The organism is Parageobacillus sp. G301 (genome assembly GCF_030268025.1).
GTDB classification, from domain to species: domain Bacteria; phylum Bacillota; class Bacilli; order Bacillales; family Anoxybacillaceae; genus Parageobacillus_B; species Parageobacillus_B toebii.
In genome coordinates this window covers 1,265,428-1,322,636 of the sequence record NZ_BSDB01000001.1, presented here as the reverse complement: position 1 = coordinate 1,322,636, position 57,209 = coordinate 1,265,428, and the positions used below count along the sequence as shown (strand labels likewise).

The window sequence follows — 57,209 nt, the reverse complement described above, 5'->3', positions numbered from 1 at the left end:
GCGAAAGCGCTGTACGATTTTTTTAACGACTGTTTCGCCCGCCGTCGTTTTGTTAGTTGCCTCACTATTGGTTTCCGCCTAGTATTGTTTTTTTTTATATACACAATATTCAGATATATCAATGCCGGAATAGGAAGTGAATAAAATAAACAGCGGGTTGGAAGACTATCCCTCAAACGGCAAGTACGAGGGGATCGCTATGTCCATTTTTTCCTTTTTTAAAAAAACGAAGACAAACGGTGGAGAAAAAACGCTGCAACAATTATTGAATAAGCTGCGTCAATCTAGTGATTTCATTACAGTCGAGTTTGCCGTAAACGGTCATTTGCTTGCCATTTACTATTTTGATTCGCTAGTGGATCCGAAGGTGTTGCAGCAACACGTTCTCTGCCATCTGCAAAATGATGTGCCGAAAAATCCAGATATAAAGCTGGAAGATTTGCGAAAAATTATTCCGATTCAGCGCATTGAAGTAACGAATGATGTGCAGATGATCGAAGAAAAAATATTAAAAGGGTTTGTGGCTGTTCAGTTTCAAAAGACAGATAACCGTGTCGCACTCATTAATGTAGCGAATGAAAGTTTAGGGCTGCGGCCGAACAATGATTCGGAAAATGAATTTAGTGTCGTCGGCCCGAAAGTTGGATTTGTCGAAAACATCGGGACTAACTTACATTTAATCAGAAGGCAAATCGTAACGCCAAATTTAGTCTTTCGGGAAATGGCGCTTGGTACGATGTCCAAAACGAAAGTCGTCGTCGCGTATATCGATGGCATTACGAATAAGCAGACAATCGAAACCGTGATCCAGCGGCTCGAAAATATCCATTTTGACATTATTTTTGACAATTCCCTTATCGATCAAATGATTTCTGATAACTCGAATTCTCCGTTTCCGCTTTTTATCTCGACGGAGCGGATTGAACGTGCCGTTTTTGCGCTAGCATCTGGTCAAGTTGTTATTCTTTGCGACGGCTCGCCGTATGTGATCATCGGCCCGTCGACTTTTTTCGATTTTTTTACCTCGCCGGAGGATTATTATTTGCCGTGGGTGCTCGGCTCCTTTTTCCGTCTGATCCGTTTTTTTGGCGTGATGTTTTCCGTGCTGGCCTCGCCGATTTATATTGCCGTATTAACGTACCATTATGAAATGATTCCGAAAGATTTGCTTGGGCCGATTATCTTTTCCCGTTCTAACGTACCGTTTCCGCCGATATTGGAAGTATTATTTTTAGAAATCACCATCGAATTGCTTCGTGAAGCAGGGGCGCGCCTGCCGACAAAAGTGGCGCAAACACTCGGGATTGTCGGCGGTATTGTTATCGGACAAGCTTCAGTGGAAGCGGGGTTGACAAGCACCATCTTGCTTATTATTGTTGCGCTCGCCGCTTTAGCTTCCTTTACGACACCGATTTTTAAAATGTCTAATACAATCCGCTTCATCCGCTTTCCCATTATTTTATTTGCGGCGTTTTGGGGCGGAGTCGGAATTATTTTCGCTGTCTGTTTCTTATTCATTCATTTAGGAAGGCTGCAATCCTTTGGCAATCCGTATTTAGTTCCGTTTTATCCGCTGCGCGTTCGCGATTTAAAAGATAGTTTGATCCGTTCCTCATACAGCCAAACAGCAGAGCGACCGACGTTTCTTCGCCCGCTTTCTTTGTTCCGTTATAATCCGCCGAAAGCGAAACAAAAAGGCGATATCGATGAGTAAGAAAGGGGTCAAATATGAGGCTGCCTTTGGTCATTGCCGCATTGCTCTTTTTACTTGCCGGCTGCAAAAGCTCGCGCGTTATTGATGAAATTCAAATTATTCAAGAAATGGGTTATGACTATCATGACGGAAAATATGTGGGGACGGCAGTATACCCGACGTTTAAACAAGGACCGATGACGAAGCCTAATTTATTAACGACGTCTTCGTCAACGGTTTATGATTTAATTCCTCGCCTTTCTTCCAAGTCGGCATTGCCGATTGAGGAAGGGCAACTTCGTTTAATTTTATTTGGCAAAGAATTTGCCAAACAGGGAATTACGCAAATCACCCATAGTCTGGCCCGCAACAATAAAGTGGGAAGCCATTTGCTGTTAGGTGTGTCGTCAGGAAGCGCGCGTGAGCTATTGGATATTACGGCGAGCACTACTTTGAGCGATACGCTGTACTTGCCTAATCTAGTCGAACAAAATGTCCGTTCGATGAATTTGCCAAAAACAAATTTACATTTGTTTTTATATAACTATTTTTCAAAAGGAAGCGATCCATTTTTGCCTTATTTTGAGAAAAAGGGGGATTTTGTGAAATTAGAAGGGCTTGCGTTGTTTAAAGATGGAAAATATGTGGGGAAAGTGAGTTTGCGTGATTCATTTTTGGTAAAAATTTTATTAAATGAAACAAAAAATGGAGTGTATCAGTTGAAAGTAGGGAACCGCGGGAAGCAGGGCGAAGACCGGGTGATGCTCGAAAATTTATTTGCGACATCCAAATATGAGTGGAAAAGGAAAGGGAACCGCCATGTTCTACATATTTTTGTTCATATTCACGCTTCTATCAAAGATTACCCGTCTTGGCTCGATATGCCGCATAAAAATATTTTCTCTACGGTGAAAAAGAAGATGGAAGATGAAATCGAGCGCGATATTCGCCGCCTGCTCCGCTATTTTCAAGAAAAAGAGATTGATCCGCTTGGCATTGGCGAATTTGTCCGCAGCGAAACAAGGAATTGGAATGCAGACGAGTTTTATCGTGAATATAAAGATTTAGAAATCAAGCCGCATGTAACTGTCGACATTATACAAACAGGGATCGGTGAGTGACGCGAGCGGATGGGGAGGTATTTTTATGAATCAAGCAATGAAAGAGCGATTCCTTATCTCGCCCTTTTTGGTGTTTTTTCTCATTAATAGCACCCAAGTGGGAATTGGAATGCTTAGTTTTCAACGCTTGGTGATGAAAGAGGCGGGGCACGATGCGTGGATAGCTGTTATCCTAACGGGAATTATTGCCCATTTATTAATTTGGATCATGTATCAACTTTTCGCTCATTCCCCTGATGCTGAAGATATCGTTTCTATACACCAACGCTATTTCGGCAAATGGGTCGGCTCTGTCTTTAGTTTCGCTCTGTTTGTTTATTTCTCTTTATTAGCGTTTACGGTATTGCAAACGTATATTGAGATTATCAAAATTTGGATGTTTCCCCTGATGGGGGCATGGCAGTTCAGCCTTATTTTTTTATCGCTGGCTTATTACGCCGTATTAGGAGGATTCCGCGTTGTCACAGGGTTATGTTTTTGGGGCGTCGTGATTCCATTGCTCACTATTTTTCCAATGTTGTTTTTCCCGCTTGAATACGCCCATTATCGCAACTTGCTGCCAGTATTTGACCATTCGATCGGTGAGATTTTTGCGGGTGCGAAAGCAATGTCACTGCAATATTTAGGAATGGAAATGCTGCTTGTATACTACCCGTTTATCCAACAGCCAGAAAAGTCGCATAAATGGGCGCAATGGGGCAGTGCGTTTACGACCCTCATCTATTTAAGCATTATGCTGGTCTCGATTCTTTTCTATAATGAGGAACAAATCCAGCATATCACTTGGCCGACATTAACGCTGGCGAAAATTCCAGCAGTGCCGTTTATTGAAAGGATGGAGTACATTATCATTTCTATTTATGTGCTGGTAGTATTTCCAATTATTTGCATCGCTGTATGGTCGGCTTCGCGCGTTGCGAAAAAATTGTTTTCCATCAAGCAGCGCCGCTTTGTTCCTGTGATTTTGTTATTCTTATTTATCGGGACATTGTGGTTCGAAGAAAAAGAACAAATCGAACGGTTGAACAAATGGACCTCTACGATCGGCCTGTATTTTGCCATTTTCTATATTCCTGCTTTATACATATATGTGACAGCAGCGAATAAAATAAAAAAAATAATGCAATCCAAAAGCTGAATGTGGTATAGTTTAAAAGGAAAAAACAGAAGAAAAATTCCGTACGAACGTACGGGAGAGGTTTCTAGAACAACCCTCTATAAAAAACTAGGGACGGCTATATCCTTAGGGGGTATAGCTTTTTTGTTTTAGAACGCCTCTTCTTCTGGAAAAAGCGGAAGGGAGTGCAACGAAAATGAAAAAGGAAAAAGCGATTGTCGTCTTTAGCGGCGGCCAAGATAGCACAACATGTTTATTTTGGGCGCTAAAGCAATTTGACAAAGTAGAAGCGGTGACGTTTGATTACGGACAGCGTCATCGCCTGGAAATTGAAGTGGCAGCTTCCATTGCGAAGGAACTTGGTGTTCCACATACGGTATTGGATATGTCGCTATTAAATCAATTAGCGCCAAATGCGCTTACGCGGAGTGATATTGCCATTGAACAAAATGAAGGGCAATTGCCATCGACGTTTGTCGATGGGCGAAATTTATTGTTTTTGTCGTTTGCCGCGGTGCTTGCAAAACAAAAAGGAGCGCGTCATCTTGTCACAGGCGTATGTGAAACGGATTTTAGCGGCTATCCGGATTGCCGCGATATATTTATTAAGTCATTGAATGTAACGTTGAATTTAGCGATGGATTACCAATTTGTCATTCATACGCCACTGATGTGGCTGACGAAAGCACAAACGTGGAAGCTCGCCGATGAGCTCGGAGCGTTTGAATTTGTCCGCACGAAAACATTGACTTGCTATAACGGCATCATTGCTGACGGCTGCGGGGAATGCCCGGCTTGTGTGTTGCGAAGACGAGGGCTTGAAGAGTATATGAAAGAAAAGGAAGGGGCAAGTCAATTATGATACATCAACTTTATCCGCAAGTATTTCACAATTACCGATACGAATTGAATAAAGATATGCATATTGCTGCCGCGCATTTTATTCCTCATGAGAAAGCGGGAAAATGCGCAAACATGCATGGACATATATACACCGTGAACATTACGGTGGCGGGAGACGAACTCGACGATGCAGGTTTTTTAGTAAATTTTCAAGAGTTGAAAAAGCTTGTTCATGGGAAACTGGATCATTCGCTAATGAATGAACACCAAGATTGGTTCAATGATCAAAACAGCAACGATTTTCCAACAAGCGAGGTCATCGCCCGAAAGATATATGAAACGGTACAAGCGTATCTTGATACAATGCCAAACAAGCCAAAGTGTTTGCAAGTGTTCGTGAGGGAAACGCCGACAAGCTATGTTGTGTATCGGCCAAAAGCGGGGGAACGATAATGGCGAAAACAATTCCCGTGCTTGAAATTTTCGGACCGACGATCCAAGGGGAAGGGATGGTGATCGGGCAAAAAACGATGTTCGTCCGCACCGCCGGTTGCGACTACCGCTGCCGCTGGTGCGATTCCGCTTTTACATGGGACGGGTCGGCAAAAGAGGAAATCCGACAAATGACGGCGGAGCAAATTTGGGAGCGGCTGTATGAACTTGGCGGTGACCGCTTCAGCCATGTGACGATCTCGGGAGGAAATCCAGTTCTCATTCAAGCGCTTGAAGAGCTTGTAGTATTATTAAAAAATAAAGGAATCCGCATTGCGGTCGAAACACAAGGAAGCCGCTGGCAAGATTGGCTGTATCATATCGATGATATAACCATTTCGCCAAAACCGCCAAGTTCAGGGATGGATACCGATTTTGCCATGCTCGATCACATCGTGGAAAAGTTGGCAGGCGCGGGAAGGGCGTCTCATATGAGCTTAAAGGTCGTCGTGTTCGATGAAATCGATTTCGACTATGCGAAAAAGGTGCACCGACGCTACCCGGACATCCCGTTTTATTTGCAAGTCGGCAATGCCGATACAGCAGAAGCGGATGATGCGGCGCTGCGCACGCAGCTTTTGGCAAGGCTGGAGTGGCTCGTGGAAAAAGTGGCGCAGTCGAACGAGCTGAACGACGTGCGCGTCTTGCCGCAGCTGCACACCCTGTTGTGGGGGAACAAGCGCGGCGTGTAAATATAAATTTAGGAAAGGAGAAAAACGATGGCAGGAAGAAAAGAAGAAGAGTTAAAAGATCTTACGCTATTAGGAAACCAAGGGACGAAATATTTATTCGAATACAGCCCAGAGGTGCTGGAAGTATTCGAAAACAAACATCCTGACCGCGATTATTTCGTGAAGTTCAATTGTCCGGAGTTTACGAGCTTGTGTCAATGAGGGCACACTTCAGTGGTGACACTGTCGGCTAAACCTTGTGAATTCAGGGGAAGAGAATAAGGGAGAAAATAGTAGAAATAGTATGGGAGTTGGTATACAATACAAGCAATAAGAACTTATGTTCGTGGAGGTGCTTGTATTGTCGCAAACTCCTTGGAGAGATAAAGAGTGGTTTATAAGCCAGTTTATTTATGAGGGGAAAAGTATTAATGAATTATCGAAAGAATGGGGGCTTGATTGGTCTAGTGTTGACAGATGGCGTCAAATTCATGGGCTTCCCAAACATTCTGAAAAAGAAAAAATTATTCAGTGGTATGGCATTGAAATTTGGAACAATATTGTAGAAAGAAAAAAGCACAGGTATTCCGTTGCTAATAAGAGGAAAGCGGAGATCATGTATAAAAATAAACGGTATGAAGAAATCCATGGGGTGGAAAAAGCACAAAAAATCAAAAATAAGATTTCGCTTTCCAATAAAAATGTGAAGAGGTCGACCAGTTTTAAGGAAAATTTGTCTGCTAGGCAAAAAGGACGAAAAAATTCAAATTGGAAAGGCGGATTTTATAGTTCACATGTTTATAAGGAAGTTGATCGTATATATGTAAAACAATATGTATTGGATACATGGAATAAGCATATTGTTATTGAAAGAGATTATACATGTGAATCTTGTGGTAAAAAGACAATAGCCTGCAATGGCCATCATGTCTTGTCTTTTACTAAAATTTTTGATGCCATTTGCTTTTATTTAAGCCAAGTTAATCAATTAAATACGATGTCCGTAATAACTCAAATGCATATTTTTCACAAACAACATCATGATAAAATTTATAAATGCCTATGTCCTTCCTGCCATCAACATATTCATAAGCAAGATAACTTTGCTATTAGAAACTGGGAAGAAAACCAACTTCTTTATCTCTTAGAACCTTATTTCTCCAACCCTGAGCCAAGCCTCAAATTTAGGGGGAATGCAGGAGACTAGGAAATCCAAATGTTCTCTAAATTTGAGGAAGGTGCAGAGACTATCGAAATCACTCCAACATGAAGCGAGTAAGAGTAGTGTTGGAGGAAGAGAGTAGAGTACACCATGATGATGTAATATACATCATTATGGTGGAAGCGCAAGGGTTCTTATTCAATATCGCAGTTGAATAAGAATAAGATATAGTCCACCTGTTTGTTAAAACAGAGGCCAAAAACCGGACAACCGGACTTCGCGACGATTTACATTAGCTACATTCCCGATAAAAAATGCGTCGAAAGCAAATCGCTGAAGCTGTATTTATTCAGCTTCCGCAACCACGGCGATTTCCATGAGGATTGCGTCAATATTATTATGAACGATTTAATTAAAGTGATGGAGCCGCGCTACATTGAAGTATGGGGGAAATTTACACCGCGCGGCGGCATTTCGATCGATCCGTATTGCAACTGGGGACGTCCAGGAACGAAGTATGAAAAAATGGCGGAATATCGTTTAATGAACCATGATTTATATCCGGAAAAAGTGGATAACCGCTAAAATGCGCATCTTTATATAAAACAGTCAGAGGCTGTTCTAAGTGAAAGAACAGCCTCTGTTTTCGTTTTTACTCAATAATTTTGTAATTTTTATGATTGACGACGGTCCGTTCTTGTAAATCCAATTCTCTATAATTTTCCATATACGTTAAATCAACGATGACAGAATTTTCATTGACTTTTTCAACGATTCCGCGCAATCCATTTTTAAACTCGATAATGTCGCCAACTTTTGCTTTTTTCATATTCATTCTCCTTTTTTTATTTATTTACTGTGTTTGTTATAGTTTGCCTTATTTTCTTTTTTAAGTAAAGGGGCTTTGTCTCTTTTTTATCATTTCTTAATAAAGAAAGGAGCTTGTGACAAAGCTCCTTTCTTACTTGGCAAATACGTGATTTCCAATGACAATGGTGACTTGCTTAGAGCGCAGCCATTTGCTTTTCGCCGTTTTTGGATTATAAAAGTACACTGAACCATTTCCTAAACCGCGAAAAGCAAGTGCTTCTTCAACGGCGCGACGTGATTCACGGTCTGCCGGTTGATTAATCGTTCCATTTTGTACCGGCGTGAATGCATAATGGCCGCCAGAGCGCTCATAAATAACATCGCGAATCGTATTTGGGAAATCAGGATGATCGACTCGATTCAACACGACAGTTGCTACGGCTACTTTTCCTGCATATGGTTCCCCTTTTGCTTCTGCGTGAACGAGACGGGCTAATAAATCTTTTTCACTTGCAGAAATCGTTGTTTTAGGAATAACTAACTTTTCACCAGGAAATAATAGATCTGTATACTTATCATTTTGTTTTTGTAGCTGTTTTAATGGCACGCCGTATTGTTTTGCAATGTTCCAAAGCGTTTCTCCAGGTTTTACTGTATGAGTTGTAGCTGCACTAGCAGCATGGCCTCCAAATAAAAATGCACTACAAAAAATGGATGCTAGCATCCACTTCCTTATCTTTTTCATAAAATTCCCTCCTTCTTGTTAACTCGCTACTAGAGTAACAAGGATTTTTGATTCTATCATCATCTAAATGTTGGAAAATTGCGTTTTCCGTTGATATTGCTAGTTTCATAGGGGGTATGGAAATTTTTTCGGCACAGAAAAAACGCCGATTTTCGCACTGGAAAATCGGCGTTAATTGATTAGCTTCGAGGTTTTTCGAGATAATGGTAAATGACGTCTCCTCCTCGCTGAGCAATGCCACGGAAATGTTTAAAATCGTTTTGTTTTACAAGAACGTTGCGAAACGTGAGAAAATCTTCTTTTTTTACTAGTAGTTCTGAAATTGTTCCATTGCGCAATTCATCGAGAAGTTTAGCGGCTAATTTTTCATCCACCGTTTGTTCACCTCAACCGATGAATGTTGTCACAAATATTATGGTACCGCAATAGTGTTTTAGGATAAATACCCATTTTTTTTAAGGCAAACACCCTTTGCTTGTTTCCACATAAAATATGGATGGGTATGTATCATAATCATACCTTAATGAAAAAAATGAAGGGGAGAGGAATATGAGTCACTGGAATTCGTATAAGGATGATCCATTTTTTTATGAACAGGGCCATAATCATAATGAAGAAGAAAGAGTAGAGAACAACATGCAGTGGCCAGAAAACAATGTACCGCAAAATGTACAAATGCCAGCTGCACAAATGCCAAATGTGCCAATGCCACCTGTACAAATGCCTGCTGCGCAAATGCCTGTTGCACCAATGCCAATTGCTGTCTATCCTTTTCCGTCAATGTGTGGCTGTCCTCCTGTGACCTGGTGCTGTCCGTATCCGATGGTAGGGGGAATGACACCGTTTGCAGATGCCGGTTTTGATGACCCGGATATGGCACCACAAACGATGCCGCTTGGGATGGAAAATGCACCGAATCCGACGATGGGGGATACAGATCCAATGAGTGAAGATCCTGATTCTGTTGCACCAATGACCATGCTGACTCAAGGAACGTTTGCACCGTCTCCAATGTTTCCGGTCGCAGGGATGGCTCCAACCGTTCCATTTCCTATGTGCGGTCCAATAATGCCAGGGCCGACAGCGTATTATACACCAGCTCCTTACTACGGTGGAGCGGCGCCATACAGTCCATTTTTCCCAGCTCCTTATGTTCCATATCGGTAAACATCCAAAAAGACCGCTATGTTACTGCGGTCTTTTTTTGATGAAGAAAATAGATAACTATAAACAGTTTTGATGGTATACTTTTGTTAGAAAAAAACGAAGAGAAAGGCTGAAAAACGATGAATTTTTCAAGAAAAGTGGTTATCGTAACTGGAGGAGCAAATGGAATTGGAAAGTCCATTGTTACGATGTTTGCAGAAAAAGGAGCGAATGTCGTGATTGCTGATATTGCGGAAGAAGCAGGAGAGAAACTCGCTTTAGTGTTGAGGGAAAAAGGACTCGAAACTCGTTTTGTTCCAACCGATGTTCGAAAAATAGATGAAATAGCGCGTCTTATGAAAGTAACGTTTGAAACGTATGGTTGTTTGCATTATTTAATTAATAATGCGGGTGTGTCAAGATGGAAATCTCCATATGAATTAACGGTGGAAGAATGGGATGATGTGTTGAATACAAACTTGCGAAGCGTCTTTTTTGGATCACGCGAAGCCGCGAAATATATGCGCAAAAATAAAACAGGCGGAGCGATTGTAAACATTGCGTCAACAAGGGCGCTTATGTCTGAGCCAAATTCGGAAGCGTACGCTGCCTCGAAAGGCGGAATTTTATCACTGACCCATGCTTTAGCCGTTTCGCTTGCCGATGATCGTATTCGTGTGAACGCCATCAGCCCGGGATGGATTGAAACAGGGGATTATGAACAGCTGCGGGAAATTGATCATACGCAGCATCCAGCCGGGCGTGTCGGCAAGCCGGAAGACATTGCTCGCGCTTGTCTTTATTTGTGCGATGATGAAAATGATTTTATTACAGGGGCTAATATTGTCATTGACGGTGGAATGACGAGAAAGATGATTTATGTTGAGTGAAATTTACATAAATATCCATTTAACCTTTTGTTTAATTAATAATAAGCATAGATATCCATGTCTAAGAAAAAAGTGTAAATCGATTTAAATTGAACGTTGGACATTGATTTGTTAAAATATACGAAATGTAAGATGCTGTAAAGGACGGGGTATCACGATGAAAATTCGCAAAGCAGTATTATTCGATGAACGGACGCCCACAAATGTTTACATTTACGAAAATAAAAAAGAAGAATATATTGTGGTAGCTATTCCTGATCTTGAGTGGTCATTTTTGATCCGCTATGAAGAAGAAACAGAAACATTAAAAGCACGGTTAGTATCATCATTGGCAAAAGCAGCTCCGAAAGAACATATAGAAATGCTTGCAAATAAACTGTTATATTGGGCGCGCGAAATGTAAACGATTGCGGGAAAACCACAGCGGATGAAAAGGCGGTGGGGCGCTTTTTAGCTTCGCCGCTTTTTCAATATAATTTGCAAGTTAGGAGTTCGATGATACGTGTTCACAAAATCGAAGATCATTATGTTTTATTTTTTATTTAGCGTATGTTGGATTATAGTAACCGATATCATACTTCATTTCTTTCATTTTCACCGCGATATGTATTTAATGATTGGTACGGCAAAAGGCGGAGTTTTTATTCTTCTTTCTGCTATTTTTCTTTATAAGATGTTAAAAAAGAGCGAACAGTTGCAAAAAACGGCAGAGAATGAGCAACAGCTTTCTACGTTGATTAACTCTATGCCTGATTTTGTTTGTTTTAAGGATAGTGAAGGCCGTTGGCTGCGCGTAAACGATTTTGGACGACGGCTTTACCATTTAGAGAACGTGGAGTATAAAGGGAAAACAGATCGCGAACTTAGTGAAATCGTTCCGTTTTTTAAAGAGGCATTTCAGGGCTGTATCGAATCGGATAAAAAAACTTGGGAAAAAGGAACATTAACACGCAGTGAAGAATCATTTCAAACTCCTGATGGTGAAACCAAAACATTTGATGTAATTAAAGTTCCGATTTTTGAGGAAAACGGAGCACGAAAAGGATTGCTAACGATTGGCCGCGATATTACCCAGCAAAAGCTGGCGGAAGCATTGCTTCTAAAAAAAGAAAAGTTATCTGTGTTAGGAGAACTTGCCGCAGGGATCGCCCACGAAATTCGCAACCCATTAACATCGATGAAGGGGTTTATACAAGTCATGCAAGAAACCCGGCAAGTGAACGACACATATATTAACATTATATTGAGTGAATTGGAGCGGATTAATCAAATTGTTAGTGAGCTTTTAGTGTTGGCGAAACCGCAAAGCCATGATTATAAACCGTTTTTTCTTAGCGATGTGATTGGATATGTGGTCAATTTAATTGGACATGAAGCAACATTAAACAATGTTTATATATCGTTAGAAAACACCATGCCACAAGCATGTATTTATGGGGATAAAAACCAAATTATTCAAGTTTTTATTAATATTATGAAAAACTCCATTGAAGCAATGCCGGATGGGGGAGCGATTCATCTGCGGGTATGGAAGGAAAATCAAACAATCCACATTACGATTTCTGATACAGGTGTCGGTATTTCCAAAGAACGGCTTCAAAAAATAGGTGAACCGTTTTTTACGTTAAAAGAAAAGGGAATGGGACTTGGATTGACAACAAGCACGAAGATTGTACAGGAACATAAAGGAACGATCGAAATAGAGAGCGAAGTCGGCAAAGGGACAACCGTGCATTTGTCTTTTCCAGCTTATGAAAAAAGATGACCAAACGACATCGGCCATCTTTTTTCATTTCTGCTGAACAAAGCAGGTGTCCGAATTATCGTTCTACCCAAGTAGTAATTGCTTCAATAGGCAACCGTGTTGTACGGCGGGCAGGGGCGATGCTTTTTCCGATTGTAATGAGCATAACTGGAATATAGCGGTCAGAAATATGAAACTCTTGTTTAAATTGTTCAGCGTTAAAACCGCCGATTGGGCAAGTTCCCCATCCTTTTGCCGTCGCAGCTAGCATAAGCTGCATGGCTGCAAGCGAGGCATTGCTAAATGCTGCGTCACGAACGTATTCTTTATTTTTGTACGCTGCTTCAATTTGTTGTGCAATTCTTTCTTTTATTTCTGCGGACATTACCCCTTCATTTACTAACGGATCATATACTGCATCGATGTTTCTATTTGCTTCTAAATCACCTAATACGGCAATGACAGCAGAAGCGTCGACAATTTGTTGTTGGTGATAGGCAATTGGATATAAACGTTGTTGCGCTTCTTTTCCATGAATAATAACAAAATGCCAGTGCTGCAAATTCCATGCTGACGGTGCTTTTCCCGCCAATTCAATGATTTCTCGCAATTCTTCTTTACTTATAGAAACATTTGGATCGTATTTTCGTACAGATTGACGTTCGTTAATGACAGTAAAAAAGTCTTTTGCAGGTGTATTAATGGCATTCCCCATACTATTCCCTCCATTTTATTATGTGATTTAAAAGAATAATTAACTAACTTTTTGTAACTAAAATAGTTTGTTATCATCGTAAATTTATCTTTTGTTTTTGTCAATTTTTTTATCGTGGGAGCCGTCGAATTTTTTGGCGTACCCTGGCATATTTGGATAATAATGCATTAAGTGCTTGGCCGTATTAACAAAACTGGCCGGTGCTGCGTTGGAAGCAAAATTCGCTAGGTTTTCTTGGAATGGTTTACTTTCTGTTGTCGCCGGAATGGTTTCCCGTGGTGAAGCAGCACTGATTATTGCTGGAATTGGATTGAAGACAAAGCTGTTGTTGCCTGATTTATTTACTGTTTTTGTATAGTAATTCTTGTAGCAATGCGCCCCTCCGTTATTAAGGCGATTTTCATGCGAAAGCAAGCCGCTATACAGGCGGCGTAACAAAAATGAAGGAGGCGAATGACGTGCCTCCTTTGTTCTTTCACGAACGATTTTTTTTCGCTTGTTTTGCCGTATCAACACTATCTTTCGCCATCTCCGCTTCTGCTTTAGAAACGGTTGGGTTAGCTACTTCTTGGCTTACTTTATTTTGCCGCCCTTTTTTTGACATTGTTTTTTCCTCCCTTCTTCCATTTTACGTTATACAGTATGTCTTCAAAATCCCGTTTAATTCACAGTGATGTTTGGTTGGAATTTGATGGCGTGCGTCTTCAATATAGATGATTTTCGCATGTGGTACATTTTTCCTGAACAGCTTCTCATATGAATGCATATAGTAATCTCTGGCGCCATAAATAAGAAGGATTGGCATGCGCAACAGTGGAAGGCGCTCCGTACAGGAATATGTTAATCCTTTTTCGTACATGTTTACTAAATCTTTTTTATTGACCAATCGCACATATTGTTTTATTTCTTGTTGTCCTTTTTTATTTTTTTCATGCGATTTGGCTAATACGTTTGCAAGTAAAGAAATAGCGCCGATTTTTGCTGCATAAATGCCAAGCAAAAATTCATAACGCAATAAAGCAGTACATACTTCAGAAAATCCGCCAATTAAAATGAGCTTTTTTACTTTATGTGGATAGCGTAAGGCAAATTCTAAAGCAATGGATCCACCGTTAGAATAGCCGCAAATAATCGCTTGCTTTACGTGAAGTGTATTGAGTAAGCGGTAAATATCATCAGCTAGCAGCGGAATCGTAATCGGACGATTCGACGGACTGCTTTTCCCATTGCCGCGCATATCATACATGATGATGCGGAAGTGGCTTGATAAAGATTGTTGATGACGGAAAACGATATGACCCATTCCAGGTGGATGAATGAATAAAATTGGTGTACCGCTCCCCATCTCTTCATAGTAAAGACGAACGCCATCTTCTACCATAATATATGGCATAGTAAACCTCCTATTTGCACGCCTACTCATAGTATGAATCTAAATAGGGAAAAACATGAAAAAAGAGCTGGCATTTCTTAGTGAGCCAGCTCTTATTACATCATATTTGGTGTAGGAATGTCTTTAAGAATCATGTGTATCCCTTCACTTACTGAATTGATCACATATTGTGCTTCTTTTTTTACATCAGGATGAGCATGAGACATGGCAAAGCTGTAAGGGGTTAGACGAAACATTGGAATATCGTTAAACGCATCGCCGAAACAAGCGATTTCATTAGGCTGCAGGTGAAGATGTTCCATTAAAGTGCGAATGGCATTTCCTTTGCTAATATTTTTGGGCATAATATCAAGACAACCCGGTTCAGAAATAAACGTATCGATGTGATTGCCAAACTGATTCGTTATTTTTTGTTCGAATTCGACAATTTGTTCATTTGCTGCTAATACAGTAATTTTTGACGGATGAATATCTTTGCCGATGGAATCAAGGATGTTTGGACGTTCATATAGCCCATAAAATAGACGTTTTTCTATTTCCGCTGTATTTTCATTCGTTTCTTCAATAAAATATGTATTTTCATTGCAAACGAGCACAATTGCTTCTAATTCCTTTGCTTGTCGATAAATTTGCTGTGCTAGTTGCGGGGAAAAAACGATTGAATGAAGCGGCAAATTCGTTTTTGTGTAAATGAACGCACCATTTTGACTAATACGATGCGCTTTTTGTTCCAATTCTTGCAACACTTCTAAAATTTCATTATCCATTCGGCCGGATGCAATTGCAAAATCAATTCCTTGTTTCACTGCTAATTGAATGGCGAGTTTATCTTCTTTTTTAACGTGGTTATCCAATCCGAGCAGCGTTCCGTCCAAATCGCTGACAATCAGTTTAATCAATGTTGTTCCCACCTTTCCTTCCCAATTGTAACATGCTTTTCATTATAGGGGGAGAAAAATGAATATACTCACATTTCGTTGTTAAGAAAAAATCCATATTTATTCATTGACGATTGAGAGATCGTTGCGTAAGATGATAATATTGCAAACGTTTTATTTTAAAGGAGTGGGGCTTGGTGACAGAGTCCTTTCGGGTAAAAAAAGTGTTAAATAATAACGTATTAATTGCTTCACATCCAACGTACGATGAAGTAGTATTGCTCGGAAAAGGGATTGGATTTGGAAAGAAAAAAGGGGATTATATTGAACAAAGTGCCGTTGAAAAATGGTTCATTTTAAAAAATGAACGGGAACAAGAACAATATAAAAAATTGTTGCCGGAACTCGATGAAGAGTTCATCGGGCTGATGAACGAAGTGATCCAGCACATTAAACAGCGAGTCAACGCTCCGTTAAATGAACATATTCACGTTGCACTTACTGATCATATCTCGTTTACGCTAAAGCGATTAAGACAAGGACTTGATTTAAAAAATCCATTTTTAGTGGAAACGAAAAGCTTATATCCGCTAGAATATGAAATTGCATGCGAAGTTGTCGACATGATTAACCGAAAATTAGGAGTCGAGCTTCCGGAAGGAGAAGCTGGGTTTATCGCGCTACATATCCATAGCGCAATTTCGAAACAAAGCCTTTCTGAAATAAATCAGCATTCACAATTAATTACCAAACTCGTTCAAATTGTCGAACAGCAGCTTAATATCAAGATTGACCGCAACAGCATTCCTTATTTGCGGTTTGTCCGCCATTTGCGTTACGCAATTGAACGCATAAAAAAAGGAGAAAAAGTCGAAGAACCAAAAAAATTGTCGAAAATCTTGAAAGAAGCGTATCCACTATGCTATAATACTGCTTGGAAATTAATAAAAGTGATGCAACAAACGTTACAAATGCCAGTAGACGACGCAGAAGCGGTATATTTGACAATGCATCTGCAAAGACTTGCTAAAAAGGAAACAGAAACAATAGAATAAATTTGTCTCGCTTTACGTGTTACTGATTCGATCAGGCATGAGTAAAGAAGACAAAATAGGGCAGGCAAGAGGAGTCACTATTCCTCTTGTTGTAAGCGTTCTATTTTTGTCCTTCTTTGCTCATGCCTTCGTTTTTATTTATATGTTGTCAACAAGTCTGACGTCTAGCATGTTCTTTTTTAAGAAAAGAGCAAAACAATTTCTATTTGTTGTACATGAACATAACGTTTGTTGCAAAACTTATATACAGAAAAGGAGGGCATTAAAATGAAAAGAGCATTTGGTACGTTGCAAAAAGTCGGTAAAGCGCTTATGTTGCCAGTGGCGATTTTACCGGCGGCAGGGATTTTGCTTGCTTTGGGTAATGCTTTAAAAAATCCGGCTTTAACGGATAAAATCCCAGCGTTAAAAGCAGATTGGATCGTGCTTGTTTCCAATGTCATGGAACAAGCAGGCGGCATTGTGTTTTCGAACCTTTCGCTCCTCTTTGCGGTTGGGGTGGCGATTGGACTAGCCGGCGGTGACGGGGTTGCCGGACTTGCTGCAATTATTGGTTATTTAATTATGAATATCACCATGAGCGTGATATTAGGTGTTACGCCGGATATGGTCGGTTCGGATCCTGCATTTGCGAATATATTGGGGATTCCGACATTACAAACTGGTGTATTCGGCGGTATTATTGTCGGTATATTAGCCGCTTATATGTATAATAAATATTTCAACATTGAGTTGCCGCAGTATCTCGGCTTTTTTGCCGGAAAACGTTTTGTGCCGATTATTACAGCGGCATCTGCGGTATTGCTTGGAATTGTTATGACATGGGTATGGCCTCCGATTCAACATGGTTTAAATGCTTTTTCTCATAATATGATTGATGCGAATAAGGCATTAGCTGCGTTTATTTTCGGGGTTATTGAGCGTGCGCTAATTCCGTTTGGTTTGCATCATATTTTCTACGCGCCATTCTGGTTTGAATTTGGCGAATATGTCAATAAAGCTGGACAAGTAGTACATGGTGACCAAAAAATCTTTTTCGAGCAGTTAAAAGATGGAGTGCCATTAACTGCGGGAACGTTTATGACAGGAAAATTCCCATTCATGATGTTCGGTCTTCCAGCAGCGGCGCTGGCGATTTATCATGAAGCGCGTCCGGAAAACAAAAAAGTGGTAGCTGGTATTATGGGTTCAGCCGCTTTGACATCGTTTTTAACAGGGATTACGGAACCAATTGAATTTTCCTTCTTATTCGTTGCACCAGCGTTATTTGCGATTCATACGATTTTTGCGGGATTATCCTTTATGGTTATGCACTTATTAAACGTAAAAATTGGGATGACTTTCTCCGGTGGGGTTATTGACTTCTTGCTATTTGGCGTATTGCCGAACCGGACAGCATGGTGGCTTGTCATTCCAGTCGGATTAGTGTTTGCGGTTATCTATTACTTCGGATTCCGCTTTGCGATCCGCAAATGGGATTTAGCAACACCAGGACGTGAAAAAACGACAGAAGAAGAGTCAACAGTAAAAGCAGAAGCGGACGATCTTCCATATGAAGTGTTGGCGGCGCTTGGCGGCAAAGAAAATATTGCTCATTTAGATGCATGCATTACACGTTTGCGTGTTTCAGTCAACGATATTAAACAAGTCGATAAAGACCGCTTAAAAGCATTAGGCGCAGCGGGCGTTTTGGAAGTCGGAAACAATGTACAAGCGATTTTCGGACCAAAATCCGATATATTAAAAGGACAAATTAAAGATATTATGGAAGGCCGCGCTCCATCACGAGTGAAGGAAGAGCCGCAAAAATCAGCGGTTCAAGAAACAAAAGAATCGACTCAAGTGGAGACAATTGCTTCACCGCTTTCGGGAGAAATCGTTCCACTTTCTGAAGTGCCAGATCAGGTCTTTTCACAAAAAATGATGGGTGACGGTTTTGCGATTGTGCCAACAGACGGAACAGTGGTTTCTCCTGTTGATGGAAAAATTGTGAATGTATTCCCGACAAAACATGCGATTGGCATTGAGTCTGTTGGTGGGCATGAAATTTTAATCCATTTTGGTATTGATACGGTCAAATTGAATGGTCAAGGCTTTGAAGCTCATGTTAATCAAGGAGACGAAGTGAAAAAAGGCCAGCCTATTTTAAGTGTAGATTTAGAGTATGTGAAAAATAATGCTCCTTCTATTGTGACACCAATTATTTTTACGAACTTGCAGCCGAATGAAACCATTCATGTCAAAAAGCAAGGTGCAGTAACAAAAGGAGAAGATCGCATCGTTGAAATTAGTTAACAAGGCGAATTTTCTGATTAAAGATTTTTAATTGAATGTAGGTACTATTATTTGATATTATGACAAACGAAAAAATAAGGAAAAGGGGAATGACGACAATGGCTGAAAAAGTGTTTACAGTAACTTCAGAATCGGGAATTCACGCTCGTCCGGCAACGATTCTTGTTCAAACAGCGAGCAGATTCAACAGTGACATTCATTTAGAGTACAACGGCAAAACGGTAAACTTAAAATCGATTATGGGCGTCATGTCTTTAGGAATTCCAAAAGGCGCTGAAATTAAAATTACTGTAGAAGGGGCAGATGCAGCAGAAGCAATGGCAGCATTAACGGAAACATTATCTAAAGAGGGTCTTGCACAATAATGACAAAAAACATTCAAGGAATTGCTGCATCGAGCGGTATTGCCATCGCAAAGGCATACCGCTTAGAGGCCCCTGATTTTGTTGTAGAGAAAAAAGTTATTTCCGATCCGCAGGCAGAGGTTGCACGTTTCGAAGCAGCAGTGGCGAAAGCAAAAGAAGAGCTAGAAATAATCAAGCAACATGCTTTGCAACAATTAGGGGAAGATAAGGCTGCTATTTTTTCTGCTCACCTGCTTGTATTAAATGATCCAGAATTATTAAATCCGGTCAAAGAAAAAATTAAGACAGAGCAAGTGAACGCGGAATACGCGTTGAACGAAACGGCGACGATGTTTATTTCCATGTTTGAAGCAATGGATAATGAGTATATGAAGGAACGCGCCGCTGATATTCGCGATGTAACGAAACGTGTACTTGCTCATTTACTTGGAGTTACGATTTCCAATCCAAGTCTTATTTCCGAAGAAGTTGTGATTATTGCTGAAGATTTAACTCCATCCGATACAGCTCAATTAAACCGCCAATACGTAAAAGGGTTTGCAACCGATATCGGAGGACGTACATCCCATTCTGCCATCATGGCGAGATCGATGGAAATTCCAGCTGTTGTCGGTACGAAACAAGTGACAGCAGAAGTTCAAAATGGTGATGTCGTTATTATCGATGGATTGGATGGACAGGTTATTGTCAATCCATCGGATGAGGTGCTCGCGCAATATGAAGAAAAACGCACTCGCTATGAAGCGCAAAAAGCAGAATGGGCAAAACTTGTACATGAAAAAACAGTGACAAGCGATGGGTATCATGTGGAACTAGCCGCTAACATCGGTACACCAGATGATGTCAAAGGAGTACTCGAAAACGGAGCCGAAGGAATCGGATTATACCGCACGGAATTTTTATACATGGGCCGTTCCGAACTGCCAACAGAGGAAGAACAATTTGAAGCGTATAAAACAGTGCTTGAACGAATGGAAGGAAAACCTGTTGTTGTTCGTACACTTGACATCGGCGGGGATAAAGAGCTTCCATATTTAGATCTTCCAAAAGAAATGAACCCGTTTTTAGGATTTCGCGCCATCCGTCTTTGCTTAGAAATGCAGGATATGTTCCGCACGCAGCTTCGCGCTTTGTTGCGAGCGAGCGTATATGGCAATTTGAAAATTATGTTCCCGATGATTGCGACGCTTGATGAATTCCGTCAAGCGAAGGCGATTCTTTTAGAGGAAAAAGAAAAATTGCAGCGCGAGGGTATACCAGTGGCTGACGATATTGAAGTCGGCATGATGGTAGAAATTCCGGCTGCTGCCGTGCTTGCCGACCAATTTGCCAAAGAAGTAGATTTCTTTAGCATTGGCACCAATGACTTAATTCAGTATACGATGGCAGCAGACCGCATGAACGAACGCGTTTCATATCTTTACCAACCGTACAATCCAGCGATTTTGCGCCTTATTAGCAACGTCATTGATGCTGCGCATAAAGAAGGAAAATGGGCTGGAATGTGCGGCGAAATGGCAGGCGATGCGATCGCCATTCCGATTTTGCTCGGTTTAGGGCTGGACGAGTTTAGTATGAGCGCAACTTCTATTTTGCGCGCACGTTCGCAAATGAGAAAATTATCAAAAGAAGAAGCGGCGCGCTTTAAAGAAACCGTCCTCTCGATGAGCACAGCGGAAGAAGTAGTTGAGTTTGTGAAACAAACATTCCATATAGAATAAATCAATTAGCGGTGGAATGCATTCCACCGCTAATTGTTTATAAGAATAGAAGATGTTGATTCATAGCCAAATCGCTGCCGTACGGTAAGTGAAATTCCTAAAGCGATTGCTTTTGCCATTTGATAAACGATATGTAAATTTGTATATGAAAGTGTCGCAATATTTTCACAATCTTCCATCATTACCCCCATAATGCTAATATCGCCGACAGAGGGAAGGTTTTTATCAAGTGCAGAACCTGGAGTGAGTGCTCCATTACGGACGACAATGGTATGAATGTAGTCAGAAATGCCAACAACACTATCAATCGCTAGCGTATATGTCGAAGGTGAAGCAGGGAATTGCTTTACAATTTCTTTTATATTTGTCGCATCCACTGGTCGTTTTAAATTTCCAATAATAGTCATATGTTTTGGGTAAAGACCGGATAAAAGTGTTCCGACAAACGGTCCTAGACTGTCGCCATTAATGCGATTGCTGCCAATGCATAAAACGACAAGGTGATCAACATATTCCGGAATAGATGAAAAAAGATAATTGCGAATAAGCAAAGGAGCTAGCGGGTTATCATAGAAAATTGGCTGCATTAGAAGTCGTTCCTTTCCATAATTCTTCCTTTCCTTATTCGCGATGACAGCAAGTAAATCCTTCTTGAATTATCCATGATGTTTGAATGGATTGCGCCATTCCATCAGCACTGCATAATTTAGCGACTCTTCATCTTCTAAATAGTTTTCAATCACTTGAAGTGGTGTACGGCCGCAACGCAATAAAAATGTAATGACAGGGTCCTTTAGTTCCCCTTTCAGTACTTTTTCGAGATATTGTGTTGCCGATAAACGATCAGCGTGCCGATGATAACCAGGCATTCTCCCTCCGCCGAGAAGACGGTCTACATTCAAGCGGACGACAACTTCATACATCGACTGCATCAGCCATTTTCCAAGCCCGAGTTTTCGATAAGGAGGGGAGACGCAAATATCGACAACATATAATGTGTTTCCGTCGGGACGATGGTTGCGAATATAGCCGCCATCCGTTATTTCTTCCCACGTATGTGATGGGTGGCTCGGGTCGAAATGAACGAGCAATCCCGTCATGGAACCGACAATACGACCGTCTACTTCCACACAAAGTGCTCCTTCAGGAAATAGTGAAACATGATTGGTGAGTTGCTCCTCATTCCACCATAATTCTGATGGAAACGGCGGGGGAAAACTTTCTTGTTGAACGCGAATTAATTGCGAAAAATCATTTTTTGTATAATTTCGTATGATTGCTTTTTGTGGAACATCACCGTTAAATACATACAGTTCTTTTCGGTACATCGTTTTCCTCCTTTTTTATAAATCTATTATTTAACATCATATAGGAATTATGGCAGGAACGGCAAGAAAAAACTACTGTTGTCCACAGCAGTTTTGTTAATAAATCCCTCGTTTTTCCATATAGTCATCAATTAATGTTTCGATTTGTTGTTCGTTCGGCTTTTCTCCTGCAAAAGTGAATGTTAATTCATCAACCAACACTCCATCCCGGTATACGTGCAATGCCCCTTTTTGATGAATGACGCTATATTCGATGTCGAATATATAGCCATCTCGCTCCATTGCCCCCATATCGTTCACCACCTTTTTATCAAACAGGATATGTTTTATATTGTTTCATTTCCGTTCGTATTTCATACTGTTATAAGAATTTGCTCCTATGGACGCACGACGATAGTCCCTTTTATAATAATACAAGGCTCGACAAAAAAAACGAGATGCATAAAGGGGAGAAACTGGCTGTGTTCAAAACATTGCGGACGAAACTCATCGTATTAATGGCATTGTTAATGATTGTTTCATTAGTGGCTACCCAGATTGTCGGGGTCGTTGAAACGAAAAAAATGATCCAGCAAGATGCCGAAAAACGTGCGCAATCCATTATAAAAAGGACAGTTGGGGATGTTCGTGACAGTTTTCAAAGCGAGGAAAATAGTTTGTTGCAATTTAGTGAATCACCTGTTGTAGCGAAAATGATCAAAGATCGCCATTCATGGCCAGCGCTTGACCAAGAATTTCACACGTTTTTAAAAACCCACGAAAATGTTCAACTTGCTTATATTGGAACGGCTGATAAAAAAATGTATACGACGCCGGTAGCACAGCTGCCTGACGGTTATGATCCAACATCGCGTCCATGGTATAAAAAAGCGGAAGAAAATCCGGACAAAGTAATTTGGACAGAGCCTTACGTCGATGCAATAACAGGGAAGAATATTATTACATTGGCCAAGGCGGTAAAAGAAAGTGGTCGTATTGTTGCTGTACTAGGAATTGATATGACATTAGATGAAGTTACAAAAATTGTAAATGATATTGATGTTGGCTATCATGGATATCCAGTATTAGTTGATCAAAACGGGATTGCCGTTGTGCACCCGCAATATAAAGGAAAAGATATGTCGAAAAACGCTGCTGTCAAACATATGTTGAAAAATAAAAGCGGTTTATATACATATACGCTTGAAAACGAAAAGCGCCTTATGTATTTTGCGACTATTCCTGAGCTAGGATGGAAAGTTGGTACCGTATATAAAGAGAAAGATTTATTTGCTGTCAGTCGGTCGATTGCCACAAAAATGATGATCATTACAATTGTTGCTGTACTTATTGGCATCATCGCTATTTATTTTCTCGCCCGCTCCATCGTCAAGCCGGTAGTTGCACTTCAACACCAAGCGGAAAAAGTGGCGGAAGGCGATTTAACGGTGCACGTCCAAGTAAAATCAAAAGATGAAATCGGACAATTAGCGAATCATTTTAATCAGATGATTTCACAAATGCGGGCGCTGATCCACCAAGTCAATGAATCGGTAGCGGAACTAGCGGCTTCCGCTGATCATCTCAGCGCTGTTTCTGAGGAAACAATGGCGACAAGCGAACAAGTTGCAAGCGCCATTAACGATATTGCGAAAGGAACGACAGAGCAAGCAAGCGATTTAGACACGATCAATGAACGAACTACAGCGCTTTCGAAGCAAATTGAAACAGTTACGCAATCGGCGACAAATATGCAAACATTATCGAATGAAACAAAAGAAGCTAGTTATAACGGGCTGGAAAATTTGAATGTGCTGCAATTAAAATCGGATGAGGCGAAAAAAGAACTATTGGCGGTTGAAAAAGTGATGAACGACTTAGTAGAAAAAATGAAACAAATCGATGAAGTGATCCAAACGATTACCGCTATTTCTGGACAAACGAATTTGCTTGCTTTAAATGCCAGCATCGAAGCGGCAAGAGCGGGAGAACATGGAAAAGGATTTGCCGTTGTAGCGGAAGAAGTGCGTAAGTTAGCGGAACAATCAGCAAAAGCAACAGAGTTAATTCGTCAAACGATCGCTATGATTCAACAACAAGTCGATCTAGCGATGCAAGCGGTTAGTTATTCTAAAGATATGTACGAACAACAGCAGCAAGCTGTCCATACAACAGGGGATTCATTTGTAAAAATTACGGCAATGATGGAAGAATTAACGGCGGCTGTTGCTAATATTACAGATGAAGCAAACCGGATGAACGAAAGCAAAGATGTCGTGATCGAAGCAATGCAAAATATTTCTGCCATCGCTCAGCAATCTGCAGCAGCTACAGAGGAGGTGGCAGCATCAGCTGATGATCAGCTGCAAGCATTGAGCACAGTGACGGAATCGGCAGAAAAATTAAGTGACATGGGAAGACAGTTACAAAAATTAGTCGAAAAGTTTAAACTATAGTCTTTGCTTTATTCCATTGGTCATTCTGCGGCAATACATATGTGTTGCCGCTTTTTTTCTTATGTTTTTAAACTCAATTAAAAAAAATAAGTATTATGTGACGATTTTTAGTTTTTAATCATCGATTTTAATGAATAATAATGTTAAAATATAGATTGGAAACGTTTATAACGTTATTTCTTTGTTTATTTGGGAACAATGGATGCGAGCGGGTATCATCTCCGCTTCGTATTTACGCTATGCGTGCGAAGCCGGCACGCAATCATCCCAAATAAATGAAATAGTTGGAGGTTTTTCATAATGACAAAGCAAACGATGCACTACGCAGAACCATGGAGTCAATTTTATGGCCCAAACCTTGGATACGTGATGGAAATGTATGAGCAGTATCTAGAGGATCCGGACAGCGTAGATCCCGAATTGAAACAATTGTTTAAGGAGTGGGGAGCACCGACAACGGAAGCAGAACGGTTTGATCATAGTGGGAGTGTCGCAAAAACTTATCAAACGTTCCGGCTTCCTGAGAATCCAACTATATTTAGCAAACTTGTTGCTGCTGTAAAACTAGCTGATAAAATTCGCCATTATGGCCATCTAGCAGCGGATATCAACCCATTAAATACCCAAAATAAAGATACGCGCCGTCTTGAATTAAGCGAATTTGATTTAACGGAAGATGATTTAAAACAAATTCCTGTCGCATTTATTTGTCCGCATGCGCCTGCGCATGTGAAAAATGGATTGGATGCCATTAACCATTTGCGGAAAATCTACACGGATAAAATTGCTTTCGAATTTTCACAAGTACATAACTTGGAAGAAAGAAATTGGTTAATTAGCCAAATTGAATCAGGAGCATATTACCCAAGTCTGACAAACGAAGAAAAAGTGGCGCTGCTCCGCCGCCTTACGGAAGTGGAAGGGTTTGAAAAGTTCCTTCATCGTACGTTTGTCGGACAAAAACGTTTCTCGATCGAAGGATTAGATTCGATGGTTCCACTATTAGACGAACTTATCCGCCATTCCATTGAAGAAGAAGTGAAAGCGGTTAATATCGGCATGGCGCATCGCGGCCGCTTAAACGTGCTTGCTCACGTCCTTGGAAAGCCATATGAAATGATTTTTGCTGAGTTCCAACATGCGGAAAGTAAAGATTTCATTCCGTCGGAAGGATCGGTAGCGATTACATATGGCTGGACGGGAGATGTGAAATATCATTTAGGGGCAGCCCGCCGTCTTCGAAACAAAAATGAACATACGATGAGAATTACATTGGCAAACAACCCAAGCCATCTAGAAGTGGTTAATCCTGTTGTTTTAGGGTTTACGCGTGCTGCTCAAGAGGATCGCACGAACGCGGGCGTGCCGTCTCAAGATACCGATTCGTCGTTTGCTATTATGATTCACGGAGACGCGGCATTTCCTGGGCAAGGAATTGTAGCCGAAACACTAAACTTAAGCCGTTTGCAAGGATATCAGACAGGCGGATCGATTCATATTATTGCGAATAATATGATCGGTTTCACAACAGAAAGCCATGATTCTCGTTCTACGAAATATGCATCTGATATTGCAAAAGGTTTTGAAATACCGATTGTGCATGTGAACGCCGACGATCCGGAAGCATGTTTAGCAGCGGCGAACCTTGCGTTTGCCTATCGTAAGCGTTTCAAAAAAGATTTTGTTATCGATTTAATTGGCTACCGCCGTTTCGGTCATAACGAAATGGACGAACCGATGGCGACAAACCCAACAATGTATAGCATTATTCAACAACATCCAACCGTTCGTCAACTTTATGCGCAAAAGTTGATTGAAAAAGGAATTGTTACTAAAGAAGCTGTAGAAGAGATGGAACGAGAAGTTGCGGAACGATTGAAAATCGCGTATGAAAAAGTTCCAAAAGACGAGTCAAAACTTGATTTTATCATGGATCCGCCGAAACCGGTAGCATGCAAATTGCCATTTGTAAAAACATCGGTAGAAAAAGATGTATTGCGCCGGTTGAATAAAGAACTGTTGCAGTTTCCTTCTGATTTCCATGTATTTAATAAGTTAGAACGCATCTTAAAGCGCCGTGAAGGCGTGTTTGACGGCAAAGGGAAAATTGACTGGGCGCACGCGGAGATTCTTGCCTTTGCAACAATTTTGCGTGATGGTGTTCCAATCCGTCTTACTGGTCAAGATTCACAGCGCGGTACGTTCGCCCAACGTCATCTTGTGTTGCATGATATGAAAACAGGTAAAGAATTTGTTCCGCTTCACCATATTAGCGATGCGAACGCTTCATTCGTTGTTTACAATAGTCCGCTGACAGAAGCGGCGGTGCTTGGTTACGAATATGGGTATAACGTCTTTGCGCCGGAAACGCTCGTTTTATGGGAAGCACAATTTGGCGATTTCGCGAATATGGCGCAAGTGATGTTTGATCAGTTTATTTCATCTGGACGGGCAAAATGGGGGCAAAAATCCGGTCTTGTTATGTTGCTTCCACATGGGTATGAAGGACAAGGTCCGGAACATTCAAGCGGTCGTTTAGAACGGTTTTTACAACTAGCAGCGGAAAATAACTGGACGGTCGCTAATTTATCAACTGCTGCTCAATATTTCCATATTTTGCGTCGACAAGCCAGCATTTTACGGTGGGAGGAAGTTCGCCCATTAGTTCTGATGACGCCAAAAAGCTTGTTGCGCCATCCGTTAGCGGCATCAGATGCGGAAGAGTTTACGAATGGTCAATTCCATCCTGTGCTTGAACAAAAGGGACTTGGCGAAAACCGTGAAAAAGTAGAAAGAATTATTTTAAGCACTGGAAAATTGACGATTGATTTGGCAGAACAAATCAACAAAATGGAAGGGCTAGACTGGCTTCACGTCGTGCGCGTAGAAGAATTGTACCCATTCCCGAAAGAAGAACTCCAAGCAATTTTTGCTCGCTATCCAAACGTAAAGGAAATTGTATGGGTTCAGGAAGAACCGCAAAACATGGGAAGCTGGTGTTATGTCGAACCGAGATTGCGTGAAATTGCTCCAGAAGGAGTAGATGTAAGCTACATTGGCAGACGCAGACGGGCAAGCCCTGCAGAAGGTGATCCTGTCGTTCATCGAAAAGAGCAAGAGCGTATTATTCAATGTGCATTAACGAAAAAAGAGCAATAATGCAAGATTTGAGGAGGGCATCAACGTGGCTGAAGTCAAAGTTCCAGAATTAGCAGAATCTATTACAGAAGGGACCATTGCGCAATGGTTGAAAAAACCTGGTGATCATGTAGAAAAAGGTGAATCGATTTGCGAATTGGAAACGGATAAAGTGAATGTAGAAATCATGGCTGAGGAATCAGGAGTATTGCAACAAATTTTAGCAAACGAAGGCGACACTGTCGCAGTAGGCCAGGCTATTGCAGTGATCGGCGAAGGACAGGAAGCTGCGCCTAGCAATCAAGAAGAACTAAAACAAGCAGCACCAGAAAACCTACAAGCGACAAACGTGCAAGCAGAGAAAACCGAAAAACAGCCGTTATCGGCTAGTCAGCCGACGCAGCGTCCGATTGCTTCACCGGCGGCGCGAAAAATCGCGAGAGAAAAAGGAATCGACTTGACGCAAGTTCCTACCGTTGACCCGTTAGGACGGGTTCGTAAACAAGATGTGGAATCATTTGTGCAACAACAATCAAAACCACAAGCAACCCTAACAACACCGGTTCAGCAACCGACTCCATCAGTAGTGAAGCAAGATGATGGGAAGCCAGTGATCCGTGAAAAAATGTCACGCCGTCGCCAGACAATTGCTAAACGCTTATTAGAAGTGACACAATCTACGGCGATGTTGACAACGTTTAATGAAATTGATATGTCAGCTGTCATCGAATTACGAAAACGGAAAAAAGATAAATTTTTCGAAGAACACGACGTGCGTCTTGGATTTATGTCTTTCTTCGTTAAAGCAGCTGTGGCAGCATTGAAAAAATATCCTTATGTCAATGCCGAAATTCAAGGTGACGAAATTATTTTGAAAAAATACTATGACATTGGGGTTGCTGTTTCAACGGACGAAGGCTTAGTCGTTCCAGTGGTGCGCGACTGCGATCGGAAAAACTTTGCCGAAATCGAAAGAGATATTGCTGAATTGGCGGCAAAAGCGCGCAGCAATAAACTATCGCTAAGCGATTTGCAAGGAGGAACGTTTACCATTACAAACGGCGGGGTATTCGGTTCGCTCTTCTCTACTCCGCTTCTTAACGGACCGCAAGTTGGTATTTTAGGCATGCATTCGATCAAGCTTCGTCCGGTTGCGATTGACGAAGAACGAATCGAGAACCGCCCAATGATGTATGTGGCGCTATCATATGACCATCGAATTATTGACGGAAAAGAAGCAGTCGGCTTCTTAAAAACGGTAAAAGACTTGATCGAAAATCCAGAAGACCTTCTATTAGAAAGCTGATAAAAAGGAGGCAGGCTCCAAAAAACGCTTTTGGAGCCGCCTCTTTTTTCGTTCATGGAAAATAACGCGCAGCTGTGAAAAGGAATGATTCGTTCGATTTAAATGAAAAATAGACATAAAAGGAGGGATAAGATAGATGCCAGAGCGGGGAAGAAACGATCATCCTCATGATTTTCATTTCGATGGAGAGCGCGAGGGAATCCTAAATGACGCGCTCGCGACAGAAGGGAATACATTAGGAGTGCGAAGCGATATAGACCCGTTGCAGCTGTCTACTCAAAAAAATTCGTTTCATGTAGCGAAAGTAAATGTAGACGAAAAAATGAAACAATTTCGTTCATTAATGGATGGGGAAAACAGAGACTGATTCAAAAGCAAGGGTTTCCCAAACGCGATCGCTTTTGGGAAACCCTCTTTTGATCGAAATTAGCTTATTTTCACCAGGTCCGGTACGGCAGTGATCCGGGCGGGGCGTGCATGATGAGCTGATAAATCGGAATGGCATACGCTATCACGGAAAGGGCGATGGAGACACCGATCCAGAATGACCATCTTTCCAGAATTCGTGGTGGATGTTCCGCTTGTTCGTTGACAACGCCAATCGGGTATTCGATTGTTTTTTCGGACTTCGGTGCCAGGAACAACAAATTGAACCAGATATACAGTACCAGTACGATGGCTACAAACAGGATGACGCCTCCTAGAGCGATTACCTGGTTGTAAGAAAGCCATGTAACAGCAAGTTCATGTCCACCGTAAGTGGAGTAACTGGTGCGCCGAGGTGCGCCAAGGAGTCCGACAATATGCATAATCACCGCCATCAAGAACATGCCGATTGCCCAAAGGACTGCCTGGACGATGGCAAGCCTGTTCAATTGTTTCGTGAAAACCCGTCCGGTCAAGACTGGAATCAGCCAGTAGGAAATAGCGAAGAATGTCAATAATACTGTAGATGCGATTGTCAGATGGAAATGGCCTGTGACAAACCATGTATTATGCACCATCTGGTTCAGCTGGTAACTCGCATTAATGATGCCGCCGGCCCCAGCCGGTATGAAGATGATCATGCCCATGACGGCAGTGAAAAAGCGGGCATCCTTCCACGGCAGTTTTTTCACCCATCCGAACAGTCCTTTTCCGCCGCGGGACCTTCCAGCCAGTTCAAATGTCGCTAAAATTGCGAATGCCGTCATCAAGGACGGGATGACAACCATCATCGTCAAAATGACCTGAAGAAATTTCCAGAATGATCCAATTCCCGGTTCGTTCAATTGGTGATGGAAGCCGACTGGAACTGAGAATAAAATAAACAAGATAAATGTCAGCCTTGGAAGCGAGTTGCTGAAAATTTTACCGCCAACGACCTGTGGAATGTTGACATACCAATAAATATAAGCTGGCAGAAGCCAGAAATAAACGAGTGCATGACCAAAATACCAGAACAATGTCCGGCTCAAGCTGACATTCACCCGATCAACGATGCCGAATGACCACGGAATAAGCTGGAAGACTACTTCAATGGCGACAAACAAACTGGCGTGAAGCCACAAGATCAACGTCGCCACAGCCATATAAGCGAATAACGGAGAGGATTGATTTTTATGATTTTTGCGCCAGCGAATGTATGTTGCAAAGATTCCGAAAGCGCCGAACCAGCTTCCCACGATCAGCAGTGCAGTACCTATGTAAAACCACGGTGAGGCTTTCATTGGTGCATAAAACGTATACAGCACTGTGCTATCGTTCGTTAGAATAGTAATTGTAGCCATAACGGTTCCGACAGCCATCAAATAAAATCCGATCCAGCCGAGTATCCTTGCGGCAGGCGTAAGTTTGCCGTCAAGTGTGCGCGCAACCCCTGAATATAGATAACCAATAATGAAAAACGTTGTAAAAACTAGTGCAAGCAGCACGCCATGTGCTGTGAGCAATTGATAATAGTTCAGCCAATTCGGTAATTGAATCCAGCCGCTCCGTTGCGTGACCTGCAGCAATCCGGCAATCGCACCAAGAAAAACAGCAAAAAAAGAAAATCCAATATGCGCTAAAATTAGATTGGAATCTTTCTTTTCAAATCTGAAATCGGTAAAAGCGTTGTTACGTCCGCCAGTTTCAGCGATAGTATCGTTCGTGCTCATGTTTCATTCCCCTTCCTTACACCGTGTCTTTCACAATGACTCTTCCGTACATCACCTGATGGCCGATTCCGCAATACTCATGGCACACAAACAGAAATTCTCCCGATTCGTTGAATGTCTGTGTATATTCCGCAACATGCCCCGGTATAAGCATCAAGTTGGTGGTTGTGCCTGGTATCATGAAGCCGTGGACAACATCCTTGCTTGTGATCTGAAAATGGACTGTAGCCCCTTTAGGAACAGTGATGGTATTAGGATTATAGCCGAATGTGTAGGAGATGATCGTTGCCCTGTATTCGTTCGGACCGATTTTTTTCAGTCCGGGGCTGTTAAATGGAGCAGCCGTTTCCACGTTTTCCGGTTCCATTTTCATTTTCATGCCGTTAGGCGGATGAAGCCCCATCGAGACAGCCATGATTCCTGTGACAAGGAGAAAAACGATCAAAGCTCCTGTTCCGACGGCCAGCCAGATCTTTTCGTATTTAGGCATATGCAGCATACTGTTTTCCCCTCATTTCTAAACTTTAGTGATATAAAGATAAAAAACAACGAGCCATAACAGTAAGATGAAAGCTCCAATAATAAAAACGCCTACAAACGTCCCTTTTAATCTTTCATTATAGGCGGCTGCTTCCTTATCTTTTGTACGGTTATCCATTCAAGCCTCTCCTTTCTGCAGATCAAACCGTAGACTAGCATCAGTATTGACAGGACAGAATTTTTTATACATCCCAAACGTTGAATTTGGAGCCATTCCTCTTTTTTGAAAGAGAATGTTGTTGATTTTTCCAGTTAAACCTCTCGGCTTTTTTATTTGATTAAAAACCAACATAAATTTAACAGAGCCAAAAAACAAAGGAGAGCACATATATACGTGACTAATATGTGTTCTCCTTTTATTAAAGGGCCATTTCTTGGGTACAATGTTTTGGACCAATAACGATTTCTTTAAATAAATAACCCTGAATTTAAGTAAATTCCTTGAACATAGTGCATAGGATAATTTATAAATCTGCGAAGGAGTGAGAAAAATGTACTATGTTCCTTTTATGTATCCATATCCTTATTATATTAACGTACCAATGTATAACTATGGAAGACAGCCTGTTTACTGGACTATTCCTAATGAGATAGGGCATGCTAAACGATTGGGTTTTTTACAATCATCAAAGGGAAGAGATAAAATTGAGTTAAAAGATTATGGACCAAAACCGTTTGTAGTTAATATCAATGCGGCTGCGAAGCAAAACAATACGTATCGTACCGCTTTATGGACAGGAAAACATTTGCAAGTTACATTGATGAGTATCAATGTTGGAGAAGATATTGGTTTGGAAATTCACCCTAACGTTGATCAATTCTTACGTATTGAACAAGGTCAAGGAATTGTTCAAATGGGCAAGAGTAAAGATAATTTAAACTTTGAAAGAAAAGTCTATGATGACTCTGCCATTATGATACCTGCCGGAACATGGCACAATGTAATCAATACAGGTAATATCCCGCTAAAACTTTACTCGATATACGCACCTCCACAACATCCACGCGGTACTGTACATGTAACAAAAGCCGATGCTATGGCAGCTGAATAAAACTACTGTGAGTAATAAAAAGAAGAACGTGGTTGCAAAAATATATTATTAGAATTGTTCTTGCGAAGTTGGAGAACTATTCAATTAATGAGAGCGATGCTTAATAAGGAGCATCGTCTTTGCTATTTTAACAAATGCATAATTCTCAAGAACCCGTCTATTTTAATTAAACTATCCCGAAATTTAGTGTTTTCATCATTTGTTGGTGTCGCATAGATGCGGAATGGTTGGCTAACGGATGGCGATAGTTGAACAAGACATACAAAAAAGACCGATTGATTTCGGTCTTCTTTCTGTGGTTTAAAAATCAACATTAGAATTTAACAGAGCCTTTTTGAAAAAAGCGATGCATATCAGCGTATCACTTCTTTAGATAGAACAAGAGATTTGTACGGCATTATCCCCTACAGGTATACAGCGAAAAAAAAGAACATTTGGTATGATGTTGGATTCTACTCGGGAGGGAATTTTTTGTGGCAAAGAAAGAACAACCCCCTTTTTAATATACAAGAAAGAAGGAAAAGCACTAAAATGCAGCGAATAACTTTAAATAAAAACATGTATAACTGAGGAGGAAAAGCTATGGAGTTGCGCTTGTCGGGGAAAACAGCACTTGTCGTCGCGTCCAGTCAAGGTCTTGGTAAAGCAATTGCCCGTCAGCTTGTGCTCGAAGGGGCAAATGTCATGATTACAAGCCGAAATGAAGAGAAGCTGCAAGAGGTGGAAAAAGAATTACGTGATTTACATAAAGGACAAGTCGCCCACCTTCAAGCAGATATTACGAAGTCAGAAGATATTCGTCGTCTTGTGCAAAAAACGGTAGACATTTATGGAACCATCGATTTATTGGTGAACAACGCCGGGGGGCCTCCTGCGGGAACGTTTGAAACGATTAGCGACGAAGATTGGTATCATGCGTTTGAATTGAATTTGCTTAGCTATATTCGCATGATTCGGGAAGCGCTTCCGTACTTAAAGAAAAAAGGAGGAAAAATTGTCAACATCGCTTCTTCCTCCATTAAAGAGCCGATTCCGGGGCTGCTTTTATCCAATACATTCCGCACTGGCATCGTCGGTTTGACGAAAACATTAGCTTTTGAATTCGCGCCGTACAATATTTTAATTAATACGGTAGCGCCAGGTCGAATTGCGACAGAGCGGGTTGCATTTTTAGACAAAATCAATGCGGAAAAACTGGGAATTTCAAAAGAAGAAATGGAAGCGCGTATGAAAAGTATGATTCCTCTTGGCCGTTACGGCACACCGGAGGAATTTGCCAACGTCGTTACATTCCTTCTTTCAGAGGCAAACACATATATCACAGGGCAGTCTCTTATTGTTGACGGCGGGATGGTAAAAGCGATTTAATATAGTGCTATGAGGAATTCAATCGAAATACAGCCGTTTTTGAAAAAAGAAAGATAGCGCCTTGGTTCATTTCCAAGGTACTTTTTTATGTTATGATAAACATGATCCATTCAAATGCAGGGAGGGGAAGAAGACAATGAAAACAATCGGCTTTATCGGTCTTGGTGTAATGGGAAAAAGCATGGCTCGCAATTTGCTAAAAGCAGGTTATCCTCTTCTTGTTTACTCACGAACAAAAGAGAAAGCGAACGATCTTATTGAAGAGGGAGCAGTTTGGAAAGAAACAGTTGCTCAACTTGCAAAAGAAGCGGATGTTGTCATCACAATGGTTGGATATCCAAAAGATGTGGAGGAAGTATATTTTGGAGAAGAAGGCATACTGGCAAACGTAAAAGAAGGTACATATGTGATTGATATGACCACATCTACTCCGACGCTTGCGGAAAAAATTTATCAGGCGGCGAAAGAACGAAATGTTTATGCGCTTGATGCTCCCGTTTCAGGCGGAGATATTGGTGCGAAAGAAGGAAAATTAACGATTATGGTTGGCGGAGATGAAGAAGTATTTTCCGCGTGCAAACCGATTTTAGAAAGATTGGGAACGAACATTGTTCATCAAGGAAAAGCAGGTGCTGGCCAACATGCAAAAATGTGCAATCAAATCGCAATTGCATCGAACATGATTGGCGTTTGCGAGGCGCTTGCCTATGCGAAGCGTTCAGGATTGGATCCGTTTAAAGTGCTAGAAAGCATCTCCCAGGGAGCGGCGGGAAGCTGGTCGCTGAGCAATTTAGCCCCTCGCATGCTTTCCGGTGATTTCAAGCCGGGCTTTTATGTGAAGCACTTTATTAAGGATATGAAAATTGCGCTAGAAGAAGCAGAAAAAATGAATTTGCAACTGCCAGGACTTGCGCTTGCGAAATCGATGTATGAAGAGCTGGCAAAGGCAGGGGAAGAAAACAGCGGCACGCAAGCTTTATATAAGCGATATATCCAAGAATAAGCAGACATCATCTTTATAGATGATGTCTTTTTTGTTATTTATCTAAAAATATTGAATATTTTTATAAATAGGGGTATAGTAAAGATAAGATTACATACTAACCGGTTAGTATAGAAGGGATGGGAAACAATGGATTTTTCGTATTCACCAAAAGTCAAAGAGCTGATTAAAAAGTTAAGCGCTTTCATGGAAGATTACATTTATCCAAATGAAAAGGTGTATAAGGAACAACTAAACGCACAAGAATCGAGATGGTCTGTTCCATCGATTATGGAGGAATTAAAGGCGAAGGCGAAAAAAGAAGGACTTTGGAATTTATTTTTGCCGGACAGCGAATACGGGGCAGGGCTGACGAACTTGGAGTATGCGCCGCTTTGCGAGATCATGGGGCGCTCGTTGATTGCGCCGGAAGTATTTAATTGCAGCGCTCCTGACACAGGAAATATGGAAGTGCTCGTCCGCTACGGCACAGAAGAACAGAAGCAAAAATGGCTGATTCCGTTATTAAACGGGGAAATCCGTTCCTGTTTTTCCATGACAGAGCCAGATGTTGCCTCCAGTGATGCGACGAACATTTCTGCAAGCATTGTCCGCGACGGCGACGAATATGTTATTACTGGACGGAAATGGTGGTCGTCAGGCGCTGGCGATCCGCGCTGCAAAGTCGCGATTGTCATGGGAAAAACGAACCCGGATGCCCCAAAACACGAACAGCAGTCGATGATTATTGTTCCGCTCGACACGCCAGGAGTAAAAATTGAGCGGATGCTTCCGGTGTTTGGCTATGACCATGCCCCACACGGCCATGCAGAAATTACGTATGACCATGTCCGCGTCCCGAAAGAAAACATTATTTGGGGAGAAGGAAAAGGATTTGCCATTGCCCAAGGACGCCTTGGCCCGGGGAGAATTCATCATTGCATGCGGCTGATCGGAGCGGCCGAGCGGGCGCTTGAGTTGATGTGCCAGCGCGTGCAAAAGCGAGTCACGTTTGGCAAACCGATCGCAGAACAAGGCGTCATTCGCGATTGGATTGCCCAGTCACGGATCGAAATTGAACAAGCACGGCTGCTTACATTGAAAGCGGCATACATGATGGATACCGTCGGCAATAAAGAAGCGAGGAAAGAAATTGCCATGATTAAGGTCGTCGCCCCAAACGTTGCCTTAAAAGTGATTGACCGGGCCATCCAGGCATTTGGCGCCGCTGGAGTCAGCGATGACTTCCCGCTTGCCGCTCAATGGGCGAATGCGCGCACATTGCGCCTTGCCGACGGGCCGGATGAAGTGCATAAAGAGCAAATCGCCAAATTGGAATTGCGACAATATCAATAAAAAAGGAGAGAAATAGCATGCATGTACTAGATTTGTTTAAAATATCTGGAAAAACGGCGATCGTTACCGGGGGAGGGCGCGGGCTTGGCGAACAGATCGCCATCGGCTTGGCGGAAGCAGGAGCAAACGTCGTTGTATGTTCGAGAAAATTGGAAGCATGCGAACAAGTGAAAGAAAAGCTAGAACAGCTTGGCGTAAAAGCGCTTGCATTAAAATGTGATGTCACGAACCCAGAGGATGTACAGCGCGTCGTGCAAGCGACGGTCGATGAATTTGGGCAAATTGACATTTTAGTCAATAACAGCGGCGCGACGTGGGGGGCGCCGGTAGAAGAAATGCCGCTTGAGGCATGGCAAAAAGTCATCAACGTCAATGTGACCGGAACGTTTCTCATGAGCCAGGCGGCCGGCAAAGTAATGATCAAACAGCGGAGCGGCAAAATCATCAATATTGCTTCTGTCGCAGGGCTTGGCGGAACGAATCCGGAAATATTAAATACCATTGGTTATAACACAAGCAAAGGGGCTGTCATTACGTTTACGAAAGATTTGGCCGTAAAATGGGGAAGATACGGAATTCATGTCAATGCAATCGCACCGGGGTTTTTCCCAACGAAAATGTCAAAAGCCGTCCTTGAGCAAGTCGGGCAGAAAGTGCTGCAAAATACGCCGTTAGGACGATTTGGCGGGGAAGATGATTTAAAAGGAGCGGTATTATTTTTAGCGTCTCCGGCCTCCGATTTTGTGACAGGATCGTTAATCGTTGTCGATGGCGGAAGCCACGCCTCAGGATCTTAAAAAAGGAGGAATGGGAAAATGAATGAAAAGAAAGCGGCGGCATTATATCCAGAGCATGTATCGTTTCAGTTTAATATTCCCAACATCACATTATGTGATATTTTGCAAGAGCGAGCCAGGCAATATCGCGACAATCCAGCATTGACTTTTTATAATAAAGTGATTACGTACGGCGAGCTTGTCCATGCGGTGAATAAATTTGCCTCGAACTTGCAGCAGCAAGGCATCCAAAAAGGTGACCGCGTTGCCATTATGCTGCCAAACTGCCCGCAGTATGTGATCGCTTACTATGCGATTTTACGAATCGGCGCGATTGTGACGCAAGTAAATCCGATGCTTGTGGAGCGCGAGTTAATCCACTTGCTGACCGATTCAGGAGCGGAAACGATCGTGATTTATGATGCCCTTTACCCACGGCTGCAGGCGGTGCGCAAAGATACGCCAATCAAGCGGGCCATCGTCGTCAGCTTCCAGCCGCCATCCTCTAGCTCCCTAGATGTGAACGATGTGACATTTGAACAGTTTCTTGCTCAAGGAAGCGGAAACGTACAGCCGGTGTCGATCGAGCCGGAGCACGATGTTGCCGTTCTGCAATATACAGGAGGAACAACAGGACGTTCCAAAGGTGCGATGTTAACTCACCGAAACATTTTGGCAAATGTCATGCAATGTGCTGAATTTTTCAAAGGAACGTATGAGGTAGGAAAGGAACGTTATTTAACTGTCATTCCGCTTTTCCACGTGTTTGCAATGACATCGGGAATGAATATGGCGATTTATGTCGGCGCCAACAACATTTTATTGCCTCGCTTTGAACTGAAGGAAGTGTTAGAGACGATTAAAGAGAAGCAGCCGACTGTGTTCCCTGGAGTGCCGACAATGTATGTTGCAATTACGAATACGCCAGGGGTGGAGCAATACGGCATTAACAGCATTAGAACGTGCAACAGCGGCAGCGCGCCGATGCCGCTCGAGCTGATGCGGGAATTTGAAGAGAAAACCGGCGCTGTCGTGTTAGAGGGATACGGTTTGTCGGAAGCATCGCCGGTAACGCACTGCAATCCACCATTTGCGGAAAGAAAACCGGGAACGGTCGGCATCGGCATGCCAATGACGGAGTACAAAATTGTCGATGTTGCCACCGGAACAGAAGAGTTAAAACCAAGGGAAGTAGGCGAACTCATTATTCGCGGACCGCAAGTGATGAAAGGATATTGGAACATGCCGGAAGAAACGGCGGTGGCATTGCGGGATGGATGGCTATATACGGGTGACTTGGCAACGGTTGATGAAGAAGGATATGTAACAATCGTCGACCGGAAAAAAGATATGATTATTGCCGGCGGTTACAATATTTATCCGCGTGAAATTGAAGAGGTGCTTTACGAACATCCGGCAGTAAAAGAAGCGGTGGCGATCGGCGTGCCAGATGAGTACCGCGGTGAAACGGTAAAAGCGATCATCGTATTAAAAGATGGAAAAGAAGCAACAGAAGAAGAAATTATCGCGCATTGCCGCAAAAATTTATCCGCCTACAAAGTGCCTCACATTGTCGAGTTTCGCGCCGAATTGCCAAAAACAAACGTCGGCAAAATTTTGCGCCGCGCTCTTCGCGAAGAGGCGCTCCGTTCAAAATAAAGAAAGAAGTGCGCTCTTCCAAAAACGGTCAAGTCATGTTGTTTGTTGTCATATCGGCTTGACCGTTTTATGATAATGGCAGGAATAAACATGACAGGAAAGGTGGAAGAGCGTGAAGGAAAAAATTATGGCGGCAAGCATTACGCTATTTGAACAAAAAGGATTTAGCGAAACTTCCATTCAAGATATTGTGGATATGCTCGGTGTGACAAAAGGAACATTTTACTACTATTTTAAAAGCAAAGAAGAATTATTAATGGATATCCATCTTCGCTATATTGAAGCACTGCTTGAAAATCAAAAGAGAATTATAGAGGATTCTACAAAAACAATAAAGGAAAAAGTGTTTGAAATCGTCTATATGCTTATTCATAACATTGAAAAACAAGGAAGACAGGCACGTATTTTTTTTCGGGAAATGAAACATTTAAATGAAGATCATTTAAAGAAAATTGTAGAAAAGCGGGATTTGTTTCGTTACAATCTGCAATCGTTAATAGAAGAAGGGATGAGAAACGGCGAGTTCCGTGACGATTTGCCGCCTTCCATTGCAGCGCTGACCGTTTTAGGAGCGGCAAACTGGAGCTACCAATGGTTTCAGCAGGATGGAAAATTGAGCGATTTCGAAGTGGCGAAAAATATGGTTTCGATTTTACTGGAAGGAATGGAGAAAAAGTAAAGAGTGCGGCTGCTTGGTGTTTGCATGCCAAGTAGCTTTTTTGAAACATACTAACCAGTCAGTAAAAAAAGGATGAATATGCCAAACACTCGTAATGGAAAGGAGAAATTGCCATGACGGCGATCATTCCTGTACGTAAAGGAGAAGAACTGCCTGTTGAAAAATTGACCGATTTTTTAAGAAAAACATTGCCGGGTTTTCCGGAGGGCACGCTGCAAGTGAAACAGTTTTCGGCAGGACGCTCCAATTTAACGTATTTGCTGTCATGCGGAGAGTGGGAAGCTGTTTTGCGGCGGCCGCCGTTTGGCCCCGTTCCGCCGAAGGCGCATGATATGAAGCGAGAAAGCACATGGCTGACGGAAATTCATCCGATTTTCCCGCTGGCGCCGAAACCGTTATTATTTTGCGAGGATGAATCGATTATTGGCAGTCCATTTTTTGTGATGGAGCGCCGCCATGGCATTGTGCTAGATACGGAGTTTCCAGCGCACATTGCCCCGACAGAAGAATTATGTCGGAAAATCTCAGAAACGATGGTGGATACGCTCGTACAAGTACATCAGCTTGATTATACAAAAACGCGTCTTGTCAAGATGGTAAAGCCTAAAAGGTTTATGGAGCGGCAAGTCCACGGCTGGATTCAGCGCTATGAGCGGGCGAAAACGGATGAGATTAAAGAAGTAGAAGCGCTGACGAAATGGCTTGTGAGCCACGTTCCGGAAAACATTGAAGCGACGATTATTCACTATGATTATAAATTAAACAACGCGCTGTTTGCCGAGGATGATGTCACGCAAATGGCCGGCTTGTTTGACTGGGAAATGTCCACCGTCGGCGATCCGCTTGCCGATCTGGCTGTGGCGATGAGCTACTGGATTGAAAAGGATGATCCGCCGCAGTTGAAAAATGGATTCGGCAGAACGCCGGTTACCGTTTATCCTGGCTTTTATACGCGCGAGGAATTTATTCGGGCATACGCAGAAAAAAGTGGACGGGATATTTCGAATATGCACTTTTATTTAACGTTTGCTTATTTTAAACTCGCTGTCATCGCCCAGCAGATTTATTATCGCTACCGCCGCGGACAGACGAATGACGAACGCTTCCATAATTTTGGAAAGTTTGTTCAGTCACTCATCCAACATGCATGGCAGCTAGCAATGCGCTGAGGTGAATCCATGGCAAAAGTACATGTCGTCTTTCGCAAAGAAGATATTGATGAAACAGCTTTAGAGAATGGGAAAGTGGCGGTTGTGTTCGATATTTTGCTCGCTACTTCCACGATTACCGCCGCACTTTCGTTCGGGGCAGCTTCCGTCATTCCGGTGCGAAGCGCACAGGAAGCGAAAGAACAGGCGAACTTGCTTCCGAAGGGCAGTTATGAACTAGTTGGCGAATATGAAGGAAGAATTATTGACGGATTTCACCACCCAGCTCCACTTTTTTTAAAAACGTTCTGTCTAGGTAAAACGATTATTTTATCAACGACAAATGGAACAGTTGCGATCCGCAAGGCGATGCACGCCAATCATCTTTACGTCGGTAGCTTGCTGAACGGACCGGCGCTTAGCGAGCATATTTGCCGGCGGCATGCATCGGAAACGATTGTCGCTATCTGCTCCGGTTCATCAGGAAGATTTTGTTTAGAAGATTTTTATGGCGTTGGTTATTTTATCTCTTGCCTGCTTCAATGCGGCGTTTCTACCCGCGACTTGTCCGATAGCGCCATGGCGGCGTGGCTCTTTTACGAAAAATACAAGACGGAAAACGCGGGGAAAACAGTGCTTGCCTCTTCACGGGTCGGACGATGGATGATAGCCCATGGCCTTGAATCAGACATCGATTATATTAATCAGCAAGGAGTGCTCTCTGTTATTCCATTTTTTCAAAAAACGGCATCGGGAGGAGAAATTCACGATGCAGCGAGGCGCTCATAATGAATATTAACGGAAGGGGAATGAGGGATGAAAGTTGTCCAATTTACGAAATATGGAGATCCGGAAGTGCTGGAAATAGTTGAGATGGAACGCCCGGTTCCAACCGGACGTCGCGTGCTTATAAAAGTGGAAGCGATTGGAGTAAACTATGCGGACACCGCTCGTCGGGAAGGGCATTATGTCGTTCCGACTCCGCTTCCGTTTATACCAGGAGCGGAAGTGGCTGGAGTCGTGAGCGAAGTCGGTGAAGATGTTACCTCTGTTCATATCGGGCAGCGTGTCGTTGCGTTAATCGAATCAGGTGGGTATGCTGAATATGTCAACGTAGATGAGCGCGGAGTGATTCCTATTCCCGATGAACTTGATTTTCAGCAGGCAGTTGCTCTTCCTGTTCAAGGATTAAGCGCTTACCATATTTTAAAAACGATGGGCCGCTTAGAAGAAGGAGAGACGGTATTGATTCATGCTGCGGCAGGGGGAGTTGGAACGCTCGCTGTTCAGCTTGCGAAAATTTTTCATGCTGGAAACATTATCGCTACGGCTAGCACCGAAGAGAAAAGAGCACTTGCTAAACAGCTTGGAGCGGATGCAGCAATTGATTATACCAAAGAAGGATGGAAGGACGAGGTTCTTGAATATACGAACGGAAAAGGAGTAGATGTGGCGTTAGAGATGGCAGGAGGAGATATTTTTCACCAGACGCTCGATTGTTTAGCTCCATTTGGACGGCTTGTCGTTTATGGTGTGGCGAGCGGTCAATTTACACGCATGAATCCAGCGCGTCTGATGGGAAAAAATTTATCTGTCATCGGCTTCTTTTTGCCGCAAATAATGAGAAAATCAGAGTTGTATCAACAAAGTTTGCAAGAATTATTGACCTATGTTCAAACAGGAAAACTGATATTGGCGATTGGCGGTGTTTATCCGCTCGAGCAAGCGGCTGAAGTACATCGTCTTCTTCAATCACGAAAAACGCATGGAAAGCTCATCCTTGTTCCATAGGGAAAGAAGAAAACAGTGAGTACGGTCAACAAGTACTCACTGTTTTTCTTTGAGATATCGTTCTAGACGATCTAGCCCTTCCTTAAGGGTATCTAGTGAATAAGCGTAAGAAAGGCGTACATATCCTTCCCCATATTCGGAAAAGGCGCTGCCAGGAACGAGCGCGACACCAGCTTTATTCACAACATCAAGCGCAAAATCGAAAGACGATTGACCGAAAGCGGAGATAGATGGAAATAAATAAAAGGCACCGCTCGGTTTTTCCACTTCCAGTCCCATTTTGATTAGACGATGGTAAGCATATTCCATTCGTTCTTTGTATTGGGAGCGCATCGTTTCCGCGTCATTTTTTCCTGCTGTTAAGGCGGCAAGCGCAGCTTTTTGAGACACAGATGATGTGCATGAGACGCTGTATTGGTGTACTTTGATCATATGTTTTGTAACGAAGGATGGAGCGAATACGAATCCGATCCGCCATCCTGTCATCGAGTGGGATTTGCTCAATCCATTAATAATGATTGTTTGTTCGCGCAACCATTTTGCGATCGAATGGTGTTCGCCATTATAAACGAGTTCGCTATAAATTTCGTCTGAGACAATCCAAATTGGCCGCCCCTTTACTAGCTCGGCGATTTTCTGAAGTTCTTGTTCGGACAGAGTGACCCCGGTAGGATTCGAAGGGTATGGGAGTACGATACAACGAGTCCGTTCATTTAAGTAAGGAGCAATTAATTCAGCAGATAGACGAAATCCGTTCGACCGTGTATCGATATATACCGGTTTTGCTCCGCATAATCGGATCAGCGGTTCGTATCCTGGATAAACAGGACCTGGCAAAATTACTTCTGTCTCTTCTTCTAAAATGGTGCGAAATGTAATGTCAAGCGCTTGGCTTGCTCCAACGGTGACAATTACTTCGTCAGAATCGTAATATAACCCGTATTTTTCAAGAATAAAATCACATGCAGCTTGGCGCAGTTCAAGAAAACCAGCGTTATGTGTATACGTTGTAAAATTATCTGTAATTGCCTCTTTTCCTGCTTCTTTTATATGTTCAGGAGTGGGAAAATCCGGCTGCCCAATCGTTAATGAAATCAAATCGGGACGGTTGGCAACCATGTTAAAAAATTTACGAATACCGGATATTTCAATATTTTTTACACGTGAATGTATAAGGTGTTCCACCAATTGCTCATCCTTCCGTTATCATCGTTTGACCACATTTTATCATGTTTAACGATTGGATGAGAATGGGGAAAATAAAAGTGAGCCGCCTCCATTTTTTCTTTGATAAATTTTGGAAGAAGCGGCTCACCTTATTATTTGACCATATGACTCGGGCGTTTCACACTCGAACATTTTTCTCTCCTTTTAAGCACCGTGTTTTTTTAGAAGTTCATTATATTGTACGGAAAGTTCTAAAAAGAGTGGCTTATTTCTCGTCATAAGTGCTTCGTCAATCTTTTCCATCAATTTTTGTTTTTGAAACTGGAATATTGCTTGTTGTAATATTTTTTCCGCGAGCGGACCATAATTATTTTTTTCTTCCATTTGGCTAGGTAAAATAGCACCTTCGTGAGGATATTGTTTTTCGTACATATGTGATTCCTCCCCTACTTGGGAACAAATAAGTTCCCTTTTTTATATTATCCTTGTTTTTGATCAAAAAGTAAAGAAATTTTTAAAATTTTCATAAATATTCCTTAATATTTTCTACACCATGCATATCCCTTTTTTGTTGGGATGAAGCCTATTTTCGGTTATCATATGTAGAGGAAAGTAGATTATAGATCGTAAGGTGATTCGCATGATTCGGACATGTGTCATTACAAAAGAATTTGAGGTTATCTATGATGTTCCGCTTTCATATGTAAATAGTCCAGATGTTTCATGGTATTGGGTTGATTTTCATGAACCGACTGAGAATGAAGCAAAGTTGTTGGCTGATTTTTTCCACTTCCACCCTCTTGCGATTGAAGACTGTTTAGAATATGTACAACGCCCAAAGCTTGATTTTTATGATCGGTATTTATTTGTTGTTTTGCATGCCATTGATGGAAATTCGCTCGAAGCGGAGGAAGTCGATTTATTTGTCGGGCAAAATTTTGTCGTTTCTTTTCATAAGCAATCAATTCATGCTGTGAATGAAGTATGGACACGAATCAAAAACGATGAAGATTTCCAGCAAGGACCTTTTCATGTGATGTACCGTATTATAGACAAGCTTGTCGATGATTATTTTCCTCCGATTTATCATATTGAAGATGTATTGAATGAATTAGAGGAAAACACAAACAATGAGGAGATTCAAGACATTATCGAAAAAGTATTTGATATTCGCAGTGACTTATCGAAGCTAAGAAGAACGATTGTACCGATGCGCGATTTGCTATACCGAATTATTCATTCCGACCGTTTTCAGCGTATGAAGGAGCGCCAATTATATTTTCACGATATTTACGATCATCTGCTGAAACTGGTGGAAATGATTGAAACAAATCGCGAAATTACGTCTGATATACGTGATAGTTATTTGTCGCTTACCTCGAACCAGATGAATACGATTATGATGACATTAACAGTAATTACGACGATTTTTATGCCATTAACGTTCATTGCCGGTATTTATGGAATGAACTTTGATAATATGCCGGAATTGCATTGGAAGTACGGTTATTTTATGGTTCTTGGGGTGATGGCGGTCATTACGATTTTGATGTTTTTTTGGTTTAAACGGAACGGTTGGTTCCGATTTCTTAAAAATAATTATAAAGATAAGGAATGACGGAAACGTTTGATTGAATCTTACAGTGTGTATAAATGGAATTAAGGACTATGCGAAGGAGAGATAAAATGAAGCGAATTGCTGTCATTGGGCAGTCAGGAGAAATCCCCGATGAGGTACGACATGTTGCGGAGGAAGTAGGGGCGGAAATTGCGAAGCGAAATGCCGTTTTATTAACAGGCGGGGGAAGCGGTGTGATGGAAGCGGCATCGAAAGGAGCGAAAGAAGCGGGAGGAATTGTTATTGGCATCTTAGCTGGAGATCGTATTGATGTTGCAAATGATTATATCGATATCCCCATTACAACAGGTCTTCATTTTGATTTCCGAAGCCTTATTCTTGTTCATTCTTCTGATGCGCTGATTATGATTCGTGGCGGAAACGGAACATTGGGCGAGTTATCCGCGGCATATATGAATAAAAAGCCGGTTATTATTATCGAAACGACTGGCGGTTGGGCAACGAAAATAAAAGAAGTTGCTTATGAAGGCGGCTATTTAGATGAACGGCGTACGGTGGAAATCGCGTTCTGCCATTCGGCCAAGGAAGCGGTAGAACTTGCTTTTCAACGAATCGAGGCGCCGATCGATATAACAAGAAATACAGGACGAATAGGCGATTAATCGATGTGAACGATTGTATGAAACAGGCAGTAAGCTTCATATATATGGCAGAGAGAACATTATGGAAAGGGGGAAGCTGATGGCAAAAGGTGTTTGGGGTGTCGATTCTGCGCAAGCAGTAACGGAAAAGTTGTTTCAAGGTGTGAAAAATGAACTTGGCTACCCAAAATTTTGGGGGCGGTATTTAACCAATGTTCCGAATGTTTCCGACGGTTTAACCAAAGAGGAAATTACACTTTTAAGAAATTACGGGATTAAAGTGATGCCTGTTTATAATGCGTTTCGTGAGGCTGTAGGATATGCAAACGGACAAGTGGCGGCACGCAATGCAGTATTCCATGCGCGGCGTCTTGGCATTCCAACAAATAAAGTATTATTTGCAAACATCGAAGATTTTTTTCCGGTCGATGCATCATGGATTGTAGCATGGGTGGAGACGATGCATCCGACAGGTTATCGTCCAGGGGTGTATGCTGACCCGACAAAAGGCGATTTTGCTAGTGCTTATTGTGAGGCGATCCAGGCAAATAATCAAGTCGCTGTACAAACCATCATTTGGAGTTCGGCGCCAAGACCAGGGACGACAAAAGAACAAAAAGCGCCGAAATATCAGCCGGCAGCCCCGAATTGTAAAGCGAACGTTTGGGTTTGGCAGTACGGCCGTGATGCAGCATCATTTCCGGTTGATACGAATTTAGCCGATCGCAGATTGCTTGATTTTTTATATTAAAGTTTTAAGGTTGCAGTAAAAAAGCTGCAACCATTTTTTATAAATTGCAAAACAAATATAAAAAATATTGGTTCTTTATGCATTCAACAATATAATGAAATATAGACCATATTAAATAGGAAGGACGTAGCGACAAATGGAAGAAAGATCAAGTGTTTTATTGGAAAGTGGTACGAACGAACTAGAAATAGTGGAGTTTTTGATTGCAACTAATCGTTTTGCCATCAATGTCATGAAAGTACGCGAAATTGTTAAGCCTGCCCCAATCACAAAAATTCCGCACTCTCATCCGCATATTGAAGGGATTATTGAATTGCGCGGAGAGGTGCTTCCGGTTGTCGATTTAGCAAAAGTGCTTCATTTTCCACCTTCCGAAAACCCTGAGCACGATAAATTTATTGTCGCTGAGTTTAACCAGCTAAAAGTCGTTTTCCATGTACACGATGTGACACGTATCCATCGGATTTCGTGGAAGCAGATTGAAAAACCGTCGCAAATGTATCAAGGGCTAGAAGCCCAAATTATTGGTGTGGTGAAATTAGAGGGGCAAATGATTTTGCTGTTGGACTTTGAAAAAATTATTGCTGACATTAACCCAGACTTAGGAATAAACACACAGAAAATAAAAAATTTAGGGAACCGAGAACGTTCACAGAAAAAGATCATCGTGGCAGAAGATTCACCATTATTAAGGAAATTGCTGCAAGATACGTTAGCAGAGGCAGGATACGTATCGGTGGAGTTTTTCGAAAATGGGGAGGATGCTCTTCACTATTTACAATCGATTGCTGATACAGGAAAAGATATTGCGGATGAAGTGCAGCTTGTTATTACAGATATTGAAATGCCACAAATGGATGGACATCATTTAACAAAGCGTATTCGCGAAGACGATAAGTTAAAGAAACTTCCTGTCATTATTTTTTCTTCTCTTATTACCGATGATCTTCGTCACAAAGGAGAGAAAGTTGGAGCAACAGCGCAAGTAAGTAAACCAGAAATTGGTGAACTGGTCAACATGATTGATGCACATATCTTATGAATCAATGAGACAAGGAATTTTTCATTTATACATTAAGTGGATTATCGTGCATGATCGTTTTAAAAAGTCTCTGAAATAATAAACAGGCAATTCAATGCGCAGAAGCCTCTTTGATGGAGATGGACACAGCTCCCACCTCTAAGATGTAAAGGTGGGAGGGGTTCCATCAATAGCTTTCTCCAAGGCGTTTAAATACTGGTTTTTGATACGATTTTTTTTGTTTTGGTGGGATTGGTTTGATGCCTGTATATGTTTGTAACAGTGCTTTAGCTTTGGACAACGGCATTCTCGTTGCAGGATTGCGGTAAGAGTCATTAAGTGCTCCAAGATGCGGAAGGGTTGCGAAGTCTTCTTTTGTTGGAGGGATATGAAAATAATAATCGCCGACAGCGACAAGTACATCAGACTGCTGCTGGCTATATTTCGGATTGCGAGAAAAGTGTAAGCCAACTTTTTTCGCTTTTCCTTCTTGCAGTAATTTTTCAATTGCTTTTTTCTTAAGAAGGTATAGGAAAGATGGGTTTAACGCAGTTTTTGCGTGACGGTTTACTGTAAAAATCGCTTTTGCTATGTTATCTATTGTCGGTTCTAACGGTTCCATTAGCATGTCTCCTTTTCATTATTTAGTTTAATTATACAACATGAACATATGTTTGCAAAACAGCTTTTTTTGCTTGCTTTTTTATGATAGAAGGGACGGTTGGAATAAGCCGCATAACCATTTTTGGCGGCTTTCTTTATAAACCGTCCTGTTTTTCTAATGCTTGGTGTTGCAAAGTAAAGACAGTCAATTCGGGCGGTGAAAGAAATCGGAGTGGTATTCTTGTTGTTCCAAGTCCACGATTTACATATAGTGTTAAATGATGAATTTGATAAAATCCTTCATAATATGTTTCTGAAAGCGGCGGAGTGATAAGCGGTCCGATGAAAGGAAGCTGGACTTGCCCGCCATGACTATGTCCTGATAGCTGTAGATGAACTGGATGGCGGCTCATTTGCATGGCACCATCCGGTTCATGCAGCAACGCGATGGTATAAGTCGAATCAGGAATGGATTTTACCATTTCAGAAAAATTTGGTTTACCGAGCATCATATCATCTACGCCGGCAATGGCGATGAAACTTTCGTTTTGTCGCTTAATGAGAACATGTTCATTGACAAGCATTTGAAATCCCGACTTTTCCATAATATGGCGGTATATATCTGTTCCATACCCGCCGTGATCGTGGTTTCCGTAAATACTAAATTTTCCAAGCGGAGCGCGAATGCGAGAAAGCTCGTTGGCAACTGCATCAATGTGTGGGTATTTGTTTGGCTCATCCAATAAATCTCCTGTAAACAACACGATATCTGGCTGCAATTCGTTAATTTTTTCGATTGTATAACGAAAGCGATTTAACCCGTAATAATGGCCTAAATGAACGTCGCTAAACTGCAAAAGTTTCGTTCCAGTAAACTCTTTCGGAATAAGCGGGTGAGAAATAATATGATGGGTAACGGTTAATTGTGCTGGTTCAATAAAACGAGCGTAACCATAACTGAATGACGTTGCCAAAATTCCCCCAATGCCGGTGATCATCAATTTTTTTAAAAATGTTCGCCGATTCATCCGTTTCATAATGTGCCGTCCTTTCACAATAGCTTTATTATAATGGAAAAAATAAAAAGAGGACAATAGGGCAAAAATAATGTTAGAAAATTTCGTATATTTATAGTAAGATAGGAATGAATGAGTAATCAGTCATTTTTACAAAGGGGGAGAAGTATGAACGGAAAAGTAATCATTATTACTGGTGGTTCGAGCGGGATGGGAAAATATATGGCAAAACGGTTTGTGGCAGAAGGTGCGAATGTCGTTATTACAGGAAGACGGCTCGAAGCATTAGAAGAAGCGAAAAAAGAAATCGAATCTCCAAATGGAAAAGTTCTTCCGATTCAAATGGATGTACGTGATCCCGAATTAGTCGCTGAAATGGTAAAACGCACGGATGCGGAATTTGGCAAAATTGATGCACTCATTAACAATGCTGCTGGCAATTTTATTTGTCCGGCGGAGAAGCTATCAATTAATGGTTGGAATAGTGTGATTAATATCGTATTAAACGGTACATTTTACTGTAGCCGTGAGGTCGGAAATTATTGGATTAACAACGGTCAAAAAGGTTCCATTATCAATATAGTCGCTACATATGCTTGGAGAGCTGGTGCAGGTGTTATCCATTCCGCGTGTGCGAAAGCGGGAGTGTTGGCGATGACGAGAACGCTTGCGGTAGAATGGGGGTGCAAATACGGATTCCGCGTCAATGCGATTGCGCCTGGGCCGATTGAGCGGACAGGAGGGGCGGAGCGGCTTTGGCAATCAGAAGAAGCGGAAAGAAGAACCATTGAAAGTGTTCCATTAGGACGTCTCGGCACACCGGAAGAAATTGCTGCCCTTGCCGCATTTCTTCTTTCTGATGATGCCGCTTACATTAATGGGGAATGTATTACAATGGATGGCGGACAATGGCTCAACCAGCATCCATTTTAAAAGACGTAATATGTATGAGCGGTTTCCTAACGTTAGGAAACCGCTCATGTTTTTATCAGATCGGTGTCATTTCATTCGACGCCATTTTTCCAAACCGATGAAAAACCTATCTATCATGGAAGTTTTTCAATATGAACCTCTATCACCTACATTCCATTTAAGGCGGAGTTTTTTATCATTTTTATAAAAAAACTCCCAATTCTTCTTCTTTGCTTCATTTCGAGGGGGGGAGAAAAATGTTAAAAAAAGATATCGAAGGAGCACGTATGATATAATATGACAAAGATGGTGTGTGTATAAAAGAGGTGAGCAGGATGGATGCATTAGATGTAATGGCGAATTTACAAAATGTTTTTCCGTACTATCAAGCGATTTTTAGCGCAGATGAACATTGTGTGATTGGATATGAAGTGCTAGGAAGATACCAATCGGAAACGGGAGTTGTTAGTCTCGGTCCATTTTTTCGCGATGAAACAATACCGGAAGAGTTCCGCTTAGAAGTGGATGAATTGGTAACAAAAAAAGCACTTGATTATTTTCTGTCCCTCGATGACTATACACTGCTTATTTTTTTAAATCGTGATGTAAATTTATTAATGCTTGACCGTGCTGAGTCATTTTTGCAGCTTCTTCTTCAATATGAAACAAGAGGATTGTCGTTAGAGCGCGTTGTGCTAGAAATTAATGAACACCATTTTAAGGGAGATTTACAGCAATTAAGTCATTTATTAACATATATTCGTACTTATGGAATTAAAATTGCGGTAGACAATATAGGTGAACATAGCAGTAACTTAGAGAGAATCGGGTTATTGTCACCTGATATTTTGAAAATTGATTTGCAGCAATTGCGGACAACTTCCATGTATCAAGCGTATCAAGATGTGATTTATTCCATTTCTCTGCTCGCTCGTAAAATTGGAGCAACGCTTTTATATGAAGATATTGAAACGTCGTTTCAATTGCAATATGCGTGGCGAAACGGAGGGCGTTATTACCAAGGGTATTATTTGGCGAAACCATCTGCCGAGCTAGTGCCGCGTGATATGTTGAAAGAGCGTCTGCGTCAAGAATGTCATCATTTTATTCAGCAAGAAAAGAAAAAATTAGAAACGCTCTATCGCATTTCAGAACAGTTTCAGAAACGATTGGCAACACTTTTGGCAAAATATAATAAGAAAGTATCTAATTTTGATGAACTTATTTCGCTTCTAGCTAATGAGCTAAACGATGTTTGTTTCCGCATTTATGTTTGTGATGAAGACGGGTTTCAAAAGTCGGCGAATATGTTTAAGCGCAATGACCGCTGGGAATTGCAGCCGCAATATTACATGAAAAACTGGAGTTGGCGGCCATACTTTTTAGAGAATATTATTCGGATGCGTTCACGTAAACGCGGAATTCTTTCTGATTTATATGCAGATATCGAAACAGGGGAAACGATTCGTACGTATTCGTATCCAATTGACGATCAGCACTATTTATTTATCGACTTATCATATAGTTATTTATTTGAACATGATGCTCATTATTAGAATGGTATAAAATTCTTTCCCTCGTGGCAAAGTAAGCATGAGGTGAAGAAACAATGGCACAGTTGACGTTTGTATTATCCATCATTGCAATTTTCATTGCTGTTATTGGGGGCGTATACACATTTCGCCTCGGTCGACAACAAAAATGGCAGGAGGAATTAGATGCTCCTATCCCCGGGAAGGTGCAAGAAAATATATTTTTGCGCAACCCAGTTTTTTTGGCGTATATTTCGGCCGGCTTATTAGCTGCGATTGCTATTTTTTATTTGGCATTACGTTATTGGTGAGACAAAATGAGCAGTCCTATTGGGGCGTGCTCTTTTTTTATGCTGATGATGCCAGCTGATTGGTTTTACGCAAGCAGCAAGCAAAAAACGAATGGTCAAAATCAAAGCGCGCTTCGTTGTTATATGGTTATATGCCGGTGATATAAAGATTTGAGAAATAAGACTTTTTTACGTGTTTAATGAATATATATTTAATTGAGCTTCCAAAGGGGGAATAAAAAGTGGGAAAGCAATTACTTCAAACATTATCGCATGAAGAGCAAATATTGCTTCTAGATGTTTTGTTTGCGCAACAATACGCATTGGATCTTGTTAGCTGTGAACTTGCTGATATAGAAAATGGAGAAAAGCAAGTAGACGAAAAACGGTATCAACAACTTTTACGTTTATACGATCGGCTTCTTCAAGAAACATATGACTTTACGTAGTACTATCGCTTCAAAATAAGCGATAGTTATTTTTTAAGTAAGAAGACTACATTAAAATATGATAAACTGAAGAAGGGAAAACGCTAAAAAGAGAAAGGCGGAAATAGGTATGACAAGTTTGGGGAACAATGGGTTGGCACATATGACAGTTGCGCAATTTCTGATCCCTTCGGATAAAGTAGCGCACGTTCAACTCGGAAACTATTTAGACCATGCATTATTAGTATTGACGAAAACCGGTTATTCCGCTATTCCTGTATTGGATACCTCATATAAACTTCATGGATTAATTAGTATGACAATGATTATGGACGCGATTTTAGGGTTGGAGCGCATTGAATTTGAACGGTTGGAAACGATGAAAGTGGAGGAAGTGATGAATAAAGATATTCCTCGCCTTTTATTGGATGATGATGTTTTGAAAGGAATTGAAGTTATTGTGAATCACCCGTTTGTTTGCGTTGAAAATAAAGATGGGTATTTTGAAGGAATTTTTACAAGACGAGAAGTATTAAAGCGATTAAATAAACAGCTGCGGCAACTTAATGATTACCATAAATCATATGAAAAATAAGCTGCGCAAGAAGAAGGACCGTAATGGCATGCAATAAATTAGCAGTTGCTTTCGCTTTATTTTTTTGCGCGGCTCTTGCTATAAGCTCGTAAAGCTGGCAGCTTCCGCAAATACAAGCCCTCTATATAAATAAGTTAAACTTGAAAATTCTACTTCTTGTGATCCATTTTTTCGACTGCACTTATGCGTGACGAAGGCAAGTCATTGACTTGCCTTCGTCAGTCGAAAAATCTCTTGATAAAAAGCGCAAAGAACCAAATATCAAGTTGCATTTATATAAAAAGTGCTGCAAGATTTCATTTTATGAATTTATGCTTGTCACCATCATCTTTGTTTTGCTAAAGTAAGAAAATAAGAGCACAAAAGGAGGATGATGTCATGAAAATGATGGATGCGAATGAAATTATTTCTTTTATTCAAAACAGCAAAAAGTCAACACCTGTTAAAGTATACATAAAGGGAAACCTTGAAGGAATCGATTTTGGTCCAAGCGCGAAAACGTTTATTACTGGAAATACTGGTGTTGTTTTTGGGGAATGGCAAGAAATTCAAGCGGCGTTGGAAGCCAATAAAGAAAAAATTGACGACTATGTCATTGAAAATGATCGCCGCAATTCTGCGATTCCGCTTCTTGACTTAAAGGGAGTAAAAGCGCGCATTGAGCCGGGCGCCATTATTCGCGATCAAGTCGAAATTGGCGATAATGCGGTCATTATGATGGGAGCTGTCATTAACATCGGCGCCGTCATCGGTGAAGGAACGATGATTGATATGAACGCGGTGCTCGGCGGCCGCGCAACGGTAGGAAAGAATTGCCATGTTGGTGCTGGCGCTGTTTTAGCAGGTGTGATTGAGCCGCCTTCTGCTAAACCAGTGATCGTTGAAGACGATGTAGTGATTGGCGCAAACGCCGTTATTTTAGAAGGCGTCACGGTTGGCAAAGGTGCGGTCGTGGCCGCTGGCGCTATTGTCGTGGAAGATGTGCCGCCATATACGGTTGTTGCTGGTGTGCCGGCGCGCGTGATTAAGCAAATTGATGAAAAAACAAGAGCAAAAACAGAAATTAAACAAGAACTTCGTCAGTTATAAAATAGCCAAACACGAAAGCTGTCCCATCTTTGGGCCAGCTCTTTTTTCAATGGAGGAGATAGAACATGTCATCAATCAGTCCGTTTGTGGCGATTCGCCGCGATTTGCATAAAATTCCCGAGTTAGGGTTCCAAGAATTTAAGACGCAGCAATATTTATTGCGTTACATTCATACGTTGCCGCAAGAACGGCTGGAAATCCAAACGTGGAAAACCGGGATTTTTGTAAAAGTAAAAGGAACAGCGCCTCGAAAGATGATCGGCTACCGCACCGATATCGACGGCCTGCCGATTAAAGAGGAAACGGGATTGCCATACAGCTCGGAGCATGAGGGAAACATGCATGCGTGCGGGCACGATGTGCATATGAGCATCGCGCTTGGGCTGCTTACGCATTTTGCCGAGCATCCTATCCAAGACGACTTACTATTTATTTTCCAGCCGGCAGAGGAAGGGCCAGGCGGTGCGAAACCAATGCTTAAAAGTGAGATTATGAAAGTATGGAAGCCGGATATGATACTTGCTTTACATATCGCCCCGGAATATCCAGTTGGCACGATTGCGACGAAAGAAGGATTGCTGTTTGCCAATACGTCGGAATTGTTTATTGATTTGAAAGGAAAAGGCGGGCATGCCGCATTTCCGCACTTGGCGAACGATATGGTTGTTGCTGCCTGCTCGCTTGTTACGCAGCTTCAGTCTATCGTTGCGCGCAATGTCGACCCGCTTGACAGTGCTGTTATTACAATTGGAAAAATTTCCGGCGGTACAGTACAAAATGTGATTGCAGAGCATGCGCGCTTGGAAGGAACGATTCGCACATTGTCGGTGGATTCGATGAAAAAAGTGAAAGAGCGGATTGAAGCGATGGTCAGTGGAATAAAAATAGCGTATCAATGCGAGGCGGAAATTGACTACGGTTCCATGTACCATCAAGTTTATAATGATCCGGAGTTAACGACGGAATTTATACAGTTTGCCGAAAGTTATCAGGGGATTCGATTCATTCGCTGCAAAGAAGCGATGACCGGAGAAGACTTTGGGTATATGCTTGCAGAAATCCCAGGATTTATGTTTTGGCTTGGCGTTGATTCTCCCTACGGGTTGCATCATGCGAAGTTGGCGCCAAACGAAGCGGCAATTGATCAGGGGATTTCGTTTTTAATATCGTACATTACGTGGAAAGGAAACAATTAATTTATTGTATAGTTCCACCTTCCTTAAGGCACATTATGTGTATGAGGAGGTGGATTGCTATGGCGAAAATTGGTGTAGAACATTCGTTAACAAACGTACAAGAAGCATTAAAAGCGAAAGGATACGAAGTCATCCCGCTTCGAGGGGAAAATGATGCAAAGGGCTGTGATTGCTGCGTAATTACTGGCCAAGATGCTAATGTCATGGGCATTCAAAATACGGTTACAGCTGGTTCTGTGATCGAAGCGAGCGGTCTAACTGCAGAAGAAATTTGTCAAAAGGTTGAAGAAAAATTACGCTAATGGCTGACGGGCTGTCCGTACCAACAGCCCGTTTTTATCGATGAGAATGAAAAGATAGCAACTGGTTCGAGCAAATGATTTTTATTTTATAGCAACTAATAATATACTTAAAATTGAAAGCAATAAGGTTGTTTAGACAAAATATGTCATAGCATGCCAAGTTTGGATGTACCAGGTAATAAAAAATAACTTTCTTTTTAAATTAATTATCATTTAATATTGACTAAAATAATAATATCATTATAATTATTATTGTCAGCATGTTACGTTGTAACAACGAAAAAAATAAAATGGAGGGATACATATGGCAGAACGTATGGTAGGAAAACAAGCACCTCGTTTTGAACTCCAAGCGGTATTACCAAACGGTGATTTTGGTCGTGTCAGCCTTGAAGAAAACATGAAAAATGGAAAATGGACAGTTCTTTTCTTCTATCCAATGGATTTCACATTCGTATGCCCAACAGAAATTACAGCAATTTCTGACCGCTATGATGAATTTGAAGATCTAGATGCTGTTGTGATCGGTGTATCAACAGACTCTGTATATTCTCATAAAGCTTGGATGAAAGTTCCTCGCGAAGAAAACGGCATCGGTGAAATTAAATATCCATTAGCTGCAGACCCTACTCATCAAGTTTCTCGCGACTACGGCGTTCTTATTGAAGAAGAAGGTGTTGCGCTTCGCGGTCTGTTCATCATTGACCCAGAAGGTGAATTAAAATACGCAGTTGTTCATCACAACAACATTGGCCGCGACGTAGACGAAGTATTACGTGTGCTTCAAGCTTTACAAACTGGCGGTCTTTGCCCAGCAAACTGGAAACCAGGCCAAAAAACATTAGAAGTGTAATGGAGATAAATTAGAAAGGTCTAACTTGACGTTAGACCTTTCTTTAACAATGGAGGGATGAATATGAAACTACGTGAACCAATGCCGGAATTAACGGGAGCTACTGCGACGCTAAATGGTGAAGTGACAAGAGACCAATTGATTGGGGAAAAACCGACATTAATTCATTTTTGGTCCGTAAGTTGCCATCTTTGCAAAGAAGCGATGCCACAAGTGAACGAGTTCCGTGATCGCTATAAAGATAAACTCAATGTTGTTTCGGTTCATATGCCGCGTTCGGAAAATGATTTAGACATAGAACTTGTCAAAAAAGTAGCGGAAGAACACGGCATTACGCAACCAATTTTAGTCGATAACGAACATAAAATTACAGATGCATTTGAAAATCAATATGTTCCAGCTTATTATGTATTTGATGCCGAAGGAAAACTTCGCCATTTCCAAGCTGGCGGAAGCGGCATGAAAATGTTAGAAAAGCGTGTGAACCGTGTATTAGAAGAAAACGAAAAAGCACAACAATAATGGAGAAAGAGGAACGAAAGCATGGTGATTTCGTTCCTTTTTTTATTGCATTAAAACAGCTGTTCCGGAATAAGGGAACAGCTGTTTTAATTATATTTCCATAATGATTGGCAAAATCATCGGTCTTCGTTTTGTTTTTTCGTATAAGAACGGAGCAAGT

The 57,209-nt window shown here is 41.6% G+C and carries 62 protein-coding genes and 2 pseudogenes (1 of these 64 running past the window's edge); 45 read left to right on the top strand and 19 right to left on the bottom strand.

Going from position 1 to position 57,209, the window contains the following annotated elements; all coding sequences use genetic code 11:
- The first annotated feature begins 199 nt into the window (after positions 1–199).
- The 9 genes and pseudogenes from QSJ37_RS06725 to queF form a co-directional block, all read left to right on the top strand.
- Entirely contained in the window at positions 200–1,714 is a 1,515-nt protein-coding gene (locus QSJ37_RS06725; protein ID WP_285754442.1) for a spore germination protein, read from the top strand.
- A gap of 14 nt (positions 1,715–1,728) precedes the next feature.
- Entirely contained in the window at positions 1,729–2,814 is a 1,086-nt protein-coding gene (locus tag QSJ37_RS06720) for a Ger(x)C family spore germination protein (RefSeq protein WP_285754441.1), read from the top strand.
- 25 nt (positions 2,815–2,839) lie between these two features.
- Positions 2,840–3,952 carry a GerAB/ArcD/ProY family transporter gene (locus QSJ37_RS06715; RefSeq protein WP_285754440.1) on the top strand — a complete coding sequence of 371 codons (1,113 nt, stop codon included), beginning with the start codon at positions 2,840–2,842 and terminating at the stop codon, positions 3,950–3,952.
- Positions 3,953–4,127: 175 nt separating this feature from the next.
- On the top strand, positions 4,128–4,793 hold the full coding sequence (queC, locus tag QSJ37_RS06710; RefSeq protein ID WP_285754439.1) for a 7-cyano-7-deazaguanine synthase QueC: 666 nt from the start codon (positions 4,128–4,130) through the stop codon (positions 4,791–4,793).
- Positions 4,790–5,227, top strand: a complete 438-nt coding sequence (gene queD, locus QSJ37_RS06705) for a 6-carboxytetrahydropterin synthase QueD (RefSeq protein ID WP_285754438.1) — start codon at positions 4,790–4,792, stop codon at positions 5,225–5,227. The genes queC and queD overlap by 4 nt, the downstream gene beginning before the upstream one ends.
- Positions 5,227–5,958 (top strand): 7-carboxy-7-deazaguanine synthase QueE, encoded by a 732-nt coding sequence (gene queE / locus QSJ37_RS06700; RefSeq protein WP_285754437.1) that lies wholly within the window; start codon positions 5,227–5,229, stop codon positions 5,956–5,958. The genes queD and queE overlap by 1 nt, the downstream gene beginning before the upstream one ends.
- A gap of 27 nt (positions 5,959–5,985) precedes the next feature.
- Positions 5,986–6,153: pseudogene (locus QSJ37_RS06695) on the top strand (preQ(1) synthase); the annotation flags it as partial.
- Between the two features lie 145 nt (positions 6,154–6,298).
- Positions 6,299–7,144, top strand: coding sequence for a hypothetical protein (locus QSJ37_RS06690; protein ID WP_166911199.1), 846 nt, complete (start codon positions 6,299–6,301; stop codon positions 7,142–7,144).
- 210 nt (positions 7,145–7,354) lie between these two features.
- A pseudogene (gene queF, locus QSJ37_RS06685) lies at positions 7,355–7,684 on the top strand (preQ(1) synthase); the annotation flags it as partial.
- Between the two features lie 67 nt (positions 7,685–7,751).
- Here the strand turns inward: queF and QSJ37_RS06680 are convergent.
- The 3 genes from QSJ37_RS06680 to QSJ37_RS06670 form a co-directional block, all read right to left on the bottom strand.
- Positions 7,752–7,928 (bottom strand): YkvS family protein, encoded by a 177-nt coding sequence (locus QSJ37_RS06680; RefSeq protein ID WP_012749561.1) that lies wholly within the window; start codon positions 7,926–7,928, stop codon positions 7,752–7,754.
- A 132-nt stretch (positions 7,929–8,060) separates the two neighbouring features.
- Positions 8,061–8,654, bottom strand: coding sequence for a cell wall hydrolase (locus QSJ37_RS06675; protein WP_062677465.1), 594 nt, complete (start codon positions 8,652–8,654; stop codon positions 8,061–8,063).
- A 179-nt stretch (positions 8,655–8,833) separates the two neighbouring features.
- Positions 8,834–9,028: a hypothetical protein gene (locus QSJ37_RS06670; RefSeq protein WP_062677464.1), complete on the bottom strand. Its 195-nt coding sequence runs from the start codon at positions 9,026–9,028 to the stop codon at positions 8,834–8,836.
- Positions 9,029–9,203: 175 nt separating this feature from the next.
- Between QSJ37_RS06670 and QSJ37_RS06665 the strand changes: the two genes are divergently transcribed.
- The 4 genes from QSJ37_RS06665 to QSJ37_RS06650 all read left to right on the top strand — a co-directional run bounded on the left by QSJ37_RS06665 (position 9,204) and on the right by QSJ37_RS06650 (position 12,455).
- Positions 9,204–9,821, top strand: a complete 618-nt coding sequence (locus QSJ37_RS06665; RefSeq protein WP_285754436.1) for a hypothetical protein — start codon at positions 9,204–9,206, stop codon at positions 9,819–9,821.
- Positions 9,822–9,940: 119 nt separating this feature from the next.
- Positions 9,941–10,690, top strand: coding sequence for a glucose 1-dehydrogenase (locus QSJ37_RS06660; protein ID WP_285754435.1), 750 nt, complete (start codon positions 9,941–9,943; stop codon positions 10,688–10,690).
- Positions 10,691–10,847: 157 nt separating this feature from the next.
- On the top strand, positions 10,848–11,093 hold the full coding sequence (locus QSJ37_RS06655) for a YueH family protein (RefSeq protein WP_285754434.1): 246 nt from the start codon (positions 10,848–10,850) through the stop codon (positions 11,091–11,093).
- Positions 11,094–11,216: 123 nt separating this feature from the next.
- Positions 11,217–12,455, top strand: a complete 1,239-nt coding sequence (locus QSJ37_RS06650; RefSeq protein ID WP_483313589.1) for an ATP-binding protein — start codon at positions 11,217–11,219, stop codon at positions 12,453–12,455.
- A 55-nt stretch (positions 12,456–12,510) separates the two neighbouring features.
- On the opposite strand, the gene QSJ37_RS06645 is transcribed toward QSJ37_RS06650, so the two are convergent.
- The 5 genes from QSJ37_RS06645 to QSJ37_RS06625 all read right to left on the bottom strand — a co-directional run bounded on the left by QSJ37_RS06645 (position 12,511) and on the right by QSJ37_RS06625 (position 15,441).
- Entirely contained in the window at positions 12,511–13,149 is a 639-nt protein-coding gene (locus tag QSJ37_RS06645) for a nitroreductase family protein (protein WP_285754432.1), read from the bottom strand.
- 84 nt (positions 13,150–13,233) lie between these two features.
- Positions 13,234–13,665: a hypothetical protein gene (locus QSJ37_RS06640; RefSeq protein WP_285754431.1), complete on the bottom strand. Its 432-nt coding sequence runs from the start codon at positions 13,663–13,665 to the stop codon at positions 13,234–13,236.
- Positions 13,625–13,753 carry a hypothetical protein gene (locus QSJ37_RS06635; protein WP_015863252.1) on the bottom strand — a complete coding sequence of 43 codons (129 nt, stop codon included), beginning with the start codon at positions 13,751–13,753 and terminating at the stop codon, positions 13,625–13,627. The genes QSJ37_RS06640 and QSJ37_RS06635 overlap by 41 nt, the downstream gene beginning before the upstream one ends.
- A 24-nt stretch (positions 13,754–13,777) precedes the next feature.
- A complete protein-coding gene (locus QSJ37_RS06630; protein ID WP_285754430.1) occupies positions 13,778–14,542 on the bottom strand; it encodes an alpha/beta fold hydrolase in 765 nt (254 codons plus the stop codon).
- Positions 14,543–14,637: 95 nt separating this feature from the next.
- Positions 14,638–15,441: an HAD family hydrolase gene (locus QSJ37_RS06625; RefSeq protein ID WP_285754429.1), complete on the bottom strand. Its 804-nt coding sequence runs from the start codon at positions 15,439–15,441 to the stop codon at positions 14,638–14,640.
- 176 nt (positions 15,442–15,617) lie between these two features.
- Here QSJ37_RS06625 and glcT point away from each other — a divergent pair, with 176 nt between their 5' ends.
- The 4 genes from glcT to ptsP all read left to right on the top strand — a co-directional run bounded on the left by glcT (position 15,618) and on the right by ptsP (position 20,856).
- A complete protein-coding gene (glcT, locus tag QSJ37_RS06620) occupies positions 15,618–16,475 on the top strand; it encodes a glucose PTS transporter transcription antiterminator GlcT (RefSeq protein ID WP_285754428.1) in 858 nt (285 codons plus the stop codon).
- A 267-nt stretch (positions 16,476–16,742) separates the two neighbouring features.
- Positions 16,743–18,770 carry a glucose-specific PTS transporter subunit IIBC gene (gene ptsG / locus QSJ37_RS06615; RefSeq protein ID WP_285754427.1) on the top strand — a complete coding sequence of 676 codons (2,028 nt, stop codon included), beginning with the start codon at positions 16,743–16,745 and terminating at the stop codon, positions 18,768–18,770.
- Between the two features lie 98 nt (positions 18,771–18,868).
- Positions 18,869–19,135, top strand: a complete 267-nt coding sequence (locus QSJ37_RS06610) for a phosphocarrier protein HPr (protein WP_285754426.1) — start codon at positions 18,869–18,871, stop codon at positions 19,133–19,135.
- A complete protein-coding gene (ptsP, locus tag QSJ37_RS06605; RefSeq protein ID WP_285754425.1) occupies positions 19,135–20,856 on the top strand; it encodes a phosphoenolpyruvate--protein phosphotransferase in 1,722 nt (573 codons plus the stop codon). The genes QSJ37_RS06610 and ptsP overlap by 1 nt, the downstream gene beginning before the upstream one ends.
- A gap of 29 nt (positions 20,857–20,885) precedes the next feature.
- Here the strand turns inward: ptsP and yyaC are convergent, their stop codons facing one another.
- From yyaC to QSJ37_RS06590, 3 genes are all read right to left on the bottom strand, one after another.
- Positions 20,886–21,443, bottom strand: a complete 558-nt coding sequence (gene yyaC, locus QSJ37_RS06600; protein WP_285754424.1) for a spore protease YyaC — start codon at positions 21,441–21,443, stop codon at positions 20,886–20,888.
- Positions 21,444–21,512: 69 nt separating this feature from the next.
- A complete protein-coding gene (locus QSJ37_RS06595; RefSeq protein WP_285754423.1) occupies positions 21,513–22,184 on the bottom strand; it encodes a GNAT family N-acetyltransferase in 672 nt (223 codons plus the stop codon).
- Positions 22,185–22,280: 96 nt separating this feature from the next.
- Positions 22,281–22,475: a YbxH family protein gene (locus QSJ37_RS06590; RefSeq protein ID WP_062677478.1), complete on the bottom strand. Its 195-nt coding sequence runs from the start codon at positions 22,473–22,475 to the stop codon at positions 22,281–22,283.
- A 170-nt stretch (positions 22,476–22,645) separates the two neighbouring features.
- On the opposite strand from QSJ37_RS06590, the gene QSJ37_RS06585 reads away from it, so the two are divergent.
- The 4 genes from QSJ37_RS06585 to QSJ37_RS06570 all read left to right on the top strand — a co-directional run bounded on the left by QSJ37_RS06585 (position 22,646) and on the right by QSJ37_RS06570 (position 29,430).
- Positions 22,646–24,619 carry a methyl-accepting chemotaxis protein gene (locus QSJ37_RS06585; RefSeq protein ID WP_285754422.1) on the top strand — a complete coding sequence of 658 codons (1,974 nt, stop codon included), beginning with the start codon at positions 22,646–22,648 and terminating at the stop codon, positions 24,617–24,619.
- A gap of 300 nt (positions 24,620–24,919) precedes the next feature.
- Positions 24,920–27,778 carry a 2-oxoglutarate dehydrogenase E1 component gene (locus QSJ37_RS06580; protein ID WP_285754421.1) on the top strand — a complete coding sequence of 953 codons (2,859 nt, stop codon included), beginning with the start codon at positions 24,920–24,922 and terminating at the stop codon, positions 27,776–27,778.
- Between the two features lie 25 nt (positions 27,779–27,803).
- A complete protein-coding gene (gene odhB, locus QSJ37_RS06575; RefSeq protein ID WP_285754420.1) occupies positions 27,804–29,063 on the top strand; it encodes a 2-oxoglutarate dehydrogenase complex dihydrolipoyllysine-residue succinyltransferase in 1,260 nt (419 codons plus the stop codon).
- A gap of 136 nt (positions 29,064–29,199) precedes the next feature.
- Positions 29,200–29,430 (top strand): hypothetical protein, encoded by a 231-nt coding sequence (locus QSJ37_RS06570; RefSeq protein WP_285754419.1) that lies wholly within the window; start codon positions 29,200–29,202, stop codon positions 29,428–29,430.
- A 70-nt stretch (positions 29,431–29,500) separates the two neighbouring features.
- Here QSJ37_RS06570 and QSJ37_RS06565 read toward each other — a convergent pair whose 3' ends face one another.
- From QSJ37_RS06565 to QSJ37_RS06555, 3 genes are read right to left on the bottom strand one after another with little or no spacing between them, the layout of a single operon-like run.
- Positions 29,501–31,201, bottom strand: a complete 1,701-nt coding sequence (locus QSJ37_RS06565) for a b(o/a)3-type cytochrome-c oxidase subunit 1 (RefSeq protein WP_285754418.1) — start codon at positions 31,199–31,201, stop codon at positions 29,501–29,503.
- A gap of 16 nt (positions 31,202–31,217) precedes the next feature.
- On the bottom strand, positions 31,218–31,700 hold the full coding sequence (locus QSJ37_RS06560) for a cytochrome c oxidase subunit II (protein ID WP_285754417.1): 483 nt from the start codon (positions 31,698–31,700) through the stop codon (positions 31,218–31,220).
- Between the two features lie 18 nt (positions 31,701–31,718).
- Entirely contained in the window at positions 31,719–31,859 is a 141-nt protein-coding gene (locus QSJ37_RS06555; protein WP_285754416.1) for a cytochrome c oxidase subunit 2A, read from the bottom strand.
- Between the two features lie 373 nt (positions 31,860–32,232).
- Between QSJ37_RS06555 and QSJ37_RS06550 the strand changes: the two genes are divergently transcribed.
- The 10 genes from QSJ37_RS06550 (at position 32,233) to QSJ37_RS06505 (ending at position 42,552) form a co-directional block, all read left to right on the top strand.
- A complete protein-coding gene (locus QSJ37_RS06550; RefSeq protein WP_285754415.1) occupies positions 32,233–32,793 on the top strand; it encodes a cupin domain-containing protein in 561 nt (186 codons plus the stop codon).
- Between the two features lie 582 nt (positions 32,794–33,375).
- The gene (locus QSJ37_RS06545) at positions 33,376–34,161 is read left to right on the top strand and encodes an SDR family oxidoreductase (RefSeq protein WP_285754414.1); all 786 of its coding nucleotides are present in this window, start codon (positions 33,376–33,378) and stop codon (positions 34,159–34,161) included.
- Positions 34,162–34,297: 136 nt separating this feature from the next.
- Positions 34,298–35,164, top strand: a complete 867-nt coding sequence (locus QSJ37_RS06540) for an NAD(P)-dependent oxidoreductase (RefSeq protein WP_285754413.1) — start codon at positions 34,298–34,300, stop codon at positions 35,162–35,164.
- A 129-nt stretch (positions 35,165–35,293) separates the two neighbouring features.
- Complete coding sequence (locus QSJ37_RS06535; protein WP_285754412.1) at positions 35,294–36,499, top strand: acyl-CoA dehydrogenase; 1,206 nt, start codon at positions 35,294–35,296, stop codon at positions 36,497–36,499.
- A 17-nt stretch (positions 36,500–36,516) separates the two neighbouring features.
- The gene (locus QSJ37_RS06530) at positions 36,517–37,296 is read left to right on the top strand and encodes an SDR family oxidoreductase (protein WP_285754411.1); all 780 of its coding nucleotides are present in this window, start codon (positions 36,517–36,519) and stop codon (positions 37,294–37,296) included.
- A gap of 18 nt (positions 37,297–37,314) precedes the next feature.
- Positions 37,315–38,934, top strand: a complete 1,620-nt coding sequence (locus QSJ37_RS06525; protein WP_285754410.1) for a long-chain-fatty-acid--CoA ligase — start codon at positions 37,315–37,317, stop codon at positions 38,932–38,934.
- A 112-nt stretch (positions 38,935–39,046) separates the two neighbouring features.
- Positions 39,047–39,613: a TetR/AcrR family transcriptional regulator gene (locus QSJ37_RS06520; RefSeq protein ID WP_483313582.1), complete on the top strand. Its 567-nt coding sequence runs from the start codon at positions 39,047–39,049 to the stop codon at positions 39,611–39,613.
- Positions 39,614–39,726: 113 nt separating this feature from the next.
- Positions 39,727–40,782 carry a phosphotransferase family protein gene (locus QSJ37_RS06515; protein WP_285754409.1) on the top strand — a complete coding sequence of 352 codons (1,056 nt, stop codon included), beginning with the start codon at positions 39,727–39,729 and terminating at the stop codon, positions 40,780–40,782.
- A 9-nt stretch (positions 40,783–40,791) separates the two neighbouring features.
- Positions 40,792–41,550: a 2-phosphosulfolactate phosphatase gene (locus tag QSJ37_RS06510; protein ID WP_285754408.1), complete on the top strand. Its 759-nt coding sequence runs from the start codon at positions 40,792–40,794 to the stop codon at positions 41,548–41,550.
- Positions 41,551–41,577: 27 nt separating this feature from the next.
- Positions 41,578–42,552: a quinone oxidoreductase family protein gene (locus QSJ37_RS06505; RefSeq protein ID WP_285754407.1), complete on the top strand. Its 975-nt coding sequence runs from the start codon at positions 41,578–41,580 to the stop codon at positions 42,550–42,552.
- Positions 42,553–42,588: 36 nt separating this feature from the next.
- Here the strand turns inward: QSJ37_RS06505 and QSJ37_RS06500 are convergent, their stop codons facing one another.
- Positions 42,589–43,737 (bottom strand): aminotransferase A, encoded by a 1,149-nt coding sequence (locus QSJ37_RS06500; protein WP_285754406.1) that lies wholly within the window; start codon positions 43,735–43,737, stop codon positions 42,589–42,591.
- Positions 43,738–43,923: 186 nt separating this feature from the next.
- Entirely contained in the window at positions 43,924–44,151 is a 228-nt protein-coding gene (locus tag QSJ37_RS06495; RefSeq protein ID WP_285754405.1) for an IDEAL domain-containing protein, read from the bottom strand.
- 208 nt (positions 44,152–44,359) lie between these two features.
- Between QSJ37_RS06495 and corA the strand changes: the two genes are divergently transcribed.
- From corA to QSJ37_RS06475, 4 genes are all read left to right on the top strand, one after another.
- Positions 44,360–45,337, top strand: a complete 978-nt coding sequence (gene corA, locus QSJ37_RS06490) for a magnesium/cobalt transporter CorA (protein ID WP_285754404.1) — start codon at positions 44,360–44,362, stop codon at positions 45,335–45,337.
- A gap of 68 nt (positions 45,338–45,405) precedes the next feature.
- Positions 45,406–45,960, top strand: a complete 555-nt coding sequence (locus QSJ37_RS06485; RefSeq protein WP_285754403.1) for a TIGR00725 family protein — start codon at positions 45,406–45,408, stop codon at positions 45,958–45,960.
- 79 nt (positions 45,961–46,039) lie between these two features.
- A complete protein-coding gene (locus tag QSJ37_RS06480) occupies positions 46,040–46,690 on the top strand; it encodes a glycoside hydrolase domain-containing protein (protein ID WP_285754402.1) in 651 nt (216 codons plus the stop codon).
- A 136-nt stretch (positions 46,691–46,826) separates the two neighbouring features.
- Positions 46,827–47,732 (top strand): chemotaxis protein, encoded by a 906-nt coding sequence (locus tag QSJ37_RS06475; protein WP_015863278.1) that lies wholly within the window; start codon positions 46,827–46,829, stop codon positions 47,730–47,732.
- 166 nt (positions 47,733–47,898) lie between these two features.
- Here QSJ37_RS06475 and QSJ37_RS06470 read toward each other — a convergent pair whose 3' ends face one another.
- Together QSJ37_RS06470 and QSJ37_RS06465 are read right to left on the bottom strand one after the other, a co-directional pair.
- On the bottom strand, positions 47,899–48,333 hold the full coding sequence (locus tag QSJ37_RS06470) for a YkyB family protein (RefSeq protein WP_015863279.1): 435 nt from the start codon (positions 48,331–48,333) through the stop codon (positions 47,899–47,901).
- Between the two features lie 136 nt (positions 48,334–48,469).
- A complete protein-coding gene (locus QSJ37_RS06465) occupies positions 48,470–49,351 on the bottom strand; it encodes a metallophosphoesterase (RefSeq protein ID WP_285754401.1) in 882 nt (293 codons plus the stop codon).
- 147 nt (positions 49,352–49,498) lie between these two features.
- Between QSJ37_RS06465 and fadH the strand changes: the two genes are divergently transcribed.
- The 10 genes from fadH (at position 49,499) to QSJ37_RS06415 (ending at position 57,049) form a co-directional block, all read left to right on the top strand.
- Complete coding sequence (gene fadH, locus QSJ37_RS06460) at positions 49,499–50,263, top strand: 2,4-dienoyl-CoA reductase (RefSeq protein ID WP_285754400.1); 765 nt, start codon at positions 49,499–49,501, stop codon at positions 50,261–50,263.
- 314 nt (positions 50,264–50,577) lie between these two features.
- Positions 50,578–51,798: an EAL domain-containing protein gene (locus tag QSJ37_RS06455; protein WP_285754399.1), complete on the top strand. Its 1,221-nt coding sequence runs from the start codon at positions 50,578–50,580 to the stop codon at positions 51,796–51,798.
- A gap of 53 nt (positions 51,799–51,851) precedes the next feature.
- The gene (locus QSJ37_RS06450; RefSeq protein ID WP_285754398.1) at positions 51,852–52,085 is read left to right on the top strand and encodes a hypothetical protein; all 234 of its coding nucleotides are present in this window, start codon (positions 51,852–51,854) and stop codon (positions 52,083–52,085) included.
- A 221-nt stretch (positions 52,086–52,306) separates the two neighbouring features.
- Positions 52,307–52,513 carry an antirepressor AbbA gene (gene abbA / locus QSJ37_RS06445; protein WP_285754397.1) on the top strand — a complete coding sequence of 69 codons (207 nt, stop codon included), beginning with the start codon at positions 52,307–52,309 and terminating at the stop codon, positions 52,511–52,513.
- 109 nt (positions 52,514–52,622) lie between these two features.
- Positions 52,623–53,087, top strand: a complete 465-nt coding sequence (gene cbpB, locus QSJ37_RS06440) for a cyclic-di-AMP-binding protein CbpB (protein WP_015863285.1) — start codon at positions 52,623–52,625, stop codon at positions 53,085–53,087.
- 378 nt (positions 53,088–53,465) lie between these two features.
- On the top strand, positions 53,466–54,176 hold the full coding sequence (gene dapD / locus QSJ37_RS06435; RefSeq protein ID WP_285754396.1) for a 2,3,4,5-tetrahydropyridine-2,6-dicarboxylate N-acetyltransferase: 711 nt from the start codon (positions 53,466–53,468) through the stop codon (positions 54,174–54,176).
- A gap of 65 nt (positions 54,177–54,241) precedes the next feature.
- Positions 54,242–55,372, top strand: a complete 1,131-nt coding sequence (locus tag QSJ37_RS06430; RefSeq protein WP_285754395.1) for an N-acetyldiaminopimelate deacetylase — start codon at positions 54,242–54,244, stop codon at positions 55,370–55,372.
- A gap of 59 nt (positions 55,373–55,431) precedes the next feature.
- Positions 55,432–55,674, top strand: a complete 243-nt coding sequence (locus QSJ37_RS06425; RefSeq protein WP_285754394.1) for a YkuS family protein — start codon at positions 55,432–55,434, stop codon at positions 55,672–55,674.
- 304 nt (positions 55,675–55,978) lie between these two features.
- The gene (locus QSJ37_RS06420) at positions 55,979–56,527 is read left to right on the top strand and encodes a peroxiredoxin (protein WP_285754393.1); all 549 of its coding nucleotides are present in this window, start codon (positions 55,979–55,981) and stop codon (positions 56,525–56,527) included.
- A gap of 63 nt (positions 56,528–56,590) precedes the next feature.
- Positions 56,591–57,049 carry a TlpA family protein disulfide reductase gene (locus QSJ37_RS06415; protein WP_285754392.1) on the top strand — a complete coding sequence of 153 codons (459 nt, stop codon included), beginning with the start codon at positions 56,591–56,593 and terminating at the stop codon, positions 57,047–57,049.
- A 90-nt stretch (positions 57,050–57,139) separates the two neighbouring features.
- On the opposite strand, the gene rnjA is transcribed toward QSJ37_RS06415, so the two are convergent.
- Positions 57,140–57,209: the 3' end of a ribonuclease J1 gene (gene rnjA, locus QSJ37_RS06410; RefSeq protein WP_285754391.1), read on the bottom strand. The gene runs 1,598 nt beyond the window's last position; 70 of the gene's 1,668 nt are visible here — the last part of the coding sequence; its start codon lies beyond the right edge, outside the window; its stop codon occupies positions 57,140–57,142.

Coding starts and splice junctions, on each gene's coding strand:
- QSJ37_RS06725 (WP_285754442.1), top strand. CDS start 200: ATGTCCATTTTTTCCTTTTTTAAAAAAACGAAGACAAACGGTGGAGAA.
- QSJ37_RS06720 (WP_285754441.1), top strand. CDS start 1,729: ATGAGGCTGCCTTTGGTCATTGCCGCATTGCTCTTTTTACTTGCCGGC.
- QSJ37_RS06715 (WP_285754440.1), top strand. CDS start 2,840: ATGAATCAAGCAATGAAAGAGCGATTCCTTATCTCGCCCTTTTTGGTG.
- queC (WP_285754439.1), top strand. CDS start 4,128: ATGAAAAAGGAAAAAGCGATTGTCGTCTTTAGCGGCGGCCAAGATAGC.
- queD (WP_285754438.1), top strand. CDS start 4,790: ATGATACATCAACTTTATCCGCAAGTATTTCACAATTACCGATACGAA.
- queE (WP_285754437.1), top strand. CDS start 5,227: ATGGCGAAAACAATTCCCGTGCTTGAAATTTTCGGACCGACGATCCAA.
- QSJ37_RS06680 (WP_012749561.1), bottom strand. CDS start 7,928: ATGAAAAAAGCAAAAGTTGGCGACATTATCGAGTTTAAAAATGGATTG.
- QSJ37_RS06675 (WP_062677465.1), bottom strand. CDS start 8,654: ATGAAAAAGATAAGGAAGTGGATGCTAGCATCCATTTTTTGTAGTGCA.
- QSJ37_RS06665 (WP_285754436.1), top strand. CDS start 9,204: ATGAGTCACTGGAATTCGTATAAGGATGATCCATTTTTTTATGAACAG.
- QSJ37_RS06660 (WP_285754435.1), top strand. CDS start 9,941: ATGAATTTTTCAAGAAAAGTGGTTATCGTAACTGGAGGAGCAAATGGA.
- QSJ37_RS06655 (WP_285754434.1), top strand. CDS start 10,848: ATGAAAATTCGCAAAGCAGTATTATTCGATGAACGGACGCCCACAAAT.
- QSJ37_RS06650 (WP_483313589.1), top strand. CDS start 11,217: ATGTTTTATTTTTTATTTAGCGTATGTTGGATTATAGTAACCGATATC.
- QSJ37_RS06645 (WP_285754432.1), bottom strand. CDS start 13,149: ATGGGGAATGCCATTAATACACCTGCAAAAGACTTTTTTACTGTCATT.
- QSJ37_RS06635 (WP_015863252.1), bottom strand. CDS start 13,753: ATGTCAAAAAAAGGGCGGCAAAATAAAGTAAGCCAAGAAGTAGCTAAC.
- QSJ37_RS06630 (WP_285754430.1), bottom strand. CDS start 14,542: ATGCCATATATTATGGTAGAAGATGGCGTTCGTCTTTACTATGAAGAG.
- ptsG (WP_285754427.1), top strand. CDS start 16,743: ATGAAAAGAGCATTTGGTACGTTGCAAAAAGTCGGTAAAGCGCTTATG.
- QSJ37_RS06610 (WP_285754426.1), top strand. CDS start 18,869: ATGGCTGAAAAAGTGTTTACAGTAACTTCAGAATCGGGAATTCACGCT.
- ptsP (WP_285754425.1), top strand. CDS start 19,135: ATGACAAAAAACATTCAAGGAATTGCTGCATCGAGCGGTATTGCCATC.
- yyaC (WP_285754424.1), bottom strand. CDS start 21,443: ATGCAGCCAATTTTCTATGATAACCCGCTAGCTCCTTTGCTTATTCGC.
- QSJ37_RS06595 (WP_285754423.1), bottom strand. CDS start 22,184: ATGTACCGAAAAGAACTGTATGTATTTAACGGTGATGTTCCACAAAAA.
- QSJ37_RS06590 (WP_062677478.1), bottom strand. CDS start 22,475: ATGGGGGCAATGGAGCGAGATGGCTATATATTCGACATCGAATATAGC.
- QSJ37_RS06580 (WP_285754421.1), top strand. CDS start 24,920: ATGACAAAGCAAACGATGCACTACGCAGAACCATGGAGTCAATTTTAT.
- QSJ37_RS06570 (WP_285754419.1), top strand. CDS start 29,200: ATGCCAGAGCGGGGAAGAAACGATCATCCTCATGATTTTCATTTCGAT.
- QSJ37_RS06565 (WP_285754418.1), bottom strand. CDS start 31,201: ATGAGCACGAACGATACTATCGCTGAAACTGGCGGACGTAACAACGCT.
- QSJ37_RS06560 (WP_285754417.1), bottom strand. CDS start 31,700: ATGCTGCATATGCCTAAATACGAAAAGATCTGGCTGGCCGTCGGAACA.
- QSJ37_RS06555 (WP_285754416.1), bottom strand. CDS start 31,859: ATGGATAACCGTACAAAAGATAAGGAAGCAGCCGCCTATAATGAAAGA.
- QSJ37_RS06550 (WP_285754415.1), top strand. CDS start 32,233: ATGTACTATGTTCCTTTTATGTATCCATATCCTTATTATATTAACGTA.
- QSJ37_RS06545 (WP_285754414.1), top strand. CDS start 33,376: ATGGAGTTGCGCTTGTCGGGGAAAACAGCACTTGTCGTCGCGTCCAGT.
- QSJ37_RS06540 (WP_285754413.1), top strand. CDS start 34,298: ATGAAAACAATCGGCTTTATCGGTCTTGGTGTAATGGGAAAAAGCATG.
- QSJ37_RS06535 (WP_285754412.1), top strand. CDS start 35,294: ATGGATTTTTCGTATTCACCAAAAGTCAAAGAGCTGATTAAAAAGTTA.
- QSJ37_RS06530 (WP_285754411.1), top strand. CDS start 36,517: ATGCATGTACTAGATTTGTTTAAAATATCTGGAAAAACGGCGATCGTT.
- QSJ37_RS06525 (WP_285754410.1), top strand. CDS start 37,315: ATGAATGAAAAGAAAGCGGCGGCATTATATCCAGAGCATGTATCGTTT.
- QSJ37_RS06515 (WP_285754409.1), top strand. CDS start 39,727: ATGACGGCGATCATTCCTGTACGTAAAGGAGAAGAACTGCCTGTTGAA.
- QSJ37_RS06510 (WP_285754408.1), top strand. CDS start 40,792: ATGGCAAAAGTACATGTCGTCTTTCGCAAAGAAGATATTGATGAAACA.
- QSJ37_RS06505 (WP_285754407.1), top strand. CDS start 41,578: ATGAAAGTTGTCCAATTTACGAAATATGGAGATCCGGAAGTGCTGGAA.
- QSJ37_RS06495 (WP_285754405.1), bottom strand. CDS start 44,151: ATGTACGAAAAACAATATCCTCACGAAGGTGCTATTTTACCTAGCCAA.
- corA (WP_285754404.1), top strand. CDS start 44,360: ATGATTCGGACATGTGTCATTACAAAAGAATTTGAGGTTATCTATGAT.
- QSJ37_RS06485 (WP_285754403.1), top strand. CDS start 45,406: ATGAAGCGAATTGCTGTCATTGGGCAGTCAGGAGAAATCCCCGATGAG.
- QSJ37_RS06480 (WP_285754402.1), top strand. CDS start 46,040: ATGGCAAAAGGTGTTTGGGGTGTCGATTCTGCGCAAGCAGTAACGGAA.
- QSJ37_RS06475 (WP_015863278.1), top strand. CDS start 46,827: ATGGAAGAAAGATCAAGTGTTTTATTGGAAAGTGGTACGAACGAACTA.
- QSJ37_RS06470 (WP_015863279.1), bottom strand. CDS start 48,333: ATGGAACCGTTAGAACCGACAATAGATAACATAGCAAAAGCGATTTTT.
- QSJ37_RS06465 (WP_285754401.1), bottom strand. CDS start 49,351: ATGAAACGGATGAATCGGCGAACATTTTTAAAAAAATTGATGATCACC.
- fadH (WP_285754400.1), top strand. CDS start 49,499: ATGAACGGAAAAGTAATCATTATTACTGGTGGTTCGAGCGGGATGGGA.
- QSJ37_RS06455 (WP_285754399.1), top strand. CDS start 50,578: ATGGATGCATTAGATGTAATGGCGAATTTACAAAATGTTTTTCCGTAC.
- QSJ37_RS06450 (WP_285754398.1), top strand. CDS start 51,852: ATGGCACAGTTGACGTTTGTATTATCCATCATTGCAATTTTCATTGCT.
- cbpB (WP_015863285.1), top strand. CDS start 52,623: ATGACAAGTTTGGGGAACAATGGGTTGGCACATATGACAGTTGCGCAA.
- dapD (WP_285754396.1), top strand. CDS start 53,466: ATGAAAATGATGGATGCGAATGAAATTATTTCTTTTATTCAAAACAGC.
- QSJ37_RS06430 (WP_285754395.1), top strand. CDS start 54,242: ATGTCATCAATCAGTCCGTTTGTGGCGATTCGCCGCGATTTGCATAAA.
- QSJ37_RS06425 (WP_285754394.1), top strand. CDS start 55,432: ATGGCGAAAATTGGTGTAGAACATTCGTTAACAAACGTACAAGAAGCA.
- QSJ37_RS06420 (WP_285754393.1), top strand. CDS start 55,979: ATGGCAGAACGTATGGTAGGAAAACAAGCACCTCGTTTTGAACTCCAA.
- QSJ37_RS06415 (WP_285754392.1), top strand. CDS start 56,591: ATGAAACTACGTGAACCAATGCCGGAATTAACGGGAGCTACTGCGACG.